This is a genomic window from Paraburkholderia dipogonis (assembly GCF_046027395.1).
Taxonomy (GTDB): domain Bacteria; phylum Pseudomonadota; class Gammaproteobacteria; order Burkholderiales; family Burkholderiaceae; genus Paraburkholderia; species Paraburkholderia dipogonis_A.
The window spans coordinates 1-57,671 of record NZ_JAQQEG010000049.1 but is presented as its reverse complement, the minus strand read 5'-3'; the positions used below and the strand labels follow the sequence as shown (position 1 = coordinate 57,671).

The window sequence follows — 57,671 nt, the reverse complement described above, 5'->3', positions numbered from 1 at the left end:
TTAACGGAAATGACGGCGGCGACCGCATGACGGTGCTCGCAGTAGTCTGATAGCATCCGCTCCCAGCAAATACCGGTGTTCTTCCGTCGCCATAACGCTCCCGACCATGCTCAAAGACAAACCCGCCTCTGAAGTCCCCGGTTCCGCCGGCCTGGGTGTGCTCGACAAGGCACTGGCGCTGTTGAACATCGTGTCGGCCAAGCGCGCGCCAATGAGCTTTACCGACCTGCAGCGCGCGTCCGCGTTGCCGAAATCCACGCTGCATCGTCTCACCCAGACGCTCGTCCACGAAGGGTTGTTGCGCTACGACGCGTACACCAAGAAATTTCAGCTCGGCTTGCGGCTGCTCGAAATGGCCCACAAGGTCTGGAGCGACTTCGACTTGCGCGTGGCCGCGCAGGATACGCTCGCCGCGCTGCGCGACTCGCTGGGCGAGACCGTGCAACTGGCGGTCCTGAATGGAGACGAAGTGGTGGTGGTCGCCAGTGCCGACGCGGCGCACGACATGACGCGCACGTCGAGCGTGGGTATGCCGTTGCCGGTGCATGCGACGGCAGCGGGCAAGGCGATCGTCGCCAATCTCGATCCGGCGCAGTCGGCCAGGCTGATCGAGCGGCTCGACATGCGGCGCTTCACCGACCGCACGTTGACCACGACGGCCGCGCTGCGCGACGACCTCGATCTCGCGCGCGCCCGGGGCTATGCGCTCGAAGAAGGCGAATGGCGCGCGCCGAGCGTGTCGGTCGCGGCGCCGATCTTCGACTACGAAGGGCGGCCGATCGGCGCGGTCTCGGTGACGGGCGACGTCACACGCCTGAAAGCGGAGCGTCTGCATGGCCTGAGTTCGACGCTGATCGGTGCGGCGCGTGGCATTTCGCATTCGGCTGCCGGTGCGGCCATGTCGATCGTACCGCGCGAGCAGCCGAAACAGGCGTCCACCGTCGAGGTGCGTTGTGTCACGCGGGCCCAGGCGCTGCTGGGCGAAGGGCCGATCTGGTCGCCGCGCGACAACGCGCTTTACTGGGTCGACATCCTGATGCCTTCGGTCCATACCTACCACGCCGCGGACGGTTCGACCTCGGAAGTGCGGCTGGGCTCGATGGCGAGCGTCGCGATTCCCAGGTCCACGGGCGGCCTGCTGCTCGCGACGCCAGGCGGCCTGATGAATTTCGACCCGGCCACGCGGCGCATGACGCCGTTGAGCCACCCCGAGGCGGAACGTCCCGCGAACCGCTTCAACGACGGCAAGTGCGACCGCCGCGGGCGCCTCTGGATCGCGTCGATGGATATGGCGACGGCGCTCAATCGTGGCAGTCTGTTTCGCGTCGAGGCGGACGGCTCGTGGCGCAAGATGGACACGGGCTTTACGGTGCCTAACGGCCTTGGCTGGAGCCCGGACGACTCGCGCATGTACTTTGTCGATACCCACCGCCGCGCGCTCTACGAATACGAGTTCGACCTGATGTCGGGATCCATCGCGAACCGGCGCACGCTCATTGAATTTGCGCCCACCGAAGGGCGCGCGGACGGCCTCACCGTCGACGACGAGGGTTGCATCTGGATCGCGATGTGGGACGCATGGCATGTCGTCCGATATGCGCCGGACGGGCGCGAAATCCAGCGCATCCGCATGCCGGTGCCGCGGCCGACCAGTTGCTGCTTCGGCGGCCCGAACCTCGACACGCTGTATGTCACGAGCGCCTCCGTGCGCCTTAGCGAACAGGCGCTGGCCGAGGCGCCGCTGTCGGGATCGCTGTTCGCAATGGAAATCCCTGGTGTACGGGGATTGCCCGAAGCGATGTTCGCGGGCTGAGCGTCCGTTTTTTATCCGATTGCGCCGCCAGCCGGCGCACACGTCCTTGCCGCCCGATCGGGCATTCTCCTTCCCCCTTGGGATTTCGTTGATGGTTCTCACGCGCTTTCGCCGTGTGAGTTCCATTGAACGGGAAATTCATCGCTAAATCTCCCCTAAGTCTGCATCGTTACACTACGGTGCAAGTCGTGCCGAAACGGCGCAGAGCCGCACCACGACTGAGTGCGTCTTCATTTCGTTGCGGTCGCCGACCCTTTTCGTGCGGCTTATGTACGGGACATCCCTGGCTACGTCCCTCTTTCATTTGTCCCATTCAATGGTAGACTGCGCTCCATGTTGTTCCGATGGATGGAACATTCAACCAGGAGGAGACCAGCCAGAATGAAAGCAAAACATCAGTTGCTCGTCATGGCGACGGCAGCGTTGGGGGCATCGTCCGCAATGGCCCAATCGAGCCTGACGATGTACGGAATTGTCGATCTGGAAGTAGGCAAGTACGACGGCAGCACGGCGATACGTGAAAACACCGGCGCGACGAGCCGCTGGGGTTTGAAGGGCACGGAGGACCTCGGCGGCGGCTATCGCGCGGTCTTCTGGCTGGAGCAGCAGTTCAATCCGAATGACGGCACCTTCTACAACTCCAGTTCGTTCTTCAGCGGCCGCTCGACTGTCGGACTGGAAGGGTGGTTCGGTCATTTCGTGGTGGGACGCGACGTGAACGCGAGCCACTACGTGGAATCGAGTTCCGATCCGTTTGGCCAGGACGGCGTCGCCGCTGGGTACGGCGCGCGAGGCGGTATCTCGCAGGCGAACGGCGGCCCGGGCCAGATCGATACGGTGCGGACCAATAACTCGGCCAACTACGTCTACACGTGGGCCAACCTGACGCTGCGCGCGATGGTGGCCGCACGCGACAGCGCCATCCAGGGAGGCGACGGCAGCATTCCGTATTCGGCGTCGCTGGTCTACGAGGACAAGCAGTTGAAGCTGGGTGCGTCGTGGATTCGCCCGCAGAACTACAACGCGCACTGGGCCTATGCGGCCGGCCAATACGATTTCGGCCTCGCGCGGCTCTACGCCGGCTACGGCTTCGGCCAGAACACTTTCCAGCAGGTCATGCATAACCAGATGGTGGGCATCGCAATCCCGACGGGTGTGTACGGCATGGTCCGCAGCACGTTCTCGCACACCACCGCGTATGGGCACACGATCCAGAGCCGCAGTGTGTTGGGCTACGTCTATTTCCTTTCGAAGCGCACCTCGGTTTACGCCGATGCCATTTACGACGCCAATGCCGGTAAATACGCGTACCGCACGGGCACCACGACAGGCGTCAATGGCTGGCAGCCGACGGGCACGTCGTCGAGCGGAACTGGCTTTACGGTGGGCCTGAAGCAGGTATTTTGACCGGCGCACGTGCGGCGCAGCGCCATCAGGGATCGGCGCTGCCGACATGCTACGAATCCATATTCAGGAGGCAATTTGATATCACGTAGACAATTCATCGGTGCGGTAGCGGTCGCATCGGGATTCACGGCGGCGGGGGTGAAGGCGCAAACCCGCGGGATCACGTATGTCGGCTGGTCGCAAGAAGAGGCCGCCAGCAGGCCGACGCTGGCCGCGCTGTTCAACGGCTATCGCCAGAGCGCGGGCGTATCGCTCGACACGGTCGGCTACCCGTGGGCGCAGATGCAGCAGAACGTGCTGCTGCGTTTGCGCTCGGGGCAGCCAATGGACGTCGTGCAGCTGAACGAACGCTGGGTGCCGCAATTCGCGGCAACGAACCGCCTCGTCGATATCGATACCGTGTTCGGCGCGGCACAGTTACGTAGCCGCATCAGCAAGGGCGTGCTGGAACTCGGCAATTACCATGGCAAGCAGATGGGACTGCCGTGGTCGGCTGGATCGATCGGCATGGTCGCGAACGCGAAAGTGCTGCAGAGCGTGGGCCTTTCGACGCCGCCCGCATCGGTGGACGAATTTTTGAGCGCACTCAAGGCGATCAAGAAAGCGAACCCCAGCGCCGTGCCGTACGCAATGGCCACGAAGAACAACAACGCGTTGAGCCCTGACTTCCAGGTATGGCTATGGACGTTCGGCGGCCACCTGTTCGACACCAGCGGCAAGGTTGCGGTGAACAGCCCGGCAGGCGTGAAAGCGCTCAGCTTCATGGCCGGCCTCGTCAAGGACGGACTGGCTGCGAAAGACGTCGACCGGCCGGACGCGCGCCGCATGTTCGCCCAGTACCAGACCGGCTTCTATAACGATGCGCCGCTCGCGCGTGGCTTCGCCCGCAGCAATTCGAGCATCGGCGACAAATTCGACGCGCTCGTCATTGCCATGCCCACACCAGTGCTGCACGCGGGCGATGTGCCGCGCTCGCTCGCCTGGGGGCATCTGCTCAGCATCTTCAGCGACGGCAAGCAGAAGATCGACGCGAACTCGCCGCAAGCGAAGCTGCTCGCGTATCTCGCGCTCAACGACGACTCGCAATTGCGCATCTACAAGGATATCGGGCTGTTTCCCGTCACCAACAGCGCGCTCGAGAAGCTGGCATCCGATCCGTACGTGTCGGTCTGGTCGAAGGCGGCACGCAGCGCCACGCGCGACGAGACTTCGTTCTGGCCGAATTCGGCTCAGCTCACCACGGTGATCGGCGAAGAAGTGCAGGCCGCGGTGCTCGCCCAGAAGTCGCCGCAGGAGGCGATCGACAGCATGAGCAAACGCTTGCAGGAACAGACAGCGGGTATTTCGAGGTTCTGACATGAGTGATTCATCCATCGCGTCCGCGGATCCGCCGCGCGAAGCGCGTCGCCATTCGACGCTCAAGCAGCACGAGCGCCGGGTCGGCGTGGCGCTTGCGCTCCCCGCGCTGGCGGCGTTTGTCGTGGTCATCCTGATTCCGTTCGTGAAGTCCCTGAAGCTAGCGCTGTTCAGGTACACGATCGATACGCCGGAGCCGCAATTCGTCGGCTTCGAGAACTTCGTCAAGCTGTTTCGTGATCCGACCATCGTCAACGTCTGTCTGAACACGCTGTTGTTCGTGGCCAGCGCGACCTGCGTGACGATGGTGATCTCGCTCGCATGGGCGCTGATGATGAACCAGGCGTTCAAGGGGCGGGCGTTGGTACGCGCGGCGTCGCTGTTGCCGTGGGTGCTGCCTTCGACGGTGACCGCTTTCCTCGCGGCGTGGATCTTCAACGGCCAGTACGGCGTGCTCAATGCAATCCTGCTTTCGACGGGATTGATAACCGAGCCGATCACGTGGCTGGCAGAGCGCCACGGTGCGATGGCCTGCGTCGTCATCACGAAGGTATGGCTTTCCGTGCCGCTCTTCATGGCGTTTTTTCTTGCCGGATTGCAAAGCGTGTCGCAGGACCAGGTCGATGCCGCGCGCGTCGATGGCTGTCAGAACCTCGGCGTGTTGCGGCACGTCGTGCTGCCGCATCTCGCGCCCACCATCATCATCGTGATGATTCTCGGCACGATGGGCAACCTGCAGGCGTTCGACGTGATTTACGCGTTGACACAAGGCGGACCGGTTGGCGCCACCACGATGCTTTCCGTCGAGGTCTACAAACAGGCGTTCGAGAACTGGGACATGGGCATGGCGTGCGCGGTCGGCGTCCTGTGGTTCGTGCTGATTGCCGTGCCTACGGTGTTTTATCTGCGTGCGCTGTTCAAGCGGGAGTCCTGATGCTGCTCAATCTTCGAACCGGACCAGCCAAGACGACTTTCGTCGCGGCATTCGTGGTAATCGCGGCGTTTCTATTTCTGCCGATCGTCTGGATGGTGATGACTTCGATCAAGCCGCAAGGCGAAGTCTTCGTGCAGTTTCCATCGTTCTGGCCGCACGTGCCGACTTTTGAAAACTATCGCAAGCTGTTTGCGCAAGGCGAGATGGTCGGATATCTGCGCAATAGTCTGTTGACGGCGGGCGGCGGCGCGCTGCTCACCGTCACGCTGGCGACTTACGCGGCCTACAGCTTCGCGAAGTTCCGTTATCGCGGACGCAAGGCGCTGATGGTGCTGATGCTCTCGGCGCAGATGTTTCCGTTCGCGATGCTGCTGGTCAGTCTTTATCCGATCTTGCAGGCGTTCGGGCTGCTCAACACACGGATCGGCCTGATCATCGCGTACATCGTGCTGGCGCTGCCGAGCGGCACGTACATGTTGTACAGCTACTTCGTCAACATTCCGAACGAAATCATCGAAGCGGCGCGCACCGACGGCGCGAGCGAACTCTACATCCTGCATCGCATCGTGCTGCCGCTCGCGATGCCCGCGCTCGTCACCGTGGGACTGTATTCGTTCATGTGGGCATGGAACGACCTGCTGTTCTCGCTGACGCTGATCACGTCGCCTGAGTTGCGCACGGTCGGTCCGGGCCTGCTCCTCGGCTACATGGGCGAGGGCAAGAGCGACTGGGGCGGCGCGATGGCGGCCTCGATCGTCAGCTCGTTGCCGGTGGTGATCGGCTTCGCGTTTCTTCAACGCTTCTTCATTCAGGGGCTCACGGCAGGAGCAGTCAAATCATGAGACTCGCAGACAAGGTTGCCATCGTTACGGGTACAGGGCAGGGCATCGGCCGCGCGGTGCTGCGGCGATTCGTCAAGGAAGGCGCACGCGTGGTCGCCGTCGAATGGTCGCGTGAGGCCGGTGAAGCGTCGATCGAGGGATTGCCCGAACAGCAGGTGCATCTGATCTGCGCCGACGCTCATTCGCAATCGACGGTGGACGATGCCGTGCAGCAGGCACTGACTCGCTTCGGTGGATTGCATGTGCTGGTGAACAACGCGGTGCGCTACACCGAGCGCAATGTTGTCGATTGCACGGACGAGGACTGGGCCGCGACGATCGATTCGGCACTCGGTTCGACATTCCGCTTCTGCCGTGCAGCGATTCCGCACATGCTGCGCCACAGCGGTGGCTCGATCGTGAACCTGGCGTCGATCAATCATCTCGTCGCCAATCCGGGCCTCGCTGCCTACACGGCGGCTAAAGGCGGCGTCGCCGCGCTCAGCAAGCAGATCGCGATCGAGTACGGAACGCAGGGCATTCGTTGCAATGCGGTGTCGCCCGCGTTCATTGCGACCGAACGCACGATGCAAGGCGTGACGGAGCGCGACATGCGCCTGAACCGAGAGTGTTACCCGGTAGGCCGGGTTGGCGAGCCCGACGATGTCGCCAACGCGGTGCTGTTCCTCGCGTCGGACGAAGCATCGTTCATCACGGGCGTGGACCTCGCCGTGGACGGCGGCCTGACCTCGCTCGCCGCGAGCGCAGTGCTTTCGACGCGGATTCGCGGTTGGTGGGGCCGTCCACCGATCGTGCTGCCGGACGCATGACGTTGCGAACGCAGCGATTGCATCGGCGCGATCCATCGAGGACAACATTCATGAAGGAGACTACAAATGGCTCAAGTTGAGCTGAAAGGGGTGCGCAAGAGCTTTGGCCCTGCAACCGTGATTCACGGCGTCGACCTGAAAATCGACGACGGCGAGTTCTGCGTGTTCGTCGGGCCGTCGGGTTGCGGCAAGTCCACGCTGCTCAGGCTGATTGCCGGCCTGGAGGAGTGCAGTGAAGGGACGATTTCGATTGGCGGCATCGACGTCACGAACGCGCAACCGGCACGCCGCGGCATTGCCATGGTGTTCCAGTCCTATGCGCTATATCCGCACATGACCGTCGCGCAGAACATGGGCTTTGGCCTCAGGATGGCGAGTGTGCCGCAGACGCAGATCGACGCGGCTGTCGAACGCGCTGCGCAGACGCTGAAAATCGAGCACCTCATGAGCCGTCGCCCGAAAGACCTGTCGGGCGGCCAGCGCCAGCGCGTGGCGATCGGACGCGCGATCGTGCGCGATCCCAAGCTGTTTCTCTTCGATGAGCCGCTGTCGAATCTGGATGCGGCGCTGCGCGTGGAGATGCGCGTCGAACTCTCGAAGATCAAGTCGCAGCTCGGCACCACGTTTATCTACGTGACGCACGATCAGATCGAAGCGATGACACTCGCGGACAAGATCGTCGTGCTGCGCGACGGCAAGATCGAACAGATCGGTTCGCCGCTGCAGTTGTACACGCGTCCGGCCAATCGCTTTGTCGCTGGTTTCATCGGCTCGCCGAAGATGAATTTTATCGACGTGGGCGCAATGGGTGGACGCGGCGCCGCGCTGGACGTCGCGCTGCCGGGCGGTGCGAAGCTGTCGTTCGCCGGCGACGTGCGCTTGCCAGCCGACAGGTCGATCACGCTCGGCGTGCGTCCCGAGCATCTCGAACTGGTCGATCCGCACAACGGCCATTTGCGCGGCCGTGTCGTGCTGGCCGAGCGGCTGGGCGGCGAGACCTACGTGCATGCGCTGGTGGAATCGGCGATGGTGCTGGTCAAGACGGCAGGCGATTCGCCCGTTCGGGCCGGTGAGAACATCGGCTTGTCCATTCCCGCGCAACAGGCGCATCTCTTCAACTCGGCCGGTTTGCGCATTCCTGTTGCCGAAGCCCAAGCACTGCGGGTCTGAGACGATGACACAACATCCATTACAGGTCGTCGCAGTGCGTCACTGGAAAGTGGCGATGCCGTTCAGCCAGCCGCTCGAATGGGGTTCGGGCGCGCGGCCTGCCGCGACGCGGCTCGTCGTCGAATTGACGCTGGCCAATGGCGTGAAGGGTTACGGCGAAACAATCTGCCTGCTCGATTTCATCGAGCCTGTGCTGGTCAACACCGTGATTCCGATTGCAAGGCAACACCGTGCCTGTGATGTCGAGCGCTTCACGCGGCACGTGTTCGGCGCGGGCTACTACCATCACAAACGCGCGGTTGTGATGGCAATGGCCGCCGTCGAGATGGCGATGTGGGACGCGCAGGGGCGCACCTTTGATTCGCCGTTGGCGGAACTGTGGGGCGGTGTCTATCGTTCGCAGGTCGAGGTATCCGCGTATCTGTTCGGAACGGACGAGGCGCAGTTGAAGGACTCAGCGCAGCGTTTTCTGGACGATGGCTATCGCAGCTTCAAGGTCAAGATCGGTATGACGCCGTCGAGCGATCTGTCGAACGTCGAAGCCGTGAAGTCGGTGACGGGCGATTTGCCGTTGCGCGCGGATGTCAACAGCGCGTGGACGCCAGGCACCGCAAAACGCATGCTGGAATGTTTGCGGCCGTTCGATCTGCAATATGTCGAACAGCCGCTCGAACTCGACGACTTGCAAGGCCACGCACAACTGCGTAGCGCGCAACCCGTTCCCATCGCGTTGGACGAGTCGGCCTATACGCTCGCGGACGTCGGCAATATCGTGCGCCACGCCGCGGCCGATGTGATCCTGCTCGATCCGCACGAAATCGGCGGCCTGTGGCAGACCATCAAGGCTGCGGCAATCGCGGAAGCGCACGGCATTCCCGTGACGCTGCACAGCGGCGGCGAACTGGGCTTCTCGCAGTCTGCGTATGTGCATCTTGCGAGCGCCATTCCCAACATGTCCATCTCGATCGATTCCGAGCGCGTCTATTTCGCCGACGACGTCGTGCGTTCGGCGCCCACAGTGAAGGACGGTGCGTTTTCACTGCCGGACGGTCCGGGTCTTGGCATGCAGCCGGACTTCGACAAGCTGGACCATTACAAGGTGGATCACATTCGCGGCGCGTATCTCGATGCACGACGCCCCGGATGGTTCTCGACCAAGCCTGCCTATTGAGCGTGGAGACTAATACATGAACAAGAACGACAGCATTGCAGCGATCTCAGGGGTGTTCCCCGTTTTGCCCACGCCGTTCGACGAACACGGCAAGCCCGATGTCGACAGTCTGCGCAGACTGGTGCGCTATCTGGTCGACGCGGGTGTCGACGGCATGACGTATCCGGGCGTCGCGAGCGAGTTCAACCAGTTGACGATTGAAGAGAGACTGGCATTGACGGATATCGTGCTCGACGAACTCGACGGCCACTTGCCGCTCGTCGCGGGCGTATCGAGCACCGATATCGAGAAGACGGTGCAACTCGCGCAAGCGGCCGCCGAACGTGGCGCGAGCGCATTGATGATCGCCGTGCCGCCTGATCGCAACACGGCGGATGCGCAGATCGAGTTCTTTTCCGCGGTTGCGCGCGCTGTGCCCGACACGCCGATCGTCTTGCAGAACGTGCCGGCGCCTGTGGGTGCGGGTCTCGATCCGGACGTGCTGGTCGCGATCCTGAACGCGGTGCCTGGCATTCGTTATGTGAAAGAGGAAACGTTGCCGAGCGGCCAGCGGCTCACAGTGGTCCGGCGGACGGCGCCCCACACGTTGCTCGGCGTATTGGGCGGCGCGGGCGGCCGCTATATCACCGACGAGCTGCGGCGCGGCGCGTGCGGCACGATGCCTGCGATCGAGCTGGCGGAAGTGCATGTCGCCTTGTTTGCCGCGCATCGCGCAGGCGAGACTGAGCGCGTGCGGCAACTGTTCACGCGCATGCTGCCGATACTGAACGTGCAGGCGGTGTTTCGCTGGTCGTTGACGAAGTACGTACTGCATCGTCGAGGCCTGATCCGCTGCCGCCTGCAACGCGCAGCCGGGCCATTACTCGATAACGAGGATGCCGCCGACGTCGATGCATTCCTGCACGACATCGAGGATCTCCTCGCACCATGCAGATGAGGAAGCAAGCCATGCTGACACATGTACCCAGAATAACCCGCGTCGAATCGTTCATCGTGTCGATTCCGCGCGATGAGCCCTACCTCGGCGGACTCGGCAAAGACGAGCAGATCAATCATCGCGGCTATCTGATCCGCAAGGGCAACAAAACGATCTATCCGACTACCGACATGTCGGTGCTGATCAAGGTGACAGCCGAGGACGGCACCGTGGGTTGGGGCGAGACATACGGGATCGTCGCGCCGGAAGCCGTGACGGCCATCATCGACGATGTACTCGGGCCCACTGTCGTCGGTCGCGATCCTCGCGATGCGGTCGTGATACAGGAAGATCTGTACGACCTGATGCGAGTGCGAGGGTTCTTCGGCGGGTTCTACGTCGATGCCATCGCGGGCGTCGATATTGCAATCTGGGATCTGTTCGGCAAACTGGTCGGACAGCCAGTGGTCAAGCTGATCGGCGGCCAGCGTCTGGAGGAAATTCCCGCGTACGTGTCGGGGCTGCCCGGTCGCACGCTCGACGAACGCGTGGAGCTGGCGCGCTCGTTCGTGAGCAAAGGGTTCAGCGCCTTCAAGTATCACGCGGCAGTCTCGTTCGACGGCATTGTCGAGGAGATGCGGGCGTTGCGCGAAGGGCTCGGCGATTCCGTCAAGCTCATGGTCGATCTGCATTGGAAATTCACCGCGCAGGAAGCGATACAGCTTGCGGACCAGTTGGCGCGCTGGCGTCCGTATTTCATCGAGGCGCCTTGCGCGCCCGAAGACATGGAAGGGCAGGCGCGAGTGGGCGAACAGATTCGCGTGCCGCTGGCGTTGGGCGAGGAATGGCGAACCGTCTACGAGTATCGTCCGCGACTGGAGAAGCGCTCGATGTCGATCATCCAGCCGGAGATGGGGCATACGGGCATCAGCCAGTTCATGCAGATCGCGCGGATGGCGAACGCCTTTCACGTGAAGGTGATCCCTCACGCGACCATCGGTATCGGCATTTTTCAGGCGGCGAGCCTGCACGCGGCGGCGGCGCTGCCGAATGTCCCGATGCACGAGTACCAACACTCCGTGTTCGATCGCAACCTTCGATATGTGAAGACATCGATGCGCTGCGTGAATGGCGCGTTTCAGTTGCCGCAGGGGCCCGGGCTCGGTGTCGAGCCGAGCGACGAGGTTTGGCAACACGTGCGAAAGAGAACGATAGCCTGATATCGACAGACCGGGATTAACGAGAATAAACGCTTATTCCCGGAGCGTATTTTATAAATTGAGGATGCCGTACTATGAATCCATCTTTTATCAGCCTCGATTGGGGTACCTCGAGTTTGAGAGCGACACTGGTCTCCGCTGACGGAGAGATCGTGGAAAACCGAAGTGCCCCAGGCGGTGTAATGACCGTTAAAGACAGGGATTTTCATACACCGTTGAACGCGATCTGTGAAGACTGGGTCGACATTCACGGCTGCCCGATCGTGGCAAGCGGGATGATCGGCAGCCGGCAAGGTTGGGTCGAGGCGCCTTATCTGGCTTGTCCGGCTACGCCGGCAGCGGCCGCACTAGCGTTCACGACGCTCTCCGTCGCCGACAAGGTCGACATGCACATCATTCCAGGCGTGCGGTGCGGCGGCGTGGATTCGATACACGATGTGATGCGCGGTGAAGAGACGCAGATCTGGGGAGCGGGCGTCGGATCCGAGTGTCTTTGCGTCCTGCCGGGCACGCACAGCAAATGGGTATCGGTCGGTGAGGACTCGATGATCACCCACTTCGCGACCTACATAACGGGCGAGCTGTATGGTTTGCTGACAAAGCATGGCATTCTCGGACGGCTGATGGAGTTCGGCGGCTGCAACGATGAGGCGTTCCATGCAGGCGTGTCGCTGGGCCTGAAACACCCGCAACAGGCTACGCACGTCGTGTTTGCCGCGCGCACGATCCGCCTGATGGACGAAATGGAGCCGGGAAGCTTGCCGGATTATCTGTCGGGGATTCTGATCGGCGTGGAGGTGGCGAGCGCGATGGCGGCGTTCGCGTCGGATATGTCGCGCCCGATTTTGCTGATCGGCGACGATGACCTATGCAGACGGTACAGGTGGGCGCTGGAGAGCGCCGGCTTCGAGCCCGCGCGCGCTGGGCAGGATGCGACTGTGAAAGGGCATGTGCGCATCGCGAGAGAGGCGGGGATTGTTGGGTGACCCAAGGATCGGAGGTACATCGGTGTTCGTCCTCCGGCCTCGCCTCGTTGTGTGCCTACGCCGCGAATCCGCGCCGGCGCAGCCAGTCAAGGACGATCATGGCGATGTCATCGCTGTTGTCGTCTGCCATGAGCGCATGCGAATTGCCTTTGATGCCCCGCGCCGGCAGATCGATCCATTCGACGTCCGTGCCGGCCGCCGCGAGCGCATCGTGCCAGCGTCGCACCTTCGGCACCGAGTCAACCCAGAACGAGTGCTGATCGAGATAGTCGCCCCAGACGAACAGATGAGGCACGTGTCGAAGCGCGGCCGCATTGTTTCCGTCGGCAGTCGGCGCGCCCGAAGGTTCGAGCGAGATGACCGCCTTCACACGGTCCGGAGCATGCAGCGCCGCGGTCAGTCCGAAGTTGCCGCCTTGGCTATGCGTCAGGATGATACTGCCGTCGAGCTTGTCGACCAGGGCATCGTAGGCCCGTTGCGTGCGCTCGTTGTTCGTCGCCCAGCGCGGGGCGAACTGGTTCATGAAGGCTTCCATCTGATCGACCGGGAAGCGCACGCCGTCATGTGGGTGCCTGCTTGCCGGATCGCGGTGCCATGATCCTGCAGGGCCGAAGCGGAAGGTTTCTTCCCATGCTTCCTGCGCGGTCCGGAAGTAGGGCGCATCAGCATAGACCTCGGGATAGGGCGCCCACGAGGCACGGCCTCTTTCGACGGCGTCCGACACGTACACATCCAGACCTGCACGCAGGAAAAACATCTGCCAACCCGGACGGCCATCGGGTGTCGTTTCCCAGTTGACGCCCGTCATGCCGCCGCCATGCCACAGCAGCAGGGGCCACCTCGCGGTCGGGCGCTCGAGTTTGACGTACTGGACATACATCTGGCCGGCAATGATCTCACCGTTCGGATTGACTCGATGAACCGCCCCTTGATTGGTACTGATCCGCTCGCGCAGCGGCATCCCATGGAGGCTCAACATCTCGCCGCCTACATGGAAGCTGCCAATCTCGCTGACCAGCAGTGGGCTTGTCCGCAAGCTGGAAGAATGGATCTGTTTCTGGTCGCTCATCGTAGCTACCTCAACTAATTGGTTGATACGTGACATCTCGCCGCAAGCGCGCTCTGCTAGCGCGATGGACATGGACCGGACGCTGGCCCAACGTGCGCAAACATCGGCATCGACATCTGTTCGTGATCATTGCCCGGCGTTCACTGATGCGACAGTTCCAGTTGAGCGCGCCGAAGGGTTTGTTCATGATCTCGCGATAGATGACTTTAGTTCGGTGGTCGCGGCGATCTTGATGCGCCGTCAGTCGCTCGAGCAACGCAAGTGGATCAGGAATATTGAGCGAGCGCGGCCTCGAAAAGCGGCTTCCACGAGAGGATGTGCCGGCTGATCAGATCGCTCGCTTCTTTGACGTTCCCCTGGTCGGCGAGATTCACCATCTGATAGTGCTCCTTTACCGACTCCTTCTGGCGTCTGCGACCTTCAGAAGAATCGATGCCGTAAAGCCGCATATCGTCGCGCAATTGCATCACCATTTTTGTCAGGAATGGATTGCCGACCTGTCCGACCAGAGCTTCATGAAAAGTCCGATCGGATGTGATGTATTTCGGTAGGTTGTCCGCTGCAACTGCATTAGACACCTCATCGGCAAGGGCCATCAGCGTATCGCGATCTCTGAGACCTTGACGGGCGAGCGTCTCGAGAGCAAAGCGTTCAAGCAAGTCTCGCATGGTGAAGAGGCTGTCCAGTGCCTCCCGGGAAAGCAGTTCAACACGGAATCCACGATTGCGCATCGCCACCAGCAGGCCGCTGCGGCTGAGTTCCAGCAACGCTTCGCGGACCGGTGTGGTCGAGACACCGAGTTCGGTAGCAAGTCCCGGCACCGAATAAACGGCGCCAGGGGCGGTACGTCCCGAAACAATATCTGCGCGCACCAGTGCGACAACCTGCTCGCGTAAATTACCTGCGCCGACGCCTTGCAGTAGTTCCATTTCACTCCTCTGTTGATCAATGCCATGTGAAGTGTACACAAGTTGACTGAGTAGTGCGTGACGCGTGGCAACCATGATTCCGATCGATTGATGCTTCGCGTTTGCTCGTTTCTGCGTTGGACACGACGTGTAACGTGCTACTGAAACTACGTGGAAAAATAGGTTTGGTTGCGCTGGTTCTGTACATAGTTGCCGCACATGATGGCCGTACATGTGGAAGCGCTTCCTTAATAGTTCGATCGAGCACACGGAACACTAGCATCAGTTTCAAGATGGCGTTTCCAACAAAGAGATTACGCGCTGTAAACGCTACAGGACGGGGCTTCTGCGTCTCATGCGCCTTGCGATAACAAAGAAAACTTACGACAACAGCAGGTTTGACAAAAAATCAGGGTTTACGCTTATTGTGAGTGGAAAATTCGAGACTAGAATCCACTCACTTCGTAGTAACGCGCTACTTGTTCTACGGGGTTTTGGACGACAGAATTTCACTTTCTACATCGCGGAACTCAGAACAAACAGCGCATCCCTCAGAATAAAAACGAAATGTGGATGTAATAAATCCGACCGTCTGATGGTTTTCGAATACGTTGTTCGGAATAAAACGGGGAGGTCACTTACACCGATAGCGTTCAGCCAGATGCTGACGGAACGCTTGCGGCACTTCACGAGGGAATGATGCGAGTATTACTGGTTGAAGATGATTTACACATCGGTCAAAACCTGTTTTGCGCGTTGAAAGGTGCGGATTACAGCGTTGACTGGGTCCGTGACGGCAAGGCTGGCAAGGACGCGATTGGAAATGCTTACTACGCAGTCGCATTGCTCAATTTGGGGCTTCCGGGTATCTGCGGCATAGACCTGTTGAAGGCATCGCGGGCTGCCGGAAACAGGGTTCCTGTACTGCTTCTTTCTGCACATGACGATCCCGAGACGCGTGCGCGCGGCCTCGATACCGGCGCGGACGACTTCGTACTCAAACCATTTGATGTCCGCGAACTACTGGCACGCATTCGCGCTGTCCTTCGGCGCACGGCGGGCTATGCAACCTCGCGAATCGGCGACGAATCGATCGGCCTCGATCTTGATAAGCGCACGTTCTTCCATAACGGTGTGGAGTCGTCGCTCTCGGCGCGGGAATTCGCGCTGATGCATGCCTTTCTGGAACGACGCGGCACAGTACTGTCGCGCGGCCAACTCGAAGAACGGCTGTACGGTTGGGGCAGAGAGGTAGAAAGCAATGCGATCGACGTATTGATCCATGCAATGCGGAAAAAATACGGCCAATCGTTGATCCGCAACGTTCGCGGTGTCGGCTGGACGGTGATGCCGGGGGAATCTTCCCACGGCACGTTACGCGGCACGATGCTGAGCCGGACGGGTTTGCAGACCCATTGATTCCCGCGTGTCGTATGCGTGAGGCGGCGCCGCTGGTGCCTGAATCGGTGGAGCAGTGCGCGCAAAATGAGCGCGTCGCGTATTTGTAATTCCTGTCTAACTTTCGGCGGGCATTCTACGCACTATTCCTGACCAACTGATAGTTTCTGCCTGCCAAAAGAGGACGAAGATGAAGCTCGGATGGACCACTGTGCTGATCGCAATGAGTGCGAGCGTCCTGATTTCCGGATGCGCCACGCCTGTCGAACGAGCCAACGAGAAAAATGACCTGCTCGCGGCAGCGGGCTTTCATATCGTCCCCGTGACGACTGATCAACAGCGCGTACAGTTGGAGACATTGCCGCCGAATCGCGTCGTCCAGAAGGTCAGGGACGGAAAGGTTATCTTTCTCTACGCAGATCCGTACGCATGCGGCTGCCTGTATATCGGCGACGAAAATGCGTGGGATAGCTACAAGCGTGAACAACTCCAGCAAAACCTGATTAGCCAGGAGCGCATGAACGCGGAGATGAATGAAAACGCGGCATGGAACTGGAGCATGTGGGGCCCCGGTTGGTGGGCGTACTGACGAGCGACTGTTCGAATGGCCGCGGGTCACGAAAGCCGATAGTTATTTCCGGAGCCATCCGGCCGGCGTTGCACCTCAGGGCATCGCTGCATTCGCCAGGATTCAACGGCTTTTTGTTTTTTTGCTAGACTTCCGCGGAGACCACCCGGAGGTCGGCACATGGATCGCAAAGTCAAGCTGCTGTCTGGACTGAATCTGTCTACTGCAGTCGGTGCGGAAATCGGCGCGCTTTGCCGACCTGTGGTGACGCGAGCGGACGGTACGGTTTATTACATCGACCACGCCAGCACAGACGCTCTGCGCGAAAAATACAGACATGATCCCAATGTCGACATTGGCGCGCTCGTCGATGTCGATGCCGTATGGGGCAAGCAATCGCTCTCCGAAGCGCTGGGCGGTAAATCCGTCGATTACGTGATTGCATCCCATGTGGTTGAACATGTGCCCGATCTGGTCGGCTGGTTTGCCGAGATCGGCGCAATACTCAAACCCGATGGCCAACTGCGTCTCGCGGTGCCCGATAAGCGCTTTACTTTCGATCTGATGCGGGAGGAGTCGCGTATCAGCGACGTGCTGAGCGCTCATATCGTGCGGGCGCGCACTCCTCAGCCGCAGGCAATCATCGACCATGTCGTGAACGTGCGCTACGACGTGAATGCAGGGGCGATCTGGGCCGGCCTCCCGTCCGGTGGGCGGCCGGCGCATACGGTCGCGGACGGCATGGCCGCTGCCCAGGATGCTTTTGCCAACGGCAATTATCACGACGTGCACGTCTGGGTGTTCACGCCAGCCACCTTCGCGAGGACTTGCCGGCTGCTTGTCGAAAACGGACTGCTGAGCATGTCGTGCGCGAATTTCTTTGACACCGCGAGAAACGAACTCGAGTTTCTGGTTCACATGCAGCAGTGCGCCGATGTCGAATTCGCTTCCGCCAGCTGGGCACGCATGGAGGCGGCCGCCGCGCCGTTGCCGCCGCCGTCGGATCTGCCTGCGGCATTGCTTCAGGTTCGCGCCGTGCCTTCGCGGCTGCATCGTGTGGTGCGGCGCGTGGGACGTCTGCTGTCATAGCCGCGACGCGGAGGACCGGCGCTTCGGCTCCTTCGCTTGCAGCGCTTGTCCGTCTGGCTCTATTTCGACTCGACTACGCTCGTTCTGAATATTGCAGCCGCGAGCATTCTGTAATCTGTAAAATGCGCGGATGGAAACACACAGCATCCGCGACGCAAGCTCTTTGCGCTACGTAACCGGCCTCGATGGACTCCGTGCCATTTCGATGATGCTGGTCGTCCTGTTTCATTACACGAGTTTTTTTTCCAGTCGCCTCTTCGGGTTGAGTAGCGTATGGACCGGCATCGTGCGTATTGCGTCGACCGGTTGGATAGGCGTGGACGTGTTTTTCGTGATCTCGGGCTTTCTCATCACGACAACGCTATTGAAGCGTCCTGTCAATTCAATCGCGTCATATTCAAAGTTCATTCGGCGCCGTGCAATCCGGTTGCTGCCGGCCTATGTCGCGAGCCTGTTGATATTCACGCTTGTCGCGCTGCTCATTGATCCGCATAGCAAAGTGCTGAGAAACGAGTATTTGCTGTGGACATTCACGACCAGTCTGCAGGCGCTGTTCGGCGACCGGGTCGCACTGGCCGATCAGCATTTCGCCATGGTGCATTTCTGGACGCTGGCTGTGGAATGGCATTTCTATATCGTCTTCCCGATTCTCGTTGCCCGTTTCCATTCGTACTTTCGCCCGGCCGTGGCTCTGTTGCTGGTGGCGATAGCGTTCAGGGTGGTGTGCCATTTTGCCGGGATTTCCGACAACGGCATCTATACCTTCACGCTTTGCCGGATCGACTCGATTGCGGCAGGTTGTCTGTTGGCACTCGTGCCTTCCCGCATTAGTTCCAGGCAGTCTGCAGCGGCAGGCGTGCTCGGTGCGGCGATTTTCATGGCGATCTGGATCGCGCTGGCACGCGCGGATGTCCCGTTCAAGACCTTGGCGTGGCTTCAAACGTTCGGATATACGCTGTTAGCCGTGTCGGTCGCGTTGATGATTTATCGGGTCATTCATTCCCCGCCGCGCTCGGTGATCGTGCGGGCGCTGGAATTCAAGCCGCTTGCTGCAATAGGGCGCGCAAGCTATAGCCTGTACATCTGGCACGTGCCTTTTTACCCCACCATCGTGCTCGTGGCGCAACGCAACTTCACGGACATCAGGCTTGCCTATCTTGTCGCGGTATTGGCCGGCGTCGTGATGACGGCGGTGCTCGGCAGTCTTTCTTATCTGCTCATCGAATCCCGATTCACCCGCGCGCGTCCAGCGGTGCTGGCGTGAAAGCGGGACGCTGCTTGATGTATGGCAGCGAGACTGGCCGCGCGAGGCCGTAAACCAAAACAAATCATCTTGCTCTAAACTAGCGGCCGCCCAAGCCCTCCAGTCAAGAGCAAGAACTCCATGCCCCCAGCGCCCGCCGAGCCACCCGGCTCCTCATCCGTTAGTTTGCCGAAACACCCCGCATTTCAACGTTTCTGGTGCACCCGCATCCTCTCGTCGCTGTCGTTCCAGATGCTCGCCGTGGCAATGGGCTGGCACGTCTACGCGCTCACGCATAGCGCCTTCGCACTCGGCCTCGTCGGCCTCGCGCAATTTCTGCCGATGTTCGTGCTGACGCTCGTCGTCGGCCACGTAGCCGACCGTTATGACCGCCGCCGCATCGCGGCCATCTGCCAAAGCCTCGAAAGCGTCGCTGCATTGTTATTCGCTTTCGGCACCTTCGGCGGATGGATCAGCGCGCCCGTGATCTATGTGCTGGCCGCATGCGTCGGCGCGGCGCGCGCCTTCGAATCGCCCGCAGTGGCTTCGCTGTTGCCGGGCGTCGTGCCGCGCGGGCAGTTGCCCAAAGCGACGGCATGGGCCACTTCCGCGAATCAGACTGCGCAGATCGCGGGCCCGGCGCTGGGCGGTCTGCTCTACGGCATCGGCCCCGGCGCGGCCTATCTCGCCTGCACGGTGTCGTTCGCGGCCGCGGCCACAGCCGTGTGGGGCATCTCGCTTCAGACGAAGCCGGCGAACCGCGCGCCCATCACGCTTGAATCGGTGTTCTCGGGCATTGCCTTCATTCGCAAGGAGCCGGTGATTCTCGGCGCGTTGTCGCTCGATCTGTTTGCCGTGCTGTTCGGCGGCACGACTGCGCTATTGCCGGTCTTCGCGCGCGATATCCTGCACACGGGGCCGCTCGGTCTCGGTCTGTTGCGTTCGGGCACGGCCATCGGCGCGCTCGCGGGCACCATCTGGCTCGCGCATTTCCCGCTGCGCAACCGGCCCGGTGCGGCGATGTTCGGCGGCGTGATCGCGTTCGGCGCGGCCACGGTCGTGTTCGGGTTGTCGCATCAATTTCTCGTGTCGCTCGTCGCGCTCATGGTGCTCGGCGCCTCGGACACCATTAGCGTGGTCGTGCGTCTGTCGCTCGTGCAACTGCGCACGCCGGACGAAATGCTGGGGCGCGTCAGTGCGGTCAATTCGCTTTTCATCGGGACGTCGAATCAATTGGGCGAATTCGAATCCGGCGTGACGGCGGGGTGGTGGGGCGCGCGACCGGCCGTGCTGGTGGGCGGCGTAGCGACGATTGCGGTCGCCTTGCTATGGATGCGCTTCTTCCCGGAACTCAGGCGCACGCGCTCGCTGGAGCGTGAAGAGGAACTGGCGCCGAGCCATTGATCGACGCAAGACTTTGCTTCAGGCCTGCGCGGCGCTCACACGCAGCGCGGTCCATCGCACCGTCGCCAGAATCGATGCCGCGACGATCAATGCGCCGCCGACCCACGCGGTCACCGAAATCCGTTCACCCAACCAGATGCAGGCAAACAATGCGCCGAATGCCGGTTCGCTGCCCATCAGCAGCGAGACGCGTGTCGGACTGCTGCGTTTGATCGCGAAGTTCTGCGCGAAGAACGCGAACAGCGTGCAAGCGATCACCAGATAACCGACATAGCCCCAGAACGCCGCATGTCCCGCAATCGAGGGCACGGGCTGCCACTGCTGTGGCGCAAACAGCCAGGCGGCTGCGGCGCTGCCGAACGCCACCACGCCTGACTGAACCGCCGTCACCGACAGCGGCGGCAGGGCCGAATCGCGCATCACGCGTTTGGTCACGCACACCGTCAACGCGCGCAGCAGCGCGGCAAGCAGAATCAGCGCATCGCCGGGATTGAGGCTCAGCGCACCGTCGCCGGCGAGCAGCCACGCGCCCAACAGCGAAAGCGCCACCGCCAGCCACTCGACGCGGCTCGGCTTGCGCTTGAGCAGCAGCCATTCGATGAGCGGTGTCAGCACCACGCACAAGCTGATCAAAAACGCGGCGTTGGCCGCACGGGTCATCAGGATGCCGAAGGTTTCGCACAGGAAGATGCCGAGAAGCAGCGCGCCGGCGACCAGCACGCCGCGCAGCGTGCGGGCATCGGCGGCGCGCAGGTGGCGCAGGGCGGGCGACAGGAGCGCGAAAGTGATGCCGAAGCGCAGTGCGAGCAAACCGAGCACCGGATAGAACACCAAGGCGCTTTTGACGACGCCGTAACTGGTGCCCCACACGACGGCGACGGCGAGCAGCATCAGATCGGACAACATGAGCAGGCGTTCTTGTTTCGACATGGACGGACCTTGAGCTAATGAGGCCGTATTGTCGAACTTTGCGCCAAGCGTGATAATCGGGTCTCGGCGCACAGCCTTTATGTCACAGATGCATTAATAGAAAGACCACACTCGCGGACCCAGAACGATGACCCCAACCGAGCTTTTCGCCTTGCTGCCGGACATGGCGGTTTTCGCGCGCGTCGTCGACGCCGGCAATTTCTCGGTGGCGGCGCGGCAACTCGGCAGCACGCCGTCCACGGTCAGCCGTCAGATCAAGCGTCTCGAAGACGCGCTGGCGACCCGTTTGCTCGAGCGCTCCACGCGCACGGTGCGGGTGACGGAATCGGGTGCCCAGGTGGCGCGATTCTGTCGCGACATGGTGAGCGCCGCGTCGGGCGCGGTGGACGCCGCCGGGCAACTGGCAGGCAGACCGCAAGGCAAGGTGAGCGTGAGCGCGCCGACCCAGTTCGCGAAGTCCGTGATTCACCCGCTCATTCCCGGCTTCCTGGGCGCCTACGACGAAGTCGACCTGCAACTCCTCTTCACCGACCACGACGTCGACCCGCTCACCGACGATGTCGATCTGGTAATCCGTCTGACCGAGCATCCGCCGCAGGGACTCGCGGGGCGCCGGTTGGGCGCGGTGCGCTGGCTGCTGGTGGCGTCGCCGGCGTATTTGCGCGAGCGTGGCACACCGGCGCAGCCACGCGATCTGCAGAAGCACGCCTGCATCTACCTCGGCGAGACCGCCGACGACAACCGTTGGCGCTTTCGCCGCGGCACGGAGACACAGAGCGTCGACGTGAGGGGGCGCTACATCGCCAATCATGCTGGCGCGCGACTCGAAGCCGCGCTGCAGGATTTCGGCGTCGCATGCGTACCGGAATTTGCAGCCTCGGAATCACTGCAGAGCGGCGAACTCGTGCAGGTCTTGCCGGACTGGAATCTTGAAGCGCGCGCCTACGTCGGCTCGGTGTGGCTGCTGTATCCGCCGAATCGTTTCTTGCCGCCGAAGGTGAGGGCATTGATCGATTACCTTGTCGAGCATCTTCACGATACGCTCGATACCGCATGAGAACCACTGCACGCGAGACGAAAGTAGAATCTCCCGCGTAATCCATGATTCAATGCAGTCCCAGCGATTCGATCGATCAGAGGAGAACCAGCATGAGCATGCGCGAAACCGGACCGATTGCGGCGACTGTCTATCGCGGCGCTTCGATTGAGAACACGCACTTGGCGCACGTCGCGGTGGTCGACGCGAACGGCCGCCTATTGGCGTCATTCGGCGATCCGTCACGCATGACGCTGGCACGTTCCGCGGCGAAGCCCGCACAAGCGTTAGCGGTGTTGGAAACCGGCGCACTGGAGCGTTTCGGCTTCGACGAAGCCGACTTGGCGCTGATGTGCGGCTCGCACAGCAGCGAGGCGCGCCATATCGAGCGCACTCGACAGATGCTGGCCAAGGCGCAGGCGAGCGAAGCCGACTTGCGCTGCGGCGGCCATCCGCCGCTATCTGACGCCGTCTACATCGACTGGCTCAAGCGCGACTTCAAACCGAGCGCCGTATGCAGCAACTGTTCCGGCAAACACGCCGGCATGCTGGCCGGCGCGCAATCGATCGGGGCATCGATAGCTGGGTATGAACAACCCGACCATCCATTGCAGGTGCGAGTAAAACACACGGTCGCCGACGTCTGCGATTTACCCGACGACGCCGTGCAATGGGCGACAGACGGCTGCAATCTACCGACCCCTGCGTTTCCGCTGGACCGCCTGGCACGCCTGTTCGCGAAGCTAGCCGCCGCAGAGGACGACGTATCGTCGAACGCACAGTCCATCACATCGCGCACGACGGCGCTCGCCCGAATTTACCGCGCGATGACAACGTATCCGGAATGGGTAGCGGGCGAGGGCCGCTTCTGCACGCAATTGATGCAAGCCTTCGACGGCGCACTAGTTGGCAAGGTGGGCGCGGACGGCAGCTACGCGATAGGCGTACGAGCATCCGGGCAGACGAAGAGGGCGGGCGCGCACGGCGCGCTGGGCATCGCAGTAAAAATCGAGGACGGCAACGTTGGCGTACTGTATGCGGTGGTCGCGGAACTGCTTGCGTCGCTAGAGATCGGGACACCGGAACAACGAGCGAAGCTCGCGGCGTTTCACGCACCGAAGATGTTGAACACAATGGGCATCCCAACGAGCCGAATAACATTTTCGGTCGCGCTCAAACGCGCACCGGAACTCGTCGCTCGATGAACGACCGCAACGGCGCGCGCAGCGCCGCCGGAAGAATGACGGCTTTGTCACAAGGGGGGAGTGTGCGAGAACACAGATTCCAGATGCACCACTACCGCAACTGCGCGAGGGCCCCGCTTATGAGCTAGCGGTGTGAAGCCGCTTTCTTTGCCTACTTTCTTTGCGGCATGCAAAGAAAGTAGGTGCCGCCCCGCACAGGGGCAACACTAATAGACCACCACGACAACAAGGAAAGGCCAACAAATTAAGGATAACAAACAAAAACCCCCTCCTCAAGCAGCAACCCCAGAAGGCACAACCCCAATTGCATTCCGAATAGCATCCGCCAACTCCGAAGCGGCGAACTTCGCCACATACCCATTAGCCCCAGCATTCTTCACATGCGCCTCATTCGCGGCCCCGGTAAGAGAAGAATGAATAATCACCGGAATATCGCGAGTCCGCTCATCAGCCTTGATTTGCCGAGTAAGCATAAACCCATCCATCTCAGGCATCTCAAGATCAGTCAAAACAAGTGCAATACTATCCTTGACACGAGTCCCTTTAGCCTGCGCCTCGCGCGCAACCTGCTGCAACGTATTCCAGGCCTCTTCCCCCGTCTTGGTCATGACATAATCCGCCCCAATAGCACTCAAAGCCTGCTCAATGAGCTTCCGAGCAAACCCAGAATCATCAGCAGCAAGAATCTTCGCTCCACGCCGAATCCCCAGCGCCTCCCCAACGGAAGTCGGATCCACACTAGGATGCTGTGACGGAAACACATCCCGCAAAACCTGCTCGACATCGATCACCTGCGCCAACCGCGAATCACCAGTATTCCCATCGATCCGCGCAATGCTAGTAACGAGATTGCCCCCAGCCGCACCTTCGGCGGACAAAACCTGATTCCACTCCAGCCGCACGATATCGTCGACTTCTTCAACCGCAAACGCCTGCGTCGACCGCGCAAACTCCGTCACCAACAAAATATTCAGCCCGCGCGTCGGCTCACACCCCATCAGCCGCGGCAAATCGATCACAGGAATGATCTGCCCGCGAATATCCACAGCGCCCATCACAAACGGCGACGAACCGGCGATCGGCGTAACCGTCGGCATCGTCGAGATTTCCCGCACCTTGAAGACGTTGATGCCATAAAGCTCGTGCGCATCGCTGCCGGGCACGGAGCCTAGCCGATACAGCAACAACTCGAACTTGTTGGAGCTCGTCAGGTTGCTGCGTTCATCGTTCGCGCGGTTTTCTACTGCCATCGAATCTCTCCAGGATTGCGGTGCGTGTGATGCGCCATGCAACCGTTGCGTTCGATCCTGGCGCGCGCCCTACCTTTCTGTTATCGGCGCGGCGCACGGAAAGTTCAGCGATTCACGCCGTTTTCCTCGCATGCTCTGGTTAACGCGCAACCGATATTGGGGACAAGCGAAGCGGAAAACGTACGGACACCAACGCGGCGGCCGCAATACAGGCCTGTCAAGGCATTCATATGAAGGTTACCTAAGGTTACAGAAGCGACAGCGTCGTATCACATGCCGCACAGCGCGCCTTCTAGAATTCACAGCGATAAAAGCGTGGCGCCGTCAGCGGCTCGCAAGCTGACTGCAAGGTAACCGCGCAGTCGACAGGCACGACGCCTGAGGCGCACACGCATCGCTGTTGTTCGCTTCCACCTCAAGGAGAACGTATGATCCGCTTGCCTCTCGCCACTCTCACCAGCGCCTGCATGGCTGGACTGCTCGTCGTCGCCGGCGCGGCCAACGCTCAAACAACCCCGGCAGCCGCCGCGGCCGACGCCGGCCGCCTGCATGCCGCCGACCAGACGTTCATCGCGGACGGCACCAAGGCCGTGGCGACGCAACGCGACGCCGCCCGCATCGCGACCTCGCGTTCGACCGATCGCGACGTCAAGGCATTCGCCGAGCGCGTCTCCACCGACAACGCGAAAATCTCCGACGCACTGCGCGCGGCGAGCCCACGCGGCGTCGACGTGCCGAAGAACGACCCCGACGCAGCCGTGCTCGCGAGCATCAACAACCTGCGTGGCGCCGACTTCGACAAGGCGTACATCGAGCAGGTCGCGCTTGCCGGCGAACAGAAAGCGCTGTCGGCATTCCAGGCGGAAATCGCTTCAGGCCGCGACGAACAGTTGAAGGACGCGGCGAAGAAGGCCTTGCCGACGATCCAGGAGCACTACGCGATGGCGCAGGATCTCGCCAAGCGTAAGCATCTGTCGACCGCGCAATAAGCGGTTCAACGCGCGTCACGTTGCGGCGTGACGCGCCGCCGTTCGAATGCGTGGTTTTCGGCGATAATCGGCTTCGCTCTTTCGAGTCCGCTGCGCGCATGATCTTGGGTGACGCGCATACTTCGAAAGCTCCCACCATTCTCACGCGCATTCAATCAAAGCTCTCCGCATGAGCAAGCCTGCCAATCTGCCGCAACAGTTGGACCATATGCTTCGGCAAGCCGTCGCACTTCAGCAGAACGGCGCATTCGCCGAGGCCGAGGAACTCTATCGCGAGATTCTCGAACTCAAACCCCGTCATTTCGACGCGCTGCAATTGCTGGGCGCGCTGACGCTGCAAGCGGGCCGTCTGCAAGAGGGCGTCGAGCTACTCAGGAAAGCGCTTGCCATCAACGCGAAACAGGCGCCGCTTCATTCGAATCTCGCCTATGCGTTGAACGCCTTGCGGCGTTTCGACGAAGCCCTGGCGAGTGCCGATCGCGCACTGGCTTTGCAGCCCAAATTCCCCGATGCCCTGAACAATCGCGGCAATGCGCAAGCCGGCCTGAATCGGCCGCTCGATGCGCTCGGCAGTTTCGATCGCGCGATTGCGCTGATGCCGGATTTCGCGCAGGCCTGGAACAACCGCGCATGCGTACTACGCGATCTGGGCCGTCCCGCCGATGCGCTCGCAAGCTGCGACCACGCGCTCGCGCTGCAACCGAACTATCCGGACGCGTGGAGCAACCGCGGCAACGCGTTCAGTGACCTGAACCAGCCGGAAGAAGCGGAACGCAGCTACCATCGCGCACTCGAATTGGCCCCGGCATTCGCCGATGCCTGGAACAATCTCGGCCTTACGCAGATCGATCTCAACCAGCACGCGCAAGCGCTTGAGAGTTACGAACGCGCATTGGCCGTGAATCCCACGGCTGCGGAAACGCATTGGAACGAATCACTGTGCCTGCTGCAAATGGGACAGCTTGAAGCCGGCTGGAAAAAATATGAATGGCGCTGGGAGCGCACCCGCATCAAGGCAAGCCGGCGCAGTTTTGCGCAACCCCTTTGGCTGGGCGATTTTTCGATCGACGGCAAGACGATTCTGTTGCACGCGGAGCAGGGCCTCGGCGACACGCTGCAGTTTTGCCGCTATGCCGCGCTGGTGTCGGAACTCGGTGCGAAGGTCGTGCTCGAAGTGCCGCTTGAGTTGACGCGCGTTATGTCCACGCTCGAAGGCGTGGACCAGTTGATCGAAAGTGGCCACACGCTGCCATCATTCGATTGCCACTGTCCACTGCTGAGTCTGCCGCTCGCATTCAAGACCGGCCTCGACAGCATTCCATCGACAACGCCTTATCTCTTCGCGGATGCGGAAGCCACTCGCCAATGGCGCGACCGGATTCATGCGCAAACAGATGGCCGCCTGAAAGTCGGACTCGTGTGGGCCGGCGGAAACCGGCCGCATGTCGCGGAGCTTCGCAAGAACGATGCGCGCCGTTCGATCGCTTTCGCACAACTTGCGCCGCTTCTTGAGGTGACTAACGTGCAGTTCTTCAGCCTGCAAAAAGGACCGGCAGCACAGCAACTCAAAAGCGACGAGCGGGGCGAACATGTGATCGATTACACGGAAGAACTCAACGACTTCGCCGACACCGCAGCGTTGGTGACGAACCTTGACCTGGTGATTTCCGTGGACACGTCCACCGCGCATCTCGCCGGCGCACTCGACAAGCCGGTCTGGATTCTGAACCGCTTCGACACCTGCTGGCGCTGGATGCTGGAGCGCACCGATACGCCGTGGTATCCGCGTGCCCGCTTGTTCAGGCAGCCGGCGCTCGGCGATTGGGACAGCGTGATGCAAGCCGCGCGCGACGCTCTGAGCACATTGGCTGCGGGCGCGGCGCATCCACGATAATGATACCGTTCGCGCCCGCCACGTTCCCTGCGCGCTGGCCGACGCGTTTGCGCGGACGCGCGTAGACTGAATGTCCGTTTATCGACGGCTAAGCCACGGAGATTCATCAATGGAATACAGACATCTGGGTGCATCCGGTTTCAAGGTGCCGGTACTGAGTTTCGGCACGGGCACGTTCGGCGGCAAGGGCGAGTTTTTCCAGGCGTGGGGCGCGACCGACGTCGCCGAGGCGCGGCGTCTGCTCGACATCTGCTTCGATGCGGGCGTCACCATGTTCGACACCGCGGACATCTATTCGAGCGGCGCGTCCGAGTCGGTGCTCGGTGAAGCGCTCAAGGGCAAGCGCGACAAGGCGATCATCTCGACCAAGGCGACCTTCCGTTTCGACGATGGACCGAACAGCGTCGGCTCGTCGCGCTTCCATCTGATTCAGGCGGTGGACGCGGCGCTCAAGCGCTTGCAAACCGATTACATCGACCTGTTCCAGTTGCACGGTTTCGACGCCAGAACGCCGGTCGTCGAAGTCATGTCCACGCTCGACGATCTCGTGCGCGCCGGCAAGATCCGCTACACCGGCGTGTCGAATTTCTCCGGCTGGCATCTGATGAAGTCGCAGGACGTGGCGGATCGCTACGGCTATCCGCGCTACGTCGCGAATCAGACTTACTATTCGCTGGTCGGACGCGATTACGAGTGGGAGCTGATGCCGCTCGGCGTCGATCAAGGTGTGGGCGCGGTGGTGTGGAGTCCGCTCGGCTGGGGGCGTCTCACCGGCAAGATCAAGCGCGGCCAGCCGCTGCCCGATTCTAGCCGTCTGCATAAAACCGCCGACATGGGGCCGCCGGTGCCGGACGAATATCTGTTCCGCGTGCTCGATGCGATCGATGAGATCGCGGCCGAAACCGGCAAGACGGTTCCGCAGATCGCGCTGAACTGGTTGCTGCAGCGGCCTACGGTGTCGACGGTGCTGATCGGCGCGCGTAACGAGGAACAGTTGCGGCAGAACCTCGGTGCGGTGGGTTGGAATCTGACGCCCGAGCAGGTGGCGAAGCTCGACGCGGCGAGTGCCGTGCGTCCCGCTTATCCGTACTGGCATCAGGAAGGATTCCTGGAACGCAATCCGAAGGCGGTGTAAGCGCGCTTTCGCCTCAAGGCACGCTGCGTGACAACGTGCTCCGGTTCGGACTCATTTCGCGAGTTCGGCTGGAGCGGCGAACAGTTCGCTGTAGTAGTGGCGCCCGGCGTCGAGATGCGGGCCAAAGGCAAAGCCTTGCGCGAGCATGGCATCGAAGTCGGCGCGTTCGATCTTCATCACGTAGCTGTGCTCGGTGGTGACGAGGCGGCACGCCGTGCCGGGCGCCGCCGCCGCGCTGAACCACTTGCCCGCGCTTGCGTGGTCCGCCGCATACGCATGCGAACCGGAGTCGATTTGCCAGCCGCCGTCCAGCAGAATCCACATGGCCTGATCCTCAGCGGTTGCCGCGCTGTCGTTGCATCGCGCGACGACCGTGCCGGCCTGCGCTTCCCATTCATGCGAGTGGCCGATCACCCATCGCAGTTGAGCGGTCGTCAGGCTCGTAAAGAACGGCGTGTGCTTCAGCAAATGAAGGTACGTGACCGAGGGTTTCATAGTCGTGCTCCTCGTAGCGACGGACGCGTCGGACGGTTGAGGTTGGGCATCGCATGCGCCGATGAGAACCGGCAGCAACACGGCGCATGCGATCAGCGAGACTGCTTTCACGGTGGTATGCCTTGACGCCACGCTTAACGTTGAATCCGTGCTTCCAGCAAATCGCCCATACCGATTCGCCTGGCGAACTCGATCCGCACACGCTCCGACACGTCGAGCACCTCGCGTGCGCCGTCGCCGACGAAGTCGATCACCGAACGCATCGGCCGCTCGCCTGAAGGCAGCCCGACGATCCGCACGATTTCATCGGCCACGGCTTGCGGATCGGCGTCGTCGGGCGTCAGTTCGGACAGGCGCTGGCCGATCTGATCCATCACGCCGTCGTAGCGTGCGTAGGCCGCGGCCCGTTCGGTATCGGCCGGCTTGCCCGCGCTCGGAAAGTGAGCGGTGCCGCGTGTGAACGCGCCCGGCACCACGATCGAGCTCTCGATGCCGAAGCGAGCGATCTCATACGCGAGCGAAACCGCCAGCGAATCCATCGCGGCCTTCGCGGCGCCGTACGGGCCGAGAAAGGGAGGAAAGCCGCCCTTGGTCGTCGAACTGCTGACCCACAGCATCAAGCCCGCTTCCTGCAGGCGCAGATAGGGCAGCACGGCGCGGTTCACGCGCTGCGCGCCGAACAGGTTGGTGTCGAACACCTTCATCATTTCTTCGGGCGTGAACGCTTCACTCGGGCCGACCACCAGATGCCCGGCATTCTGCATCACCACGTCGAGCCGTCCCTGTTCGCGGACGATCGTCGCCGCCGCGGCATCAGCCGATGCTTGCGATAACACGTCGAGTTCGAGCGGATGCAACTGGATGTCCTTCGCTTTGGCGAGCGTGCGCAATTCGTCGGCGCGCGGTTTGTTGCGCCCTTCGACATCGCGCATGGTCGCGTAGACAATGTGACCGGCTTCAGCGAGCGACTGTGCGCTGAGTTTGCCGATACCCGTACCGGCGCCCGTCACGAGGATGATCTGCTTCTGCATTTTTCTTCTCCGATTCGATGAAAGTGAGGCGGCTCGTCAGAGCCTGCCCAGAGACAACGCGTGTCGAGCGCGTCAGGCAATGCCGCCGTTGGCGCGCAGAATTTGACCGTTGACCCAACCCGCGTCCGGACCGGCGAGGAACGCCACCACCGAGGCGATATCGTCCGGCTGGCCGAGGCGTTGCAGCGGCGGCATCTTCGCGAAGGTCTGGATCTGTTCTTCGGTCTTGCCGTCGAGGAACAGCGACGTCGCGATCGGACCCGGCGCCACGGCGTTGACGGTGATGTTGCGGCCGCGCAGTTCCTTGGCGAACACGTGCGTGAACGCTTCGACGGCCGCCTTGGTCGCGTTGTAGATCGCATAGCCCGGCATGTTCAGCGCCAGCGTGGTGCTCGAAAAGTTGACGATGCGCCCGCCCTCGTTCATGCGCGTAGCTGCTTCGCGCAAGGTGTTGAAGGTGCCGCGCACGTTGATGTCGAAGGTCTGGTCGTAGAGCGCGTCGCTGGTGTCGGCGAGCGGCACCGTCTTGAGCACGCCCGCGTTGTTGACCAGCACGTCCACCTTGCCGAGCTGCTGTTCGGTGATCTCGAACATGCGGCGCACGTCATCGGCGTTCGACACGTCGGCCTTCACCGCGATGGCTTGAGTGCCGGCCGCCGTGAGTTCCGCGACAAGCGCATCGGCTTCGGCCGAACTGGACGCGTAATTGACCGCGACCGCGAAGCCGTCCTTGGCCAGACGTTGCGCAACCGCCGCGCCGATGCCGCGGGACGCGCCGGTGACGATAGCGACCTGGGCGTTTTTGAGCGTGTTCATGATTCGTTTCCTTGAGTCTGTTGGGTGGGTGAGGTGAATCATGGACGCTTTCCGGGCATAGATAATCGGGTTAAACTGGCCATCATCATTCCATTTACTTTAACAATTGGCGCGCGCGCCGCCCGACAGGCGTCACAAACAGGCTCCGAACATGGATCGTTTCGAGGAAATGCGGGTTTTTATACGGATTGCCGAGCGGCAAAGCTTCACGCGCGCCTCGGACGATCTGCAGATCCCGCGCGCCACCGTGACCAACCTGATGAAGCGCATGGAGCAGCGGCTCGGCGCGCGGCTGCTCGAGCGCACCACGCGCACGGTGCGTCTCACGCACGACGGCGAGGCGTACTACCGCCGCTGCGTGCGTCTGATTGCCGACATGGAGGAAGCCGAGGGATCGTTTTCGAACCTCGCGCCCAAGGGACTGTTGCGGGTGAATTTGCAGGGCACGCTGGCGCGGCACTTCGTGGTGCCGGCGCTGCCGGCGTTTCTCGCGCGCTTTCCCGGAATCGAACTGACCATCGGCGAAGATGACCGGCTCGTCGATCTGGTGCGGGAGGGCGTCGACTGCGTGCTGCGGGCGGGCAATCTGCAGGATTCGTCGATGGTGGGGCGGCGCGTCGCGCAACTGCCGCAAGTCACGGTCGCGAGTCCGGCGTATCTCGCCGCGTATGGCGAGCCGGCCGATCCGTCGGCGCTGTCCACGCATCGGGCCGTCAATTACCTGTCGAGCGCGACAGGCAAGGCCGTGCCGCTCGAATTCAGCGTGGCGGGCCGCGAGGTGGCGATGGTCCTGCCGTCGGCGGTGTCGGTGACCGGCACCGAACTCTATACCGGCTCGGCGCTTGCCGGGCTCGGCATCGTGCAGGTGCCGCAATACCGGGTGGCGGCCGAACTGGCGACCGGGCGGCTGAAAATCATTCTCGCGGATTTTCCGCCGCCGCCGATGCCGGTGTCCGTGCTGTATCCGCAGAATCGGCAGTTGTCGTCGCGGGTGCGGGTGTTCGCGCAGTGGCTGCGCGATATTTTCGAAGCGGCGGCGACAACCGGTGGCGCGCCATGACGCGCGCGTTCAGGCCGCCACGCGGCGCGAGCCGAAGATGTTGATCAGATTGCCTTCGGGATCGCGCAGCATGGTCGAGCTGCGCCCGGCGTTGAGCGGCTGATCGGCCCACAGCAGTTCAACCCCATGTTGCCTGAGCGCAGCTGTCGCCGCGGCCAGATCGTCGGTTTCGAACACCACGGCCTTATAGCCGAGCACGTCCAGGTGATGGGGTGCCGGCGTGCGATCGACCCGCTGATGCTCGGCGTACGGACGCGATACCAGTTCGATGCGCATACCCGCCGCTTCGATCATCGCGAAGTCCGCGCCGACTGCATCGAAGCGGCCACGCTCGCTCACCACGAAGCCGAACACCTTTTCGTACCAGGCGATCGAGGCATCCAGATCGCCGGTGGCGAGCGCCACGTTGTTGACGCGCAGACCTTGAAGGGGTGCTTGTGTGACGGGACTGGTTTGCATGATGTCTTCTACTCCTGGGCTGGATGCGCTGCTAGCGAGTAGCAGCGGTTGACGAGCCGGATTCCGAAAGCCGCGTGCGATCATGCGGCGCGGTGAAATCCTGAACCGGGCCGAGCGGCACGATGCCGGTCGGATTGATGCCGCGGTGGCTCTCGTAGTAATGCCGCTTGATGTGCGTGAAATCGACTGTCTGCGCAATGCCGGGCAACTGGTAGATATCGCGCGTGTAGGCGGACAGATTCCGGTAATCGGCGATGCGGCGCAGATTGCACTTGAAGTGGCCGACATAGACGGCGTCGAAGCGGATCAGCGTCGTGAACAACCGGATATCGGCTTCGGTGAGTTGCGCGCCGGTCAGATAGCGTTGCGTGGCGAGTTGCGCGTCGAGCCAGTCGAGCGTCTCGAAGAGCGGCGTGACGGCTTCTTGGTAGGCCTGCTGCGTGGTGGCGAAGCCTGCCTTGTAAACGCCATTGTTCAGCGTGTCGTAGACGCGCGCGTTGATCGCGTCGATTTGCGGACGCAACAACGCCGGATAAAAATCGCCGGGTTTAGCGCCGATGCCGTCGAACGCCGAATTCAGCATGCGGATGATTTCCGACGATTCGTTGCTGACGATCGCGGCGCGCTGTTTGTCCCACAGGATGGGCACCGTGACGCGGCCGCTGTAGTGAGGGTCGGCGGCGGTATAGACCTGGTGCAGTAGCTTCGCGTGATTGACGCTGTCGGGCACGACGCCGGGGCCGTCCGCGAAGGTCCAACCGTTTTCCAGCATCAGCCAATGCACGACCGAGACGTCGATCATTGCTTCGAGGCCTTTGAGCGCCCGCACGATCAAGGTGCGATGCGCCCACGGGCAGGCGAGGCTCACATACAGATGGTAGCGTCCCGCTTGCGCTTCGAAACCACCGGAGCCGCTCGGACCGGGCGAACCGTCGGCCGTCACCCAGTTGCGGAACGCCGCGTCCTTGCGCACGAAGCGGCCGCCGGTCGACTTGGTGTCGTACCAGCGATCCTGCCATTGTCCGTCCACTAAAAGTCCCATGTCGCTGCTCCTTGTGCGTGCGCCGTCGTGCCAGGACCGCGCGCAACGAATGTTCCTGGCGCGGCGTCGGCCGTGGTTGCAGGGCTTCATCGGTAGCTCGTGCGGCTTTTCCGAAAGCCCACGCCAACGGTGGTTGCCGCCAATGCTGCCGCCATATCTCCATAGTGGACTAGCATCGGCGCTTTGCCGTACCATCTTTCCGTCGAACTCGTTCGAAGGAATGGAACATGTTGTCGGAAGACGAACTGGCTTTGCTCGACGCGATTCGCGAGACCGGCAGCCTGTCGCGCGCGGCGGCGCGCCTCGGCAAGGCGCCGTCCACGGTCTCGCATGCCGCCCGGCAACTGGAGACGCGCTTCGACGCGTTGCTGTTCGACCGGCGCCGCTACCGGCTGCAACTCACGGCCGCCGGCCAGCTCCTCGCTGACGAAGCCGCGCGTTTGATGCTCGACATGTCGCGCATGACGCAGCGCGTGAAGCAGATCGCAAGCGGCTGGGAAGACCGTCTTTGGGTGGTCACGGACGAGATTCTCGAATTCGAACTGTTGATGCCGGTGGTGCGCGCATTCGATGCGCTCGACTCCGGCGTCAAGCTGCGCTTCACCCACGAAGTATTGAGCGGCACGTGGGAGGCGCTGCGCGACGGCCGCGCGGATCTGATCGTGGGCGCGACCAACGAGCCGCCGGCGATTCCCGGCCTGCGCTGGTTCGAACTCGGCGTGATGGAGTGGGTGTTCGCGGTGTCGCCGCGCCATCCGCTGGCGGCCGTCGAAGGGACGCTCGGCCGCGAACGGATCCTCGAACACCGCGCAGTGGTGGTGGCGGATTCATCGCGTACGACGGCGGGGCGTGCCTACGGTTTGATCGGCGGACAGGCGTCCCTCGCCGTGCCGTCGATGCGCGCGAAAATCCTCGCGCAGCGCGACGGCCTGGGCGTCGGCTGGTTGCCGCGTCAGCGCGTCACGACGCTATTGAAGCAGGGCGAGCTGATCGAGAAAGCGACCTCCGATCCGCGCGAGCCGAACGTGCTGTACGTCGCGTGGCGCGGCGATCATGAAGGGCGCGCATTGCAGTGGTGGCTCGAACAGTTGCGGCAACCGCGGCTTGCCAAACGCCTCGTGCGCGGCGTCGATATGACGATCGGCGCGTGATACTCACGCCCTCAGTCCGCGATCGAGCGGCGCTTTTTATGGAGGCCGTGCCGCTTCTCGTGGGATCATACGCGCCGTGCTGGGCGATTCTGCTTTCTGCACGGTACGAAACAAGAGGAGCAAGGCGATGATCGATGGACTGGTGGGCGGGCGGTTGTACGGCGAGGCGCAGATTCGCACGGGGCAGAACGGCAGGCGTTTCGTGACCTGCAAGGTGCGCGCGGCCACCAACGACGGCGACACGATTTTCGTCAACGTGATCGCTTTCGACGACGACGTGCAAACCGCGCTGCTCGCGTTGAGCGACGCGGACAGCGTCGCGCTGAGCGGCACGTTGACGCCCAAGGTCTGGACCGACAAGAACGGGCTCGTCAAACCGGCCGTGGATATGGTCGCCCACAAGATGCTGACGGCTTACGAAGGCCGCCGCGAAGCGGATGAATGAGCCGTGTTCGGCGGCTCGCCACCGGCGTCCCTGAGATACTCGACGAAACGGTCCGCCACAGGCTCCGCGTCGCCGCTCCGGCGCAACAGCAGCACTTGTGACATCAGCGTCTCGCCGGTTAGCGGCAAAAACGCGACCTTCGGATCCTGCACCTGACGCAACGTGTACGGCACCAGCGCAACGCCCATGCCGAAGCCGACCATCGTCACGACGGTCTGCCACAAGCGCGCCTCATGGCGAATCAACGGACTGAATCCCGCTCCCACGCACTGCGCGATGATCAGATCGTGATAATGCGGCGACACGGTGCGCGGAAACAGAATGAACGGCTCCTGCGCCAACGCCCGCAGATCGACCTTGCGTTTGCGCGCCAGCGGATGAGCGGCGGGCAGACAGCACAGGAACGGCTCGGAAAAGATCGGCGTGGAAATGACGTCGGACGGAAAATTGCCCCAATGCGCGCAGCCCATGTCGATCTGCATGCGCTGGATTGCGTGCACCTGTTCGCTGGTGTTCATCTCCTTCAGGACGATTTCGACGCCGGGGTAGTCGGCCTCGAAGCGTTTCACCGCCTGCGGCATGCCGCGGTACAGCATCGAATTCACGAAACCGATGCGCAAGCGGCCGGCGAGGCCGTGCGCCGAGCGCACCGTCATGCGTTCCGCCTCGTTCGCCTGCAATAACAGGCGGCGCGCTTCGCCGAGCAGCACCTGGCCGGCATTGGTCAGCGACACCGTCTTGTTGGTGCGCGCGAGCAACTGCACGCCGAGCTGCTCCTCGAACTTGCGGATGTCGAAACTGAGGGCGGGCTGCGAAATGAACAGCCGCTTGGCCGCGCGGCCGAAATGCAGTTCCTCGGCGACCGCCACGAAATAGCGCAATTGCTTCAGGTCCACGGCTGTCTCCTGATTTTTATCGATAAGCTGCGGCTATCGTACCGGATATAAGTTGTATTAGACGATTATCGACGCCGCTTCTATGCTCCTCTCACAAGCACTAACGTGCATAGCAGAGTAAGGAGACACGCATGAGCGAAATCACCGCGCAGCCGGCACACGGCTCGTCCAACATTCCCGACAGCCGGGGCATCAATTTTTTCACCAGCGATCCTGACTTCGAGCGTCTGTTGAAGCTGCATCTCGGCGACACGCTGTTTCACGAACTCGAAAGCCAGCTCGTCTCGCTAGGCCAGCGCGCTTCCGACGAACTCGACGTGTGGGCGCTGTCCGCCGACAAGAATCCGCCGCAATTGCACCATCGCACGCGGCGCGGCGAAGCGCTGCAAAGCATCGACAAGCATCCTGATTACGTCGCGCTGGAACGCGTGGCCTATGCGGAGTTGGGACTTGCCGCAATGAGCCACGAGAGCCGCGACGGCAAAAAATCGCCGCCGCCGCTCGTGAAGTACGCGCTGACCTTCCTGTTCGTGCAGGCGGAATTCGGCCTCTGCTGTCCCGTCAGCATGACCGATTCGCTCACGCGCACGCTGCGCAAATTCGGCGCGCCGGAACTGGTTGCGCGCTTTCTGCCGATGCTCGCCTCGCGCGATTTCGACACACTGTTCCAAGGCGCGATGTTCATGACCGAACAGGCGGCGGGCTCGGACGTCGCGCGCATTGCCACGCGTGCGTCGCTCGAAACCGATGCGAACGGTGATGAAACGTGGCGCCTGTACGGCGACAAATGGTTCTGCTCGAACGCCGACGCCGATCTCGCGATGGTGCTCGCGCGGCCGGACACGGCGCCGCCCGGCATCAACGGACTCGGACTGTTCCTGTTGCCGAAGACGCTGCCGGACGGCTCGCGCAACAGCTACCGGATTGTGCGTCTGAAGGACAAGCTCGGCAGCCGTTCGATGGCGAGCGGCGAGATTGTGCTGGAAGGTGCGGTCGCGTATCTGATCGGCGAAGTAGGCCGCGGTTTTCATCAGATGGCCGACATGATCAACATGTCGCGTCTGTCGAACGGCGTGCGCGCCGCGGGTTTGATGCGCCGTGCGCTGACCGAGGCGCTGCACATCGCCCGCAATCGCGAAGCGTTCGGCCGCAAACTGATCGACATGCCGTTGATGCAGCGTCAGTTGCTCAAGATGATGCTGCCCGCCGAACAGGCGCGCTCGATGTTCATGCGCATCGCGCTGCTGCTGGAGCAGGCTGACGCCGGCGACCGGCAGGCGGCGAAATGCGTGCGCATCCTCACGCCGCTCATCAAGTTCCGCGCCTGCCGCGACGCGCGCCGCGTGACCGGCGACGCGATGGAAGTGCGCGGCGGCACCGGCTATATCGAAGAGTGGAGCGACGCGCGGCTCGTCCGCGACGCGCATCTCGGCTCGATCTGGGAAGGCACCAGCAATATCGTCGCGCTCGACATCGCGCGAGCCGCGAAACGCGACGGCGCGCTCGAGCCGTTGCGCACCTATCTGCAGGATCTGCTCGGCGCGGCGGGATTGCCGGCGGCCAGTCTCGCATTGCTGCGCGCGACACTCGCGCGTGCGTGCGATGCGCTGGCGAGCGTGGCGGATTCGGGCCGCGACGAATGGGTCCGGCAAGCGGGCACCGCGTTGTATCACGCGAGCACCGCTGTGCTGATGGCATGCGAAGGCGTGCGTCTCGCGCCGGATTACCGGCGTCTCGCGCTTGCTCATCTGGTGGTGCGGCACAAGCTGTTGCCAGTCGATCCGCTGGCCTTGCATTCGGCATCGGATGAGAGCGATGTAGTCGACGCTTTGGTCAACGGCCGCAGCGTCACGCTCGAACAAGCGCTGCAACTGTTGCCACAAGGGAGCGCGCAATGACCGCATCGGTGAACGAAGGCAAGCAAGGCGCGTTGCAAGGCCTCAAGGTCATCGACCTGAGCCGCGTGCTCGGCGGTCCCTACTGCACGCAGGCGCTCGCCGATCACGGCGCGCAGGTGATCAAGCTGGAGCCGCCCGACGGCGACGAAACACGTGGCTGGGGGCCGCCGTTCTACGGCGACACCGCGTGGTACTTCGCGGGCGTGAACCGCAACAAGCAGGGCATCGCGGTCGATCTCTCGCGTGAAGAAGGCCGCGCGATTCTGTGGAAGCTGCTCGAAGACGCCGACGTGCTGGTCGAAAACTTCAAACCCGGCACGCTCGGGCGCTGGGGCATGGACTACGAGCGCGATCTGCGCGAGCGTTTCCCGAAGCTGATTCATTGCGCCGTGTCAGGCTTCGGCCCCGACGGTCCGCTCGGCGGCTTGCCCGGCTACGACGCCGCGATCCAGGCGATGACCGGCCTGATGAGCGTGAACGGCGAGCGCGACGGACCCGCCACGCGCGTCGGCTTGCCGGTCGTCGACATGGTCACCGGGCTGAACGCGCTCGCCGGCATTCTGCTCGCACTCGCCGAGCGCGCGAAGAGCGGCCACGGCCAGTCGATCGATATCGCGTTGTACGACTGCGGCGTGTCGCTGCTGCATCCGCATCTGCCGAACTATTTCGGCTCGGGCCGCACGCCGCAGCGCAGCGGCAACGCGCATCCCAACATCACGCCGTACGACAGCTATCGCACCGCGACCGCGCCGATCTTTCTCGCGGTGGGCAACGACCGGCAGTTCGCGAAACTGTGCGCGCATCTCGGCGTGCCCGAACTCGCCGACGATCCGCGTTACGTCGACAACCGCAGCCGCTGCGCGCATCGCGAGCCGCTGAAGGCCACGCTCGAAAGCCTGCTCGCCGCGTACGAGTGCGAGCCGCTCGCGCACGCGCTGATCAACGCGGGCGTGCCGTGCGGACCGGTGCAAACCGTCGACGTCGTGGCGCGGCACCCGCATACCTTGCATCGCGGCATGGTGGTCGAGATGGGCGAGTATCGCGGCACCGCGTCGCCGATCAAGTTGTCGCGCACGCCGGCCACGTACCGCAGCGCGCCACCGTCGCTCGGCGCCGACACGCGCGACGTGCTCGACGCATTGGGTATCGACGCCGCCACTCAGCAGCATCTGTTCGAAGCGGGCGTGCTCAAGGCATAACCGCCGCAGTTCGCGGCGACGGCACGCAGAAGCCGCGCCACGCCCAGAAAAAAGACCTTGGAGACAGAGACATGCATCACGAGCCCAACGACCACGCCGCAGCCCGGCAACCCACCCGCGCCGCAGCCGCGGCTTTTGTCGGCACCACCATCGAGTGGTACGACTTTTATATCTACGCCACGGCGTCCGCGCTGATATTCGGCAAGCTGTTCTTTCCCGGCAGCGATCCGTTTTTCGCCACGCTCGCTTCCTTCGGCACCTTTGCGGTGGGTTTCTTCGCGCGGCCATTCGGCGGGCTGGTGTTCGGCCACCTTGGCGACCGCATCGGCCGCAAGAAAGCGCTCGTCGCGACGCTGGCGATCATGGGCATCGGCACCGTCGGCATCGGCTTCCTGCCGACCTATGCAAGCGCCGGCGTGTGGGCACCGGTGCTGCTCGTGTTGTTGCGGGTCGCGCAGGGCATTGCGATCGGCGGCGAATGGGGCGGCGCGGTGCTGATGGCGAGCGAGCATGCGCCACAAGGACGGCGAACCTTCTTCGCTTCGTTTGCGCAACTCGGCAGTCCGGCGGGGTTGATCCTGTCGCTGCTCGCGTTCCGCGCGGTGGCGTCGATGGACAAGGACGCGTTTCTCAGTTGGGGATGGCGCCTGCCGTTTCTCGCGAGCGCGGTGCTGCTGGTGGTTGGCCTGCTGATCCGCGCGGGCGTCGACGAATCGCCGGAATTCAAGGCGCTCAAGGCGCAACGGCGCGTGGCGGCGCTGCCCGTCGCCGAGGTCGTGCGCGATGCGTGGCGCACGCTGTTGCTGTGCCTTGGCGCTAATGTGATCGGCGTGGCTGGCGCATGGTTCGTCAACACCTTCATGCTCAATTACACGACGCAGACGCTCGGCCTCGACCGTTCGTTGATTCTCGATTGCCTGTTCGTGGTCGCGTTCATCCAGTTGTTCACGCAACTGGGTTCCGGATGGTTCGCGCAACGCATCGGCACGGGACGCTTCCTGAAGGGTGCGGCTGCGTTGGCGATGCTCTCGCCTTATCCGATGTTCGCGCTCGTTTCGACCGGGCGGCCGGTGGCGATCGTGATCGGCATTGCGCTGGCGGTGATGTGCATGTCGAGTTCGTACGCGGTGATGGCCGGCTTCATGTCGACCGCGTTCCCGGTGCGCGTCAGATATTCGGCGATTTCGCTGTCGTACCAGGTCTGCGCCGCGCTGGCCGGCGGCTTGACGCCGTTGATCGGGACGCTGCTCGCGCATCGTTATCCGGGTGCATGGTGGCCGCTGGCGGTGTTCTATAGTGTTCTGGCCGGGGTATCGCTCGTCTGCATCGGCACGCTGGAGCGTCGCAAGCGCGGCGCGGCGCACGGCGTTGTCGAAGCGGCCCAGGCATTTGCCGGTGCCGCCGATGCCGGGAAACACGCGGAACTGTGATCGTCGTGGTTAACCCCACGTCATGGTCCGCCCGCATAATGTCATCCTCATCCGCGCAAAAGCCGCCTACCATCGAGGCAGACGGCAAAAAAATGACGGGGGGAAGTCAGCATGGATCGCTATCGTTCGCTGGGTGTCGTGACCGGCGCGGCGCAGCTCGCCAGCGCCGATGTTCTGTGCCGGATGACCGCCGCCTGGGACCGGCCGGGCGCGGTGCGGCCATTCGATCTCGTTCTCGAGCAGCAGTCCTGGCAAGGGCCGGCCTCGCAGAGCGAGGTGAACGCGCAGTTCAAGATTCACGTGTTCGACACGATGCGCGCGTTTGAAAAGCGCGGCGTCGAGGCGATCGTGTTGCCGTGTTTCCTCAGCCATACCTTCATCGACGAACTCTCGGCGAACGTGGCCGTGCCGGTCGCCAACATCATGACGGCGCTATTGGCGCATGTGCGGCAAATGTTTCCGTCAGTGCGTCGGATCGGCGTGCTGACTTCGGACGCGATCCGCGATAACGGCCTCTTCGAACGTTATTTCGATGCCACGCGGTTCGACGTGCTGCATCCGCGCAACGAAGCGGGCGTCGATTGCGTGACGAGCGCCGTCTATGGCGATGAAGGCATCAGGAACGGCCGTCTCTATGGCCGCCCGGTCGAGTTGCTGCGCGCGGCGTGCGCGGACCTCATTGCGCAGGGCGCGGAGATCATCCTGCCGGGGCTCGTCGAAATCGCGCTGGTCGCGCGCGCGCTCGGCCGGCTCGAGGTGCCGCTCGTCGACGCCAATCTGGTCTACGCGCGCTACGTCGCGGCGGCCCAATATTCGCAGCTGGAGCGTCGCTTCAAGGTGGGTGTGCTCGGCGGTCTCGGGCCGGCCGCGACGGTCGATTTCATGGCGAAGCTGGTGCGCAATACGCCCGCGGCGTGCGATCAGGATCACATCAAGATCATGGTCGAGCAGAATCCGCAGATTCCGGATCGCACCGCCGCGCTGCTCGGCAACGGCGACGATCCGACGCTCGCGCTGTATGCCGGCTGCAAGACGCTCGAGGACGGCGGCGCGGACCTCATTGCGATTCCGTGCAATACGGCGCATGCGTTCGTCGAGCGCATCCAGCCGTCGCTCAGCATTCCGATCGTCAATATGCTGACCTGTACCGCCGATTATCTGCATGAGACCTTTCCGGGCTTGCGCGAAGTCGGCGTGCTGGCCACCTCTGGCACACTCGCGAGCCGCGTCTATCAGCAGGCGCTCGAAGCGCGCGGTTTCGTGCAGGTTGCGCCGGGCGAGCCGGCGCAGGCGCGGCTGATGAACGCCATCTACGGGCCGAAGGGTGCGAAGGCGGGCTTCACGTCGGGCGAGTGCTGCGATGATCTCGCCGCGGCGGTCGACGATCTGGTCGCGCAAGGCGTGCAGGTGATCGTGCTGGCTTGCACCGAGTTGCCGCTGCTGTTGCGTGACGCGACGCTGGCGTGCGTGGGCGGACTGGTGGTGCGGCTCGTCGATCCGACCGAGGTGTTGGCGAAGCGCTGCGTGGCGTATGCGCTGGGTGAAAGCGGGGCGCTGGATGGTGCCCCGGCCGCTGCGGTGCCAACAGGGGGCCGATCAGTGCGGAAGGCGTCCGCGGTCAAGAACGGTGCGCCCGTCACGACCCCGCTGCGCCTTGCAAGCCTGGCACGATAGCGCCGTTTTACGCGTCCGACGCCGCTTCGAGCGGCTTTTAACCCCTCCCTCCCCAACGGCACAACGCTTGCTGCCGCGCTAAACGGCGCGCATCTTTGCCGCCGGTCACCGCCTGACGCGGCTCTAAAGCCCACCGTGCCGCGTCATGGAAAACTGTATAAATATACAGTATAGTATCCCGTTGCAAGCTGGGCTTCGGCGTGGGTTTCCGCCGGCCCTGCGGCACCGAACTTGCGCGGTCGCGAGGCGTCCGTGAGAGGTGGCCCACTCATTCAGACGGTCGGAAAAATTGGCATCTAACGGCACTATCAAGATTCGCGGCGCACGCCAGCACAACCTCAAGAACGTCGACCTCGACGTACGAACCGGCGAAATGACGGTCGTCACCGGCCCGTCCGGTTCCGGCAAGTCGAGCCTCGTGTTCGACACGCTTTACGCGGAAGGGCAGCGGCGCTACGTCGAAACATTCAGCGCTTACGCCCGGCAGTTTCTCGACCGCATGGACCGGCCGCAAGTCGACCGCGTCGACGGCGTGCCGCCGGCCATTGCGATCGACCAGACCAACCCGGTGCGCAGTTCGCGTTCCACCGTCGGCACCATGACGGAGCTCAACGATCACCTGAAGCTGCTCTACGCGCGTGCGGCCGAACTGTTCGACCGCAAGACGGCCCATCAGGTGCGCCACGACACGCCGGAAACGATCTACGCCGAGTTGCTCGAACGCACGGCGGAGAACGAGCCGCGGCTCGTCGTCACGTTCCCGGTCGAGTTGCCGGAGTCGGCGTCGGAGCAGGAAGTGGAGCAGTGGCTGTCGGCCAGCGGCTACACGCGCGTGCAGGCGCAGCGCGAAGTCGATTCGCCCACCGGCAAGCGCAAGCTGCTCGACGTGGTGGCCGACCGCTTCCGGCTGCGCTCGGTGGACAAGCAGCGGGTGGTCGAGGCAATCGAGGCTTCGCTCAAGCGCGGCGGCGGGCGCGTCAATATCTATGTGCTGCCGGCGTCATCGGAAGGGGCGGACAGTCAGGATGCCGAACCGCAAATCTGGCGCTTTTCCACCGGTTTGCACAGCCCGGAAAGCGATCTGCGCTACGCCGACCCGCAGCCCGCGCTGTTCTCGTTCAACTCGGCCTACGGCGCGTGCGAGGTGTGCCGCGGTTTCGGGCGCGTGATCGGCGTCGACCTCGGGCTGGTGATCCCGGACGCGCGCAAGACGCTGCGCGACGGGGCGATCAAGCCCATGCAAACGCCCGCATGGAAGGAATGCCAGGACGATCTGATGCGCTACGCGGCGAAAGCCGATATCCGTCGCGGCACGCCTTGGGGCGAACTGACCGACGCCGAGCGCGACTGGGTCATCAACGGCTCGCCGGATTGGAATGGCAAGTGGCAAAGCCACTGGTACGGCGTCAAACGCTTCTTCGAGTATCTCGAATCGAAAGCGTACAAGATGCATATTCGTGTGCTGCTGTCCAAGTACCGCAGCTATACGCCGTGCGAAACCTGCGGCGGCGCGCGCCTGAAAACGGAATCGTTGTTGTGGCGCCTTGGCAGCAGGGTGAACGCGGACGACGTGTTGCCGGCCGGGAAGCGCTTCCTGCCGCGCGGCGTCGACTGGACGCGGCAACAGCTCGAAGCGTTGCCGGGTTTGACCGTGCACGATCTGATGCTGATGCCGATCGAACGCATCCGGCGTTTCTTCGACGAAATCAGTTTGCCGAGCGCCTTGCTCGATGACGCGCTCAAACTGCTGCTCGCCGAAGTGCGCACGCGCCTCAAGTATCTGTGCGACGTAGGCCTCGGTTATCTGACGCTCGACCGGCAAAGCCGCACGTTGTCAGGCGGCGAAGTGCAGCGGATCAACCTGACCACGGCGCTCGGCACGTCGCTCACCAAGACGCTGTTCGTGCTCGACGAACCGAGCATCGGCTTGCATCCGCGCGATCTGAACCGCATCGTCGAAGCCATGCACCGTTTGCGCGACGCGGGCAATACGCTGGTGGTGGTCGAACACGATCCGTCCGTGATGCTCGCGGCGGACCGTCTGATCGACATGGGTCCGGGGCCGGGCGAGCGCGGCGGCTCGATCATTTACGACGGCGCGCCCGAGGCGATCCGTTCGTCAGGCACGCTCACCGGCGAGTACCTCGGCGGCCGGCGTCATGTGGCCGACGCGGCGCATTGGTCGCAGCGTCCGGTGGAGGCCGCCACGCCGCGCATCGTGCTCGAAGGCGCGACAGAACACAATCTGCGCGATGTCACGGTGGAGATTCCGCTGCAGCGGCTCGTCTGCGTGACGGGGGTGTCGGGTTCCGGTAAATCCACGCTGCTGCAGGACGTGCTGTATCCGGCCATGGCGCGGCACTTCGGGCTCGCCACCGAATCGCCGGGCGCATTCAGAAACCTGAGCGGCGCCGATCAGGTCACCGACGTCGTGTTCGTCGACCAGTCGCCGATCGGCAAGACGGCGCGCTCGAATCCGGCGAGTTATGTCGGCGCGTTCGACGAAATCCGCAAGCTGTTCGCCAAAGCGCCGCTCGCGCAGCAACGCGGTTACGGGCCGGGCATGTTCAGCTTCAACTCGGGCGACGGCCGTTGCCCGACCTGCGGCGGCTCGGGTTTCGAACATATCGAAATGCAATTCCTGAGCGACGTGTACCTGCGCTGCCCCGATTGCGACGGCCGCCGTTATCGCGCGGAGCTGCTCGAAGTGAAGATCGAGCGTGGCGAACCGGCGCGCGCGCTGAGCATTGCCGACGTGCTGGAATTGACGGTGAGCGAAGCCACAGCGTATTTCGCTAAAGACGCCGAAGTGCTGCGCGTGCTGCAGCCGATCGTCGACGTGGGCCTCGAATACGTGAAGCTCGGCCAGCCGGTGCCCACGCTGTCGGGCGGCGAAGCGCAGCGGCTCAAGCTCGCCGGTTTCCTTGCGGAATCGGCGCAGGCGCGGACTGCGCGCAGCGCAAAGCAAGCGGTCGCGAAACGTTTGTTCATGTTCGACGAACCGACCACCGGCCTGCATTTCGACGACATCGCCAAGCTGATGCAGGCATTCGGCAAGCTGCTCGCGAGCGGCCATTCGCTGATCGTGATCGAGCACAATCTCGACGTGATACGCGCTGCCGACTGGCTGATCGACCTGGGGCCCGAAGGTGGCGACGGCGGCGGCCGGGTCTTGTGCGCCGGTACGCCGGAAGACGTCAAAGCGTGCCCGGAATCGCATACTGGCAAAGCGTTGCTGCAATACGACCGTGCCATGAGCGCGGCGGCCGAACCGGCGTCGCAAGGCATTCCGCTGCAAAAGGCGTTGAGCGCCGCGCGTGCGCGCCGGGCGATCGAAGGCGAGGACGTGGTGCGCATCGTCAACGCGCGCGAGCACAACCTGAAAGCGCTGGACGTCGACATTCCGCACGGCAAATTCAACGTGATTACCGGCGTGTCCGGTTCGGGCAAGTCCACGCTCGCCTTCGACATTCTGTTCCACGAAGGGCAGCGCCGTTACCTCGAATCGCTGAATGCCTATGCACGTTCTATCGTGCAGCCGGCGGGGCGGCCCGAGGTCGATGCCGTGTACGGCATTCCGCCGACCGTCGCGATCGAACAGCGGCTCTCGCGCGGCGGTCGCAAGAGTACGGTGGCGACCACGTCCGAGGTGTGGCACTTCCTGCGTCTGCTGTACGTGAAGCTCGGCTTGCAGCATTGCATTCACGATGGCACGCCGGTCACGTCGCAGAGCGTCGAATCGATCGCGGCGCAGTTGCTGCGCGATCACAAAGGGCAGCATGTCGGCTTTCTCGCGCCGCTGGTCGTCAACCGCAAGGGCGTTTATACGGATCTGGCGAAGTGGGCGAAGGCACGCGGCAATACCCATCTGCGAGTGGACGGCGAGTTCGTGCCGGTGGACCCATGGCCGAAACTCGACCGCTTCCGCGAGCATACAATCGAGTTGCCGGTGGCCGACATCGTCGTGTCGCCGGACAACGAAACCGAACTGCGTCAGGCGCTCGACCAGACGCTGGAAGTCGGCAAGGGCGTGATGCATCTGCTGGCGCCGCTCGACGGGTTGCACGACGCGATCAGCGGCGGCCATCCCACCGCGAAACTCGGCGCGGTGAAAGTGTTGTCCACCAAGCGCGCGTGTCCGGTGTGCGGGACCAGCTACCCCGAACTCGATCCGCGCATGTTCTCGTACAACAGCAAGCATGGCTGGTGTACCACGTGTGTCGGCACGGGCCTCGCGCTCACGCGTGAGCAACGCGCGGTGTACGACGATACGATCGTCGCCGACGACAATCGCGGTCGTGAACAGAGCCTGCCGTCGGAAGAGCAGGAACCCGAGGGTCTCGTAGACGAACCGTGTCCGGATTGCGCGGGCACGCGTCTGAATCCCATCGCGCGCGCGGTGACGTTCGACGCACAGGCGATCGTCGATGTCGCGCAGTGGACCGTGTCCGACACGCGCGCGTGGATCGACACGCTGGAGATGACCGGTCGCGACGCGGAAATCGCACGTGACGTAGTGAGCGAAATCGGCAGCCGTCTGCAGTTCCTCGAGGAAGTGGGGCTCGGCTATCTGAGTCTCGATCGTGCGGCGCCGAGCCTGTCAGGCGGCGAAGCACAGCGCATCCGGCTCGCCGCGCAACTCGGCAGCAACCTGCAAGGGGTGTGCTATGTGCTCGACGAACCGACCATCGGTCTGCATCCGCGCGATAACCAGATTCTGCTGAACGCTTTGCGCAAGCTCGGTGAAAAGGGCAATACGTTGGTGGTGGTCGAGCATGACGAGGACACGATTCGGCGTGCTGATCACATCATCGACATCGGGCCGGGCGCGGGCAAACGCGGCGGCACGCTGGTCGCGCAGGGCAGTGTGGCCGACCTGTCGGCTCAGCCCGATTCGCTGACCGGACAGTTTCTCGCGCAGCCCATCGTGCATCCGTTGCAGCCGCGCCGCGAAGTGGTCGCGCCGGGCAAACGCACGGCCGCGGTGCCGGAGAACTGGCTGACCGTGCATGGCGGCAAGCTGCACAATTTGCGCAACGTCACGGTCGGCATTCCGCTCTCACGGCTGGTGGCAGTCACCGGCGTCAGCGGCTCCGGCAAATCGACACTTGCACGCGACGTGCTGATGACCAACCTGCTGGATGCCGTTGGGCGTTCGGTGCTGTCGTCGCCGGCTACGCGGCGCGCGCGGGCGGCGGCCGAGGAAAAGCCCGCGGCCAACCGGCGTTCCAGCGTGCTGGCGCGCACAGCGCCGCGTGCGCCGCTGAACGTGACGCATGCATGGCAAGGGTGCGATTCGATTACCGGCTGGGAAACCATCGACCGCGTACTCGAAGTCGATCAAACGCCGATCGGCAAGACGCCGCGTTCGTGTCCCGCTACGTACATCGGCGTATGGGACGCGATCCGCAAGCTGTTCGCCGGCACGCTCGAAGCGCGCGCGCGCGGCTATACGGCCTCGCGTTTCTCGTTCAACACCGGCGAAGGCCGTTGCCCGGCATGCGAGGGGCAGGGCGTGCGCACCATCGGCATGAGCTTCCTGCCCGACGTGAAGGTGCCTTGCGATGTGTGTCACGGGCAGCGCTTCAATCCCGAAACGCTCGCGGTCACGTGGCGTGGCAAGAATATCGGCGACGTGTTGACCATGGAAATCGACGAGGCCGTCGAGTTCTTCGGGCCGATCTCGAACATCGCTCATCCGTTGCAGTTGATGAAAGACGTCGGGCTCGGCTATCTCACGCTGGGTCAACCTTCGCCCACGTTGTCGGGCGGCGAGGCGCAGCGTATCAAGCTCGTCACCGAATTGAGCAAGGTACGCGACGACATCACACGGCGCGGCCAGAAGCCGCCGCATACCTTGTATGTGCTGGACGAACCAACCGTGGGCCTGCATATGGCCGATGTGGCCAAGCTGATTCGCGTGCTGCATCGTCTCGCGGACGGCGGCCATAGTGTCGTCGTCATCGAGCACGATCTGGATGTGATCGCCGAGGCGGACTGGATCATCGACCTTGGTCCGGAGGGCGGCGTGGGCGGCGGGTCGATCGTTGCTGCTACGGATCCCGAAGGACTGGCGCGGGTTGCGGCGAGTCATACAGGCGCCGCGTTGCGGCCGGTTCTTGCGCGATCGCGTAACAATAGCGCTGTCGTGGCAGGCGAAGGCACGAACGGTTGATGCAGCAGGGCGGCGCGATCAACGTTGCGCCGCTCCTGCTTGCTCTTCTGTTGAACGCGCAAGCGTTTGCCGGCGCATGACTCATGTCACTCTGACCAGGCCGTTCGGTCCGCGCGACATTGTCCTGCATAGCATACCAACGTCGCGCTGACATCGCCCGCGGCCGGCATCATTCGCATTGTTGGCTTAATGTAATTTGGTGGAATTGTTTTGTAATTCAATTCAAGGCGTAATTGAGAGGCGTATATAGAGTGTCGTAAATACCGCTAAAAATATTTTTAAACGCTTCTGTCCTTCTGCTATCGTCTCGCCTTCGGCGGCGGTCACACCCCGGCGCCCGATCACCACAACAAACGTCCTGTCCGCGATCCATACGAGCCACGCAGCGATGGCGTGCAAACGCCTGCCCAGCAGGGGCTTTCGCGATCCGGGTCAGACGTTCCGCCGACCGTTTCGCGTGCATCGATGCACGACGAACGTGCAGAGAATTCCCAATTGTCGGGCAGAAAAAGCCGAATGCTTATCTGCTCGACATACGCTTATTCTTTTAAAGCGGCGCGAATTCGGCACGAGTTAGAGTTACCTCTCTAAACTAAGTATGTTGTCATCAAAAAAAGTTTGACCGTACATTTTTTGTCCTGCTATCGTTGCCACCCATGAAACGCGTGTGACGTTTGCGCAAAAAGTTCCAGGCGCTACGACTTATAGCGATCAGGTTGTCTACAGCGTTCATGCAAGGCAGAAGTGAGCGGTTCAAATTTAATCCATTAGTAGTTCTACTTAGATTGGCTATTCGGCTCGCATGACGCACGGCCGCGGTCTCCTGGAGATGCGCCCGTGTCGTCGGATCGGAGCCGGGTAGTGTCACGTCCGTTTTGGACTCCGAATCAAAGGCCGCCGGTTATCGGATGGTTGAAGTGAATGTTGTTTGCGGCAGGTAGGCGCACTGCAGTTACAGAAATGGACGATTCACGCCGGAGGAGTAAAGGTGGGTACGAAAGTCGAAGGGCAATTTCCGGCAGTAGCGGCCCGTATGGAGAGGCCGGGGCGCCCGCGTGAGTTTGGGCGCAAGCAGCAAAACCCAGTACGCCGCTTTGGCGGTATCGCAGTTGTTCTGCTTTTGCACATCGTGCTGATTTATGCGCTGATCAATGGCCTCGCCACCAAGGTCGTGCAGGTCATTCAGCATCCTATCGAGACGAAAATCATCGAACCGGTGAAGCCGCCGCCTCCGCCGCCGTTGCCCACCGTGCAATTGCCGCCGCCGAAGTTCGCACCGCCGCCGCCGCCGTTCGTGCCGCCGCCGGAAGTGCAGGTGCAGACGCCGCCGCAGCCGACCATTACGCATCAGGCCGCGCCGGTCGTGTCGGCGCCTGCCGTGGCCCCGCCCGCACCGCCGGCGCCGCCCGCGCCGAGCAAGCCTGTGAGCACCGAAGTCGGAGTCGTGTGTCCGAACTCGGATCAGATCCGTTCGTCGATCCGCTATCCGAAGGAAGCGCAGGAAAACAACGTGACGGGTGATGTTCTCATTGAATTCGTCGTCGACCCGCAGGGCCATATTACGAATGAACGCGTTGCCAAATCCTCGGACGACTCCTCACTGGATCGTGCCGCATTCAACGCAGTCAAGCAGTTTACGTGCGTTTCCCAAGGCCAGGCTGTCCGTGTGCAAGTTCCGTTCTCGTTTAACCTGAACTGAATTCACAGACTGTTCGGTACCGGTAGCGATTTATCAGTCTTGGTTTAGAAGTTGTACTAATGAACTTGGAGCAGGCATGAAGAAGCGTACTCTCGCCGCACTGGCGGCAAGCATGTTGATCGCCGTAACCACGGTGGATACCTTTGTTGCACCGCAAATGGCCCATGCGCAGGCTAGCGACGCCTCCGCGTCGGCTGCCGCCGCACCGGCCACCGCCGCGCCGCAAACCGCGAGCGCGGCCGCCGACGAAGCGGTGCCGCCGCCGGCGCCGGCTACGTCCGAAACCGTCAGCAACCCGTACGGCCTCAGCGCCCTCTGGAATAACGGCGACTTCGTCGCCCGTTTCGTGCTGATTCTGCTGGTGCTCATGTCGATGGGCAGCTGGTACATCATGATCACCAAGTTCGTCGAGCAGTTCCGCGCGAACCGCCGCGCGAAGAGCGCCGACGAGCAGTTGTGGACCGCGCCGTCGCTGGTCGAAGGCGCAAAGCTGCTCGACGAAACGTCGCCGTTCCGCTTCATCGCCGAAACGGCTATCGAAGCGGGCGAGCATCACGACGAAGCGCTGCTCGAAGCCGTGGACCGCAATACGTGGATCGATACTTCGGTCGAGCGTGCGATCACCAACGTGTCGAATCGTCTGCAAGACGGTTTGGCATTCCTCGGCACGGTGGGTTCCACGGCGCCGTTCGTCGGCCTGTTCGGTACGGTGTGGGGGATTTATCACGCGCTGACGGCCATCGGCATTGCCGGCCAGGCTTCGATCGACAAGGTCGCGGGTCCGGTGGGCGAGGCGCTGATCATGACCGCCATCGGTCTCGCGGTGGCAGTGCCCGCGGTGCTCGGCTACAACTTCCTGGTTCGCCGCAACAAGTCGGTGATGGAGCGTGTGCGTGCATTCGGCGCGCAACTGCATACCGTTCTTCTGGCTGGCAGCCGCCGCCCGGCGCGTGCCGCGGCTCGTGAAGCGTCGCTGGTTCAATAAGCGGAGTCCGTCATGGCAATGAGCGTTGGGCAGGACGACAACGACGAGGTCATCTCCAGTATCAACACCACGCCGCTCGTCGACGTGATGCTGGTTCTGCTGATCATCTTTCTGATCACGATTCCGGTCGTGACGCATACGGTGCCGGTGCAATTGCCGAAGGAGACGATCCAGCCGCTGCAAACCACGCCCAAGAGTATCGTCATCGCGGTCAACCGCGACGGCGACTTCTTCTGGAACGAGAAGCAGGTCGACGCGCCGACGTTGCTGGCACGCCTGAAGACCGTGTCGGTCATGACGCCGCAACCGGAAGTGCACGTTCGCGGCGACCAGAGCGCGCGTTATGAATTCATCGGCCGGGTCATTACCGAGTGCGAGCGCGCCGGTATCGCCAAGGTTTCGTTTATCACTGAGCCGCCCGCGCGCGGCGGCTAACTTTGCATGGGATCGGACTAAGTGCTGTGCATGGGACCAGAGTAAGCGCTAAAGCGCCAACTCTGGCCGACAGCTAAAGCGCCAGGTCCGATCGACTCGCTTTGCATGGGATCGGACTAAGTGCTGTGCATGGGACCAGAGTAAGCGCTAAAGCGCCAACTCTGGCCGACAGCTAAAGCGCCAAGTCCGATCGACTCGCTTTGCATGGGATCGGACTAAGCGCTAAAGCGCCAAGTCCGATCGACAGGAGCCGAAAATGGGAATGAACGTATCGTCGGGCGGCGGCAGCGAACCGGATGTGATGGTCGACATCAACACCACGCCGCTGATCGACGTGATGCTGGTGTTGCTGATCATGCTGATCATCACGATCCCGATTCAGACGCACGCTATCAAGATGAACCTGCCGGTCGGCAATCCGCCGCCACCGATCACGCAGCCTGAAGTGGTGCAGATCGATATCGACTTCGACGGCACCACGACGTGGAACGGCCAGCCGGTGCCGAACCGCGCGGCGCTCGAATCCAGGCTCGCGCAAGTGGCCGCCGAGCCGGTTCAGGCGGAAATCCATCTGCGGCCGAACAAACTGGTGCCGTACAAGGATGTCGCCGAGGTGATGGCGTCCGCGCAACGACTGGGCGCGACGAAGATCGGCCTGATCGGCAATGAGCAGTACATGCAATAGGGAAGGGCAATGCAAACGATTCATCAACGGTTCAAGCGCGCCGTCATCGCGGCCGCTCTCATGCTGCCTCTCGCCTCTCAGGCCGCCGATACCCTGCGGCCTGATGTGGCGAAGCCGCTGAATGCCGCACAGGATCTGTATCGCGCGCACAGGTACAGGGACGCGCTGACGAAGATCGATCAGGCGGCGGCTGTGCCCGGCAAGACGCCGTACGAAAGCACCATGATCGAGCAGATGCGTGGCGCGGCAGCGGCGGCGGCGGGTGACACCGGCGTGGCTGCTCAGGCTTACGAAACGTTGCTGAGTTCCGGGAAGTTGAGCGGCGCGGACGAGCAACGTACGTCGGCGGCATTGGCCGGCATCTACTTCCAGCAAAAGAACTATGCGCAGGCGGCGAAAGTTGCACAACGCTATCTGAAGTCGGGTGGCAGTGATCCCGACATGCGCACGCTGCTGGTTCAGTCTTACTACCTGTCGAACGATTGTGCGAGCGTGGTTAGCCTGCTCAGGCCCGGCATCGATGCGCAGGTGCACGCCGGTCACGCGCCTGACGAGTCGCAACTGCAATTGCTCGGCACGTGTGCGCAGCGCGTGAAGGACGATGCCACGTACCGCAGCGCGCTCGAAAAGCTGGTTGCTTATCATCCGAAGCAGTCTTACTGGGACGATCTGTTCTCGGCGATTCGCAACAAACCGGGCTATTCGTCGAAGCTCGATATCGACACGTATCGCCTGCGTCGCGCGACCGGGTCGCTGTCGACCGCCGACGACTACATGGAAATGACTCAACTGGCGATCGTGGCGGGCACCACCGCGGAAGGCAAGCAGGTCATCGATCAGGGCTTTACTTCGGGCGTGCTGGGGCGCGACGCGCAGGCGGATCGCGAGAAACGTCTGCAGGCACTCGCGGCCAAACGCGCGCAAGCGCCCGCCGATCCGGCGAACCCCGTCGCCCCCGTCGACGTGGGTTTCAACCAGGTTTTCGCGGGGCAGGCGAAGCAGGGGCTGGCGGCGATGGATGCCGCCATCGCCAAGGGTGGAATCGACCACCCGGACCAGGCGCAGCTGCATCTCGGTGAGGCGTACTACATGGCGGGCGACAAGGCTCGCGCAGTGCAAACCTTCCGTGCAGTGAAAGGCAACGATGGCTCAGCCGATCTCGCGCGTTTGTGGGTGCTGGTGGCGTCGAAATAAGAGCACTCCGTTCCCGTTATGTTCCATTAGACAAGACGCGCTAGAGCTCTCCTCACGGCGGGCGCGCTCGTCGTAGGAAATGTGGGTCGTCTCCGATGCCTGCGTGTGGTTGCAGCCGCAACCGTCGCAAGTCATTCGGAGTATCCAGAAGTCTTCTGGACAACCAATTTGTTCGCGTTGTCCGTAGCGTAATTTCAGTTGACCTGGCAAAGACGTTTTAGGGAGAACGTTGCGCTCGACGAAACATAATTTGCATATATCAAACTATTTTTGACTACGGGATTCTGTCTTGCTATGGTCTTGCCACTCAATAACAAGGCACACGTTGCAGTCTCTATAGGAAGCAAAATCCGCGCGCTGCGCCAACGGCTCAGTCGCACGCTGGATGAAGTGGCAAAGACCGCGGGCATTTCCAAGCCCTTTTTGTCGCAAGTGGAACGGGGTCACGCAACACCGTCGATTACATCGCTGGTCGGTATTGCGCGAGCTCTGGGTGTCACGGTGCAGTACTTCGTCGACACGCCGACCGAAGACAAATCGGTGCGTAGAGGAAGTGAGTTGAAGTATTTCGGATTTGACGGAACCGCCAATCTGTTTGGAAGGCTGACGAACCTGTCGGTCGGCGGCAAGCTGGAAGTGATCCTCGTCAGGATGCCGGTGGGACAGAACCCATCGGAAGTCACGACGCATGCGGGTGAAGAATTCCTGTATGTGATGAGCGGCCAGATCTCGCTCACGTTGGAAGGCACAACGTTCGTATTGCAGGCTGGCGACACCGCGCATTACGAGTCTACCGTGCCGCACTCCTGGTCCAATACCGCGCGTGAAGAAGCGGTGGTCGTGTGGGTAGGCACGCCAAGATTGTTTTAGTGCCGTAGGCCATGCTTTAGAGAAAAAGCAGTTGCTCGATATTTGTAAGCATTACTTAAGTTTATACCCGCGATTTGGGAAAATAAGACGGCGCATGGCGGAATCCATTCGCGTGGCAGTAGAAATGGCATCAATTGGAAAGCGCTGCGCATTCCGATTGCAATAAATTAGTAGTCCGACACTGACTTATTTGAAGTTGCTTTAACGGAACGCGGCGCAAGATCGCCGTATATCGAGTAGAGAGGTTCACGAGACCACTCTTCACATACTGCTGTGGCCTTACTGACGAGCGAGAAGGGGAAAAATGAAACAAAGGGCATTGGCGTTGGCCATTAGAAGAATAGTCTGGGCTGAACTGGCATTGTCGGCCGTAATCGCCGTACCGGCGTTTGCACAAAGCCAGCCGGCCACCACCGGCACTGCGGCAGGCGCGACGACGGAAAGCACGCCGGCAACGGGCACTGCAGCCACGCCGTCCGCGGATAGCAACACCGCGACGCCGACGGGGAAAGGGGTTCAGCAACTCAAGAAATTTGAAGTGACCGGCTCGCTGATCCGCACGTCGGACAAGGTCGGCAATACGGAAGTTCAGACCATCACGGCCAAGGACATCCAGCAAAGCGGTTATACGACCGTGGCCGACTTCCTGCGCGGCACGTCCGCGAACTCGGGGAGCAGCTGGGGCCAAACGACGATGAATAGCTCCGCGCAAGGCGGTGGCGGCATTGCATTGCGCGGTCTGAGCGAGAAGTACACGCTGGTGCTGGTGGACGGGCAACGGGTGGCGAATTACGGCAAGGCGGTGAACTTCACCGACACGTTCTTCGACGTGAATTCGATCCCGCTCAACATGATCGACCACATCGACATCGTGAAGACCGGTGCGGTCTCGGTGTATGGTTCGGATGCAATTGCGGGCGTCGTCAACATCATCACGAAGAAGGACTTCCAGGGCTTGCAGATCGATGGCCAGCTCGGCAAGGCGCAGCATCCGGGCGACGCGCAGGGTAACTTCAGCGTGCTCGGCGGTATCGGCGATCTGAATGGCGACCGCTTCAACGTGACCGCCGCCGCGAGCTACTACCGCGACACCGGCTCGTCGCTCGGCGATCGCGACATGACCGCGGGTCAGGACTTCAGCCAGTTCCCGGGTGGCCTCGCGGGCCCGCTCGGTCCGAATCAGCAGTCGTTCTGGACCACGGCCGACGGCACCAACACGGCGCTCAGCCCCTGTCCTCCGGGCAGCGTGTCGGCGAACGGCGCATCCACGTGTAAATCGAATCCGGCCAGCACCACCTCGCTGGTGCCGGCGATCACGCGCCTGAACGCGAAAGTGCGCGGCACCTTCAAGGTCAACGACGATGTGCAGGCTTACGCCGACCTCTGGGTGAGCCGCAACGAAACCGTGCAGAACGAAGGTCCGGCGGTGCTGAGCAGCCAGACCAACGCGTTCAACCCGGCCACCGGTTCGGCGTTGCCGATCTCTCGCACGGTCTCGGGCACCAACCCGTACAACCCGTTCGGCGTGCCCACGCTGATCAACTACACGTTCCCGAACACCGTGTCGGCGGATACGGTGTCGACGTTCTGGCGTGCGATGACCGGCGTGAAGGGCTCGTTCACCACCGCGAAGTTCGGCGACTGGGATTGGTCGGCGGATTACGGCCATTCGCAGAGCACGGTCGACACGACCTACGGCAACGCGCTGAATGTTGCGGGCCTCGAGAACATTCTGCAAAACGGCGTGTTCAACTTCTCGAACCCGTCGGCCACGCCGAACGGTTTGAACGGCGTGTTCCAGAACGACTACGAGCAGGCGATCTCGAAGCTGGACAGCGTCACAGCGAAGACCTCGACGGGCAACCTGTTCAACCTGCCGGGTGGTCCGGTCGGTGTCGGTTTCGGTACGGAATTCCGTCACGAAAGCAACATCATCAACTCGCGCACTTATAGCGCGCTCGGGGTGACCGCGCCGGCCAACGTGCAGACGGTCGACGGCGAGCGCAATGTGGCCGCCGTTTACTATCAGGTCGATATTCCGATCATCCGCAACCTGACGTTCACGCAGGCGGGCCGTTACGACCACTACAGCGACTTCGGTGGTGCGTTCTCGCCGAGCTTCGCATTGCGCTTCCAACCGGTGCAGGCTCTCACGGCTTTCGCATCGTATAGCCGCGGCTTCCGTGCCCCGACGCTGGTCGAAAATTCGCAGGCGACCTATCTGGCTCACCAGAACCTGGTCGACCCGAACGACCCGAGCGGCACGCCGACCAAGCACTTCACGACGGAACAGGTCAACGGCAATCCGGCGCTGCAGCCTGAGCACACCAAGAACTACAACATCGGCTTCCAGCTTTCGCCGGACTCGTCGACGGATATCGGTGCGGCGTTCTACAAGATCCACATTGACGGCGTGATCGGCACGGACGATCCGAACGCGGTGATGGATGCGAACAACCCGTCGAACGTGATCCGCAATCCGGACGGCACGGTGGCCTTTATCAAGGAACAGTTCGTCAACCTCGGTTCGCTCGACACCGACGGCTTCGACATGAACTTCCGCAAGTCAGTGGGCACGAAGTACGGCACGTTCACGCTGGCGGGCGACTGGGCCTACGTGTGGCACTTCAAGCTGAATAGCCCGGGTGCGCCGACGCAGGACTTCGCGGGCAACAACCTCGCGCTGCTGCAGCCGTTCGGTGCGTCCAATCCGCGCTGGAAGGGTAATACCAGCTTCTCCTGGGATTACCGCAAGCTGACCACCACGCTGACGTGGCAGTACACTGGCCCGTACACCAACGCGGTGGCGTCCGAGTTCGGCGACGGCGGCACGCTGTCGGTGGCGTCGTACAGCCAGTTCAACCTGATGGCCACGTATCGCGGCTTCAAGAACTGGACGATCTACGGCGGCATCAACAACATCTTCGATCGCAAGCCGCCGTTCGACGTCGAGTGGCAGGCCACCCCGGATATCACGGGCTACGACCAGTCGCTTTACACCAACATCGGCCGCTTCTTCCAGGTCGGTGCGACGTACCGCTTCTGAAGTCCTTGAGGTTGGTGATGCACCGGCAGTCTGTCTAGCCGGTCGGCCGCTCCGGTTTCCGGTCGTCGGTACCGGAGCGGCGTAAAGTTGTTAGAGGCGTACTTTGGAGTTCCTCGTGCACAGTGCTCGTTCGAGACCACGGCGAGCGACGGCGGCCAGTCATCAGCAGCGCGGCGCCAGCGGGGAAAGTTACGGGAGCGACGGCGTCAGGCCGTCACTCGCGCCGATTCGATTTACCGCGCGC

46 protein-coding genes are annotated in these 57,671 nt (G+C 62.4%); 36 read left to right on the top strand and 10 right to left on the bottom strand.

What is annotated here, in order from left to right; all coding sequences use genetic code 11:
* The first annotated feature begins 106 nt into the window (after positions 1–106).
* The 11 genes from PQR32_RS35890 (at position 107) to PQR32_RS35840 (ending at position 12,624) form a co-directional block, all read left to right on the top strand.
* A complete protein-coding gene (locus PQR32_RS35890; protein ID WP_408238749.1) occupies positions 107–1,813 on the top strand; it encodes an SMP-30/gluconolactonase/LRE family protein in 1,707 nt (568 codons plus the stop codon).
* Between the two features lie 381 nt (positions 1,814–2,194).
* Positions 2,195–3,220, top strand: a complete 1,026-nt coding sequence (locus PQR32_RS35885; RefSeq protein WP_408238746.1) for a porin — start codon at positions 2,195–2,197, stop codon at positions 3,218–3,220.
* Between the two features lie 75 nt (positions 3,221–3,295).
* Positions 3,296–4,576, top strand: coding sequence for an ABC transporter substrate-binding protein (locus PQR32_RS35880; protein WP_408238743.1), 1,281 nt, complete (start codon positions 3,296–3,298; stop codon positions 4,574–4,576).
* 1 nt (position 4,577) lies between these two features.
* Entirely contained in the window at positions 4,578–5,510 is a 933-nt protein-coding gene (locus PQR32_RS35875; RefSeq protein ID WP_408238740.1) for a carbohydrate ABC transporter permease, read from the top strand.
* Positions 5,510–6,352, top strand: a complete 843-nt coding sequence (locus PQR32_RS35870; RefSeq protein WP_408238737.1) for a carbohydrate ABC transporter permease — start codon at positions 5,510–5,512, stop codon at positions 6,350–6,352. Before PQR32_RS35875 ends, PQR32_RS35870 begins: the two co-directional genes overlap by 1 nt.
* A complete protein-coding gene (locus tag PQR32_RS35865; RefSeq protein ID WP_408238734.1) occupies positions 6,349–7,161 on the top strand; it encodes an SDR family NAD(P)-dependent oxidoreductase in 813 nt (270 codons plus the stop codon). The genes PQR32_RS35870 and PQR32_RS35865 overlap by 4 nt, the downstream gene beginning before the upstream one ends.
* A gap of 66 nt (positions 7,162–7,227) precedes the next feature.
* Positions 7,228–8,331 (top strand): ABC transporter ATP-binding protein, encoded by a 1,104-nt coding sequence (locus PQR32_RS35860; protein WP_408238731.1) that lies wholly within the window; start codon positions 7,228–7,230, stop codon positions 8,329–8,331.
* A gap of 4 nt (positions 8,332–8,335) precedes the next feature.
* Positions 8,336–9,502: a mandelate racemase/muconate lactonizing enzyme family protein gene (locus PQR32_RS35855; protein ID WP_408238728.1), complete on the top strand. Its 1,167-nt coding sequence runs from the start codon at positions 8,336–8,338 to the stop codon at positions 9,500–9,502.
* 16 nt (positions 9,503–9,518) lie between these two features.
* Positions 9,519–10,439 carry a dihydrodipicolinate synthase family protein gene (locus PQR32_RS35850; RefSeq protein WP_408238725.1) on the top strand — a complete coding sequence of 307 codons (921 nt, stop codon included), beginning with the start codon at positions 9,519–9,521 and terminating at the stop codon, positions 10,437–10,439.
* A gap of 11 nt (positions 10,440–10,450) precedes the next feature.
* Positions 10,451–11,638, top strand: coding sequence for a mandelate racemase/muconate lactonizing enzyme family protein (locus PQR32_RS35845; protein ID WP_408238723.1), 1,188 nt, complete (start codon positions 10,451–10,453; stop codon positions 11,636–11,638).
* A gap of 74 nt (positions 11,639–11,712) precedes the next feature.
* On the top strand, positions 11,713–12,624 hold the full coding sequence (locus PQR32_RS35840; RefSeq protein ID WP_408238720.1) for a 2-dehydro-3-deoxygalactonokinase: 912 nt from the start codon (positions 11,713–11,715) through the stop codon (positions 12,622–12,624).
* A gap of 55 nt (positions 12,625–12,679) precedes the next feature.
* Here PQR32_RS35840 and PQR32_RS35835 read toward each other — a convergent pair whose 3' ends face one another.
* Together PQR32_RS35835 and PQR32_RS35830 are read right to left on the bottom strand one after the other, a co-directional pair.
* Positions 12,680–13,693: an alpha/beta hydrolase gene (locus PQR32_RS35835; protein ID WP_408238717.1), complete on the bottom strand. Its 1,014-nt coding sequence runs from the start codon at positions 13,691–13,693 to the stop codon at positions 12,680–12,682.
* A 266-nt stretch (positions 13,694–13,959) separates the two neighbouring features.
* Positions 13,960–14,622 (bottom strand): GntR family transcriptional regulator, encoded by a 663-nt coding sequence (locus tag PQR32_RS35830; protein WP_408238714.1) that lies wholly within the window; start codon positions 14,620–14,622, stop codon positions 13,960–13,962.
* Between the two features lie 678 nt (positions 14,623–15,300).
* Here PQR32_RS35830 and PQR32_RS35825 point away from each other — a divergent pair.
* From PQR32_RS35825 to PQR32_RS35805, 5 genes are all read left to right on the top strand, one after another.
* Complete coding sequence (locus tag PQR32_RS35825) at positions 15,301–16,020, top strand: response regulator transcription factor (protein WP_408238711.1); 720 nt, start codon at positions 15,301–15,303, stop codon at positions 16,018–16,020.
* 169 nt (positions 16,021–16,189) lie between these two features.
* The gene (locus PQR32_RS35820) at positions 16,190–16,588 is read left to right on the top strand and encodes a hypothetical protein (protein ID WP_408238708.1); all 399 of its coding nucleotides are present in this window, start codon (positions 16,190–16,192) and stop codon (positions 16,586–16,588) included.
* Positions 16,589–16,747: 159 nt separating this feature from the next.
* Positions 16,748–17,656, top strand: coding sequence for a methyltransferase (locus tag PQR32_RS35815; protein ID WP_408238705.1), 909 nt, complete (start codon positions 16,748–16,750; stop codon positions 17,654–17,656).
* Between the two features lie 130 nt (positions 17,657–17,786).
* On the top strand, positions 17,787–18,920 hold the full coding sequence (locus tag PQR32_RS35810; protein ID WP_408238702.1) for an acyltransferase family protein: 1,134 nt from the start codon (positions 17,787–17,789) through the stop codon (positions 18,918–18,920).
* A 120-nt stretch (positions 18,921–19,040) separates the two neighbouring features.
* Positions 19,041–20,303 carry an MFS transporter gene (locus PQR32_RS35805; protein WP_408238699.1) on the top strand — a complete coding sequence of 421 codons (1,263 nt, stop codon included), beginning with the start codon at positions 19,041–19,043 and terminating at the stop codon, positions 20,301–20,303.
* An 18-nt stretch (positions 20,304–20,321) separates the two neighbouring features.
* On the opposite strand, the gene PQR32_RS35800 is transcribed toward PQR32_RS35805, so the two are convergent.
* A complete protein-coding gene (locus PQR32_RS35800; protein ID WP_408238696.1) occupies positions 20,322–21,233 on the bottom strand; it encodes a DMT family transporter in 912 nt (303 codons plus the stop codon).
* Between the two features lie 127 nt (positions 21,234–21,360).
* On the opposite strand from PQR32_RS35800, the gene PQR32_RS35795 reads away from it, so the two are divergent.
* Together PQR32_RS35795 and PQR32_RS35790 are read left to right on the top strand one after the other, a co-directional pair.
* The gene (locus tag PQR32_RS35795; RefSeq protein WP_408238693.1) at positions 21,361–22,290 is read left to right on the top strand and encodes a LysR family transcriptional regulator; all 930 of its coding nucleotides are present in this window, start codon (positions 21,361–21,363) and stop codon (positions 22,288–22,290) included.
* Positions 22,291–22,382: 92 nt separating this feature from the next.
* Positions 22,383–23,474: an asparaginase gene (locus PQR32_RS35790; protein WP_408238691.1), complete on the top strand. Its 1,092-nt coding sequence runs from the start codon at positions 22,383–22,385 to the stop codon at positions 23,472–23,474.
* A 272-nt stretch (positions 23,475–23,746) separates the two neighbouring features.
* Here PQR32_RS35790 and PQR32_RS35785 read toward each other — a convergent pair whose 3' ends face one another.
* Positions 23,747–24,724 carry a chemotaxis protein gene (locus PQR32_RS35785; protein WP_408238688.1) on the bottom strand — a complete coding sequence of 326 codons (978 nt, stop codon included), beginning with the start codon at positions 24,722–24,724 and terminating at the stop codon, positions 23,747–23,749.
* Positions 24,725–25,152: 428 nt separating this feature from the next.
* Here PQR32_RS35785 and PQR32_RS35780 point away from each other — a divergent pair, with 428 nt between their 5' ends.
* The 3 genes from PQR32_RS35780 (at position 25,153) to PQR32_RS35770 (ending at position 28,742) form a co-directional block, all read left to right on the top strand.
* A complete protein-coding gene (locus tag PQR32_RS35780) occupies positions 25,153–25,713 on the top strand; it encodes a DUF4142 domain-containing protein (RefSeq protein ID WP_408238685.1) in 561 nt (186 codons plus the stop codon).
* A gap of 169 nt (positions 25,714–25,882) precedes the next feature.
* Positions 25,883–27,607, top strand: a complete 1,725-nt coding sequence (locus PQR32_RS35775) for a tetratricopeptide repeat protein (protein ID WP_408238682.1) — start codon at positions 25,883–25,885, stop codon at positions 27,605–27,607.
* A 109-nt stretch (positions 27,608–27,716) separates the two neighbouring features.
* Positions 27,717–28,742, top strand: a complete 1,026-nt coding sequence (locus tag PQR32_RS35770) for an aldo/keto reductase (protein WP_408238679.1) — start codon at positions 27,717–27,719, stop codon at positions 28,740–28,742.
* A gap of 51 nt (positions 28,743–28,793) precedes the next feature.
* Here the strand turns inward: PQR32_RS35770 and PQR32_RS35765 are convergent, their stop codons facing one another.
* The 3 genes from PQR32_RS35765 to PQR32_RS35755 all read right to left on the bottom strand — a co-directional run bounded on the left by PQR32_RS35765 (position 28,794) and on the right by PQR32_RS35755 (position 31,084).
* Positions 28,794–29,237: a cyclic nucleotide-binding domain-containing protein gene (locus PQR32_RS35765; RefSeq protein ID WP_408238676.1), complete on the bottom strand. Its 444-nt coding sequence runs from the start codon at positions 29,235–29,237 to the stop codon at positions 28,794–28,796.
* A 134-nt stretch (positions 29,238–29,371) separates the two neighbouring features.
* Positions 29,372–30,268: an SDR family NAD(P)-dependent oxidoreductase gene (locus PQR32_RS35760; protein WP_408238673.1), complete on the bottom strand. Its 897-nt coding sequence runs from the start codon at positions 30,266–30,268 to the stop codon at positions 29,372–29,374.
* Positions 30,269–30,340: 72 nt separating this feature from the next.
* The gene (locus tag PQR32_RS35755; protein WP_408238670.1) at positions 30,341–31,084 is read right to left on the bottom strand and encodes an SDR family oxidoreductase; all 744 of its coding nucleotides are present in this window, start codon (positions 31,082–31,084) and stop codon (positions 30,341–30,343) included.
* 151 nt (positions 31,085–31,235) lie between these two features.
* On the opposite strand from PQR32_RS35755, the gene PQR32_RS35750 reads away from it, so the two are divergent.
* Positions 31,236–32,144, top strand: coding sequence for a LysR family transcriptional regulator (locus PQR32_RS35750; RefSeq protein WP_408238667.1), 909 nt, complete (start codon positions 31,236–31,238; stop codon positions 32,142–32,144).
* Between the two features lie 9 nt (positions 32,145–32,153).
* On the opposite strand, the gene PQR32_RS35745 is transcribed toward PQR32_RS35750, so the two are convergent.
* Entirely contained in the window at positions 32,154–32,603 is a 450-nt protein-coding gene (locus PQR32_RS35745) for a VOC family protein (RefSeq protein WP_408238664.1), read from the bottom strand.
* Positions 32,604–32,634: 31 nt separating this feature from the next.
* A complete protein-coding gene (locus tag PQR32_RS35740) occupies positions 32,635–33,645 on the bottom strand; it encodes a glutathione S-transferase family protein (RefSeq protein ID WP_408238661.1) in 1,011 nt (336 codons plus the stop codon).
* 227 nt (positions 33,646–33,872) lie between these two features.
* On the opposite strand from PQR32_RS35740, the gene PQR32_RS35735 reads away from it, so the two are divergent.
* The gene (locus tag PQR32_RS35735) at positions 33,873–34,796 is read left to right on the top strand and encodes a LysR family transcriptional regulator (protein ID WP_408238658.1); all 924 of its coding nucleotides are present in this window, start codon (positions 33,873–33,875) and stop codon (positions 34,794–34,796) included.
* A 127-nt stretch (positions 34,797–34,923) separates the two neighbouring features.
* Positions 34,924–35,241, top strand: coding sequence for a single-stranded DNA-binding protein (locus tag PQR32_RS35730; RefSeq protein ID WP_132375150.1), 318 nt, complete (start codon positions 34,924–34,926; stop codon positions 35,239–35,241).
* On the opposite strand, the gene PQR32_RS35725 is transcribed toward PQR32_RS35730, so the two are convergent.
* Positions 35,211–36,137, bottom strand: coding sequence for a LysR family transcriptional regulator (locus tag PQR32_RS35725; protein ID WP_408238655.1), 927 nt, complete (start codon positions 36,135–36,137; stop codon positions 35,211–35,213). The two genes, PQR32_RS35730 and PQR32_RS35725, sit on opposite strands and share 31 nt — an antisense overlap.
* Positions 36,138–36,268: 131 nt before the next feature.
* Between PQR32_RS35725 and PQR32_RS35720 the strand changes: the two genes are divergently transcribed.
* From PQR32_RS35720 to PQR32_RS35665, 12 genes are all read left to right on the top strand, one after another.
* Positions 36,269–38,035, top strand: a complete 1,767-nt coding sequence (locus PQR32_RS35720) for an acyl-CoA dehydrogenase family protein (RefSeq protein WP_408238652.1) — start codon at positions 36,269–36,271, stop codon at positions 38,033–38,035.
* Positions 38,032–39,234: a CaiB/BaiF CoA transferase family protein gene (locus tag PQR32_RS35715; protein ID WP_408238649.1), complete on the top strand. Its 1,203-nt coding sequence runs from the start codon at positions 38,032–38,034 to the stop codon at positions 39,232–39,234. The genes PQR32_RS35720 and PQR32_RS35715 overlap by 4 nt, the downstream gene beginning before the upstream one ends.
* A 71-nt stretch (positions 39,235–39,305) precedes the next feature.
* Positions 39,306–40,664 (top strand): MFS transporter, encoded by a 1,359-nt coding sequence (locus PQR32_RS35710; RefSeq protein ID WP_408238646.1) that lies wholly within the window; start codon positions 39,306–39,308, stop codon positions 40,662–40,664.
* Positions 40,665–40,775: 111 nt separating this feature from the next.
* Positions 40,776–42,338, top strand: a complete 1,563-nt coding sequence (gene cuyB / locus PQR32_RS35705; protein ID WP_408238643.1) for a cysteate racemase — start codon at positions 40,776–40,778, stop codon at positions 42,336–42,338.
* Between the two features lie 289 nt (positions 42,339–42,627).
* Positions 42,628–48,513, top strand: a complete 5,886-nt coding sequence (gene uvrA, locus PQR32_RS35700) for an excinuclease ABC subunit UvrA (RefSeq protein WP_408238640.1) — start codon at positions 42,628–42,630, stop codon at positions 48,511–48,513.
* A 1,033-nt stretch (positions 48,514–49,546) separates the two neighbouring features.
* Entirely contained in the window at positions 49,547–50,212 is a 666-nt protein-coding gene (locus PQR32_RS35695) for an energy transducer TonB (protein WP_207915680.1), read from the top strand.
* A 76-nt stretch (positions 50,213–50,288) separates the two neighbouring features.
* The gene (locus PQR32_RS35690) at positions 50,289–51,197 is read left to right on the top strand and encodes a MotA/TolQ/ExbB proton channel family protein (protein ID WP_408238637.1); all 909 of its coding nucleotides are present in this window, start codon (positions 50,289–50,291) and stop codon (positions 51,195–51,197) included.
* 12 nt (positions 51,198–51,209) lie between these two features.
* A complete protein-coding gene (locus tag PQR32_RS35685; protein WP_012432473.1) occupies positions 51,210–51,632 on the top strand; it encodes an ExbD/TolR family protein in 423 nt (140 codons plus the stop codon).
* Positions 51,633–51,888: 256 nt separating this feature from the next.
* A complete protein-coding gene (locus tag PQR32_RS35680; protein ID WP_011487696.1) occupies positions 51,889–52,317 on the top strand; it encodes an ExbD/TolR family protein in 429 nt (142 codons plus the stop codon).
* Positions 52,318–52,326: 9 nt separating this feature from the next.
* A complete protein-coding gene (locus PQR32_RS35675) occupies positions 52,327–53,511 on the top strand; it encodes a tetratricopeptide repeat protein (RefSeq protein WP_408238634.1) in 1,185 nt (394 codons plus the stop codon).
* 294 nt (positions 53,512–53,805) lie between these two features.
* Positions 53,806–54,381, top strand: a complete 576-nt coding sequence (locus PQR32_RS35670; RefSeq protein ID WP_132375140.1) for a helix-turn-helix domain-containing protein — start codon at positions 53,806–53,808, stop codon at positions 54,379–54,381.
* A gap of 304 nt (positions 54,382–54,685) precedes the next feature.
* Complete coding sequence (locus PQR32_RS35665; RefSeq protein ID WP_408238631.1) at positions 54,686–57,427, top strand: TonB-dependent receptor plug domain-containing protein; 2,742 nt, start codon at positions 54,686–54,688, stop codon at positions 57,425–57,427.
* The last annotated feature ends 244 nt before the right edge of the window (positions 57,428–57,671 follow it).

Excerpts from the sequence above, each read along its gene's own strand:
- PQR32_RS35870 (WP_408238737.1), top strand. The coding sequence starts at position 5,510 with ATGCTGCTCAATCTTCGAACCGGACCAGCCAAGACGACTTTCGTCGCG.
- PQR32_RS35675 (WP_408238634.1), top strand. The coding sequence starts at position 52,327 with ATGCAAACGATTCATCAACGGTTCAAGCGCGCCGTCATCGCGGCCGCT.
- PQR32_RS35770 (WP_408238679.1), top strand. The coding sequence starts at position 27,717 with ATGGAATACAGACATCTGGGTGCATCCGGTTTCAAGGTGCCGGTACTG.
- PQR32_RS35855 (WP_408238728.1), top strand. The coding sequence starts at position 8,336 with ATGACACAACATCCATTACAGGTCGTCGCAGTGCGTCACTGGAAAGTG.
- PQR32_RS35815 (WP_408238705.1), top strand. The coding sequence starts at position 16,748 with ATGGATCGCAAAGTCAAGCTGCTGTCTGGACTGAATCTGTCTACTGCA.
- PQR32_RS35690 (WP_408238637.1), top strand. The coding sequence starts at position 50,289 with ATGAAGAAGCGTACTCTCGCCGCACTGGCGGCAAGCATGTTGATCGCC.
- PQR32_RS35755 (WP_408238670.1), bottom strand. The coding sequence starts at position 31,084 with ATGAACACGCTCAAAAACGCCCAGGTCGCTATCGTCACCGGCGCGTCC.
- cuyB (WP_408238643.1), top strand. The coding sequence starts at position 40,776 with ATGGATCGCTATCGTTCGCTGGGTGTCGTGACCGGCGCGGCGCAGCTC.
- PQR32_RS35685 (WP_012432473.1), top strand. The coding sequence starts at position 51,210 with ATGGCAATGAGCGTTGGGCAGGACGACAACGACGAGGTCATCTCCAGT.
- PQR32_RS35850 (WP_408238725.1), top strand. The coding sequence starts at position 9,519 with ATGAACAAGAACGACAGCATTGCAGCGATCTCAGGGGTGTTCCCCGTT.
- PQR32_RS35730 (WP_132375150.1), top strand. The coding sequence starts at position 34,924 with ATGATCGATGGACTGGTGGGCGGGCGGTTGTACGGCGAGGCGCAGATT.
- PQR32_RS35875 (WP_408238740.1), top strand. The coding sequence starts at position 4,578 with ATGAGTGATTCATCCATCGCGTCCGCGGATCCGCCGCGCGAAGCGCGT.
- PQR32_RS35840 (WP_408238720.1), top strand. The coding sequence starts at position 11,713 with ATGAATCCATCTTTTATCAGCCTCGATTGGGGTACCTCGAGTTTGAGA.
- PQR32_RS35750 (WP_408238667.1), top strand. The coding sequence starts at position 31,236 with ATGGATCGTTTCGAGGAAATGCGGGTTTTTATACGGATTGCCGAGCGG.
- PQR32_RS35670 (WP_132375140.1), top strand. The coding sequence starts at position 53,806 with ATGGTCTTGCCACTCAATAACAAGGCACACGTTGCAGTCTCTATAGGA.
- PQR32_RS35665 (WP_408238631.1), top strand. The coding sequence starts at position 54,686 with ATGAAACAAAGGGCATTGGCGTTGGCCATTAGAAGAATAGTCTGGGCT.
- PQR32_RS35830 (WP_408238714.1), bottom strand. The coding sequence starts at position 14,622 with ATGGAACTACTGCAAGGCGTCGGCGCAGGTAATTTACGCGAGCAGGTT.
- PQR32_RS35780 (WP_408238685.1), top strand. The coding sequence starts at position 25,153 with ATGATCCGCTTGCCTCTCGCCACTCTCACCAGCGCCTGCATGGCTGGA.
- PQR32_RS35820 (WP_408238708.1), top strand. The coding sequence starts at position 16,190 with ATGAAGCTCGGATGGACCACTGTGCTGATCGCAATGAGTGCGAGCGTC.
- PQR32_RS35800 (WP_408238696.1), bottom strand. The coding sequence starts at position 21,233 with ATGTCGAAACAAGAACGCCTGCTCATGTTGTCCGATCTGATGCTGCTC.
- PQR32_RS35790 (WP_408238691.1), top strand. The coding sequence starts at position 22,383 with ATGAGCATGCGCGAAACCGGACCGATTGCGGCGACTGTCTATCGCGGC.
- PQR32_RS35740 (WP_408238661.1), bottom strand. The coding sequence starts at position 33,645 with ATGGGACTTTTAGTGGACGGACAATGGCAGGATCGCTGGTACGACACC.
- PQR32_RS35845 (WP_408238723.1), top strand. The coding sequence starts at position 10,451 with ATGCTGACACATGTACCCAGAATAACCCGCGTCGAATCGTTCATCGTG.
- PQR32_RS35715 (WP_408238649.1), top strand. The coding sequence starts at position 38,032 with ATGACCGCATCGGTGAACGAAGGCAAGCAAGGCGCGTTGCAAGGCCTC.
- PQR32_RS35810 (WP_408238702.1), top strand. The coding sequence starts at position 17,787 with ATGGAAACACACAGCATCCGCGACGCAAGCTCTTTGCGCTACGTAACC.
- PQR32_RS35735 (WP_408238658.1), top strand. The coding sequence starts at position 33,873 with ATGTTGTCGGAAGACGAACTGGCTTTGCTCGACGCGATTCGCGAGACC.
- PQR32_RS35885 (WP_408238746.1), top strand. The coding sequence starts at position 2,195 with ATGAAAGCAAAACATCAGTTGCTCGTCATGGCGACGGCAGCGTTGGGG.
- PQR32_RS35890 (WP_408238749.1), top strand. The coding sequence starts at position 107 with ATGCTCAAAGACAAACCCGCCTCTGAAGTCCCCGGTTCCGCCGGCCTG.
- PQR32_RS35710 (WP_408238646.1), top strand. The coding sequence starts at position 39,306 with ATGCATCACGAGCCCAACGACCACGCCGCAGCCCGGCAACCCACCCGC.
- PQR32_RS35760 (WP_408238673.1), bottom strand. The coding sequence starts at position 30,268 with ATGCAGAAGCAGATCATCCTCGTGACGGGCGCCGGTACGGGTATCGGC.
- PQR32_RS35680 (WP_011487696.1), top strand. The coding sequence starts at position 51,889 with ATGGGAATGAACGTATCGTCGGGCGGCGGCAGCGAACCGGATGTGATG.
- PQR32_RS35765 (WP_408238676.1), bottom strand. The coding sequence starts at position 29,237 with ATGAAACCCTCGGTCACGTACCTTCATTTGCTGAAGCACACGCCGTTC.
- PQR32_RS35745 (WP_408238664.1), bottom strand. The coding sequence starts at position 32,603 with ATGCAAACCAGTCCCGTCACACAAGCACCCCTTCAAGGTCTGCGCGTC.
- PQR32_RS35805 (WP_408238699.1), top strand. The coding sequence starts at position 19,041 with ATGCCCCCAGCGCCCGCCGAGCCACCCGGCTCCTCATCCGTTAGTTTG.
- PQR32_RS35720 (WP_408238652.1), top strand. The coding sequence starts at position 36,269 with ATGAGCGAAATCACCGCGCAGCCGGCACACGGCTCGTCCAACATTCCC.
- PQR32_RS35795 (WP_408238693.1), top strand. The coding sequence starts at position 21,361 with ATGACCCCAACCGAGCTTTTCGCCTTGCTGCCGGACATGGCGGTTTTC.
- PQR32_RS35785 (WP_408238688.1), bottom strand. The coding sequence starts at position 24,724 with ATGGCAGTAGAAAACCGCGCGAACGATGAACGCAGCAACCTGACGAGC.
- PQR32_RS35835 (WP_408238717.1), bottom strand. The coding sequence starts at position 13,693 with ATGAGCGACCAGAAACAGATCCATTCTTCCAGCTTGCGGACAAGCCCA.
- PQR32_RS35825 (WP_408238711.1), top strand. The coding sequence starts at position 15,301 with ATGCGAGTATTACTGGTTGAAGATGATTTACACATCGGTCAAAACCTG.
- PQR32_RS35865 (WP_408238734.1), top strand. The coding sequence starts at position 6,349 with ATGAGACTCGCAGACAAGGTTGCCATCGTTACGGGTACAGGGCAGGGC.
- PQR32_RS35860 (WP_408238731.1), top strand. The coding sequence starts at position 7,228 with ATGGCTCAAGTTGAGCTGAAAGGGGTGCGCAAGAGCTTTGGCCCTGCA.
- PQR32_RS35695 (WP_207915680.1), top strand. The coding sequence starts at position 49,547 with ATGGAGAGGCCGGGGCGCCCGCGTGAGTTTGGGCGCAAGCAGCAAAAC.
- PQR32_RS35775 (WP_408238682.1), top strand. The coding sequence starts at position 25,883 with ATGAGCAAGCCTGCCAATCTGCCGCAACAGTTGGACCATATGCTTCGG.